General features: G+C 73.5%; 46 protein-coding genes (1 of these 46 only partly in view). 25 read left to right on the plus strand and 21 right to left on the minus strand.

Features of this window, described 5'->3' with window-relative positions; translation table 11 throughout:
- On the minus strand, nucleotides 1–749 hold the 5' portion of the coding sequence (hemB, locus tag ACIQ9P_RS22275; protein ID WP_402358679.1) for a porphobilinogen synthase. It extends 229 nt beyond the left edge of the window; only the first 749 of its 978 coding nucleotides appear in the window; the start codon lies at nucleotides 747–749; its stop codon lies beyond the left edge, outside the window.
- A 414-nt stretch (nucleotides 750–1163) separates the two neighbouring features.
- Here hemB and ACIQ9P_RS22280 point away from each other — a divergent pair, with 414 nt between their 5' ends.
- Both ACIQ9P_RS22280 and ACIQ9P_RS22285 read left to right on the plus strand, forming a co-directional pair.
- On the plus strand, nucleotides 1164–1892 hold the full coding sequence (locus ACIQ9P_RS22280) for an HAD family hydrolase (RefSeq protein WP_402358682.1): 729 nt from the start codon (nucleotides 1164–1166) through the stop codon (nucleotides 1890–1892).
- Between the two features lie 403 nt (nucleotides 1893–2295).
- Nucleotides 2296–3459 (plus strand): DNA gyrase subunit B, encoded by a 1164-nt coding sequence (locus tag ACIQ9P_RS22285; RefSeq protein WP_402358685.1) that lies wholly within the window; start codon nucleotides 2296–2298, stop codon nucleotides 3457–3459.
- Nucleotides 3460–3721: 262 nt separating this feature from the next.
- On the opposite strand, the gene ACIQ9P_RS22290 is transcribed toward ACIQ9P_RS22285, so the two are convergent.
- A complete protein-coding gene (locus ACIQ9P_RS22290) occupies nucleotides 3722–3976 on the minus strand; it encodes a hypothetical protein (protein ID WP_402358688.1) in 255 nt (84 codons plus the stop codon).
- A gap of 274 nt (nucleotides 3977–4250) precedes the next feature.
- On the opposite strand from ACIQ9P_RS22290, the gene ACIQ9P_RS22295 reads away from it, so the two are divergent.
- The gene (locus tag ACIQ9P_RS22295; RefSeq protein WP_402358691.1) at nucleotides 4251–4709 is read left to right on the plus strand and encodes a barstar family protein; all 459 of its coding nucleotides are present in this window, start codon (nucleotides 4251–4253) and stop codon (nucleotides 4707–4709) included.
- A gap of 78 nt (nucleotides 4710–4787) precedes the next feature.
- Here ACIQ9P_RS22295 and ACIQ9P_RS22300 read toward each other — a convergent pair whose 3' ends face one another.
- A complete protein-coding gene (locus tag ACIQ9P_RS22300; RefSeq protein ID WP_402358694.1) occupies nucleotides 4788–6185 on the minus strand; it encodes an alpha/beta fold hydrolase in 1398 nt (465 codons plus the stop codon).
- Between the two features lie 251 nt (nucleotides 6186–6436).
- On the opposite strand from ACIQ9P_RS22300, the gene ACIQ9P_RS22305 reads away from it, so the two are divergent.
- On the plus strand, nucleotides 6437–7153 hold the full coding sequence (locus ACIQ9P_RS22305; RefSeq protein WP_402358697.1) for a hypothetical protein: 717 nt from the start codon (nucleotides 6437–6439) through the stop codon (nucleotides 7151–7153).
- Between the two features lie 318 nt (nucleotides 7154–7471).
- Here the strand turns inward: ACIQ9P_RS22305 and ACIQ9P_RS22310 are convergent, their stop codons facing one another.
- The 5 genes from ACIQ9P_RS22310 to ACIQ9P_RS22330 all read right to left on the minus strand — a co-directional run bounded on the left by ACIQ9P_RS22310 (nucleotide 7472) and on the right by ACIQ9P_RS22330 (nucleotide 13172).
- Nucleotides 7472–8518, minus strand: coding sequence for a TolB family protein (locus ACIQ9P_RS22310; RefSeq protein WP_402358700.1), 1047 nt, complete (start codon nucleotides 8516–8518; stop codon nucleotides 7472–7474).
- Complete coding sequence (locus ACIQ9P_RS22315) at nucleotides 8515–9831, minus strand: MFS transporter (RefSeq protein ID WP_402358703.1); 1317 nt, start codon at nucleotides 9829–9831, stop codon at nucleotides 8515–8517. Before ACIQ9P_RS22315 ends, ACIQ9P_RS22310 begins: the two co-directional genes overlap by 4 nt.
- A gap of 1 nt (nucleotide 9832) precedes the next feature.
- Nucleotides 9833–10714 (minus strand): alkaline phosphatase family protein, encoded by an 882-nt coding sequence (locus ACIQ9P_RS22320; RefSeq protein ID WP_402358706.1) that lies wholly within the window; start codon nucleotides 10712–10714, stop codon nucleotides 9833–9835.
- A 159-nt stretch (nucleotides 10715–10873) separates the two neighbouring features.
- Nucleotides 10874–12082 carry a S8 family peptidase gene (locus ACIQ9P_RS22325; protein WP_402358709.1) on the minus strand — a complete coding sequence of 403 codons (1209 nt, stop codon included), beginning with the start codon at nucleotides 12080–12082 and terminating at the stop codon, nucleotides 10874–10876.
- 118 nt (nucleotides 12083–12200) lie between these two features.
- Nucleotides 12201–13172, minus strand: a complete 972-nt coding sequence (locus tag ACIQ9P_RS22330) for a helix-turn-helix domain-containing protein (protein WP_402358712.1) — start codon at nucleotides 13170–13172, stop codon at nucleotides 12201–12203.
- 277 nt (nucleotides 13173–13449) lie between these two features.
- Here ACIQ9P_RS22330 and ACIQ9P_RS22335 point away from each other — a divergent pair, with 277 nt between their 5' ends.
- The gene (locus ACIQ9P_RS22335) at nucleotides 13450–14802 is read left to right on the plus strand and encodes an L-serine ammonia-lyase (RefSeq protein WP_402358715.1); all 1353 of its coding nucleotides are present in this window, start codon (nucleotides 13450–13452) and stop codon (nucleotides 14800–14802) included.
- 180 nt (nucleotides 14803–14982) lie between these two features.
- On the opposite strand, the gene ACIQ9P_RS22340 is transcribed toward ACIQ9P_RS22335, so the two are convergent.
- Together ACIQ9P_RS22340 and ACIQ9P_RS22345 are read right to left on the minus strand one after the other, a co-directional pair.
- Nucleotides 14983–15399: a GNAT family N-acetyltransferase gene (locus ACIQ9P_RS22340; protein WP_402358718.1), complete on the minus strand. Its 417-nt coding sequence runs from the start codon at nucleotides 15397–15399 to the stop codon at nucleotides 14983–14985.
- Between the two features lie 299 nt (nucleotides 15400–15698).
- The gene (locus ACIQ9P_RS22345) at nucleotides 15699–15983 is read right to left on the minus strand and encodes a pyrimidine/purine nucleoside phosphorylase (RefSeq protein WP_402358721.1); all 285 of its coding nucleotides are present in this window, start codon (nucleotides 15981–15983) and stop codon (nucleotides 15699–15701) included.
- A gap of 264 nt (nucleotides 15984–16247) precedes the next feature.
- Between ACIQ9P_RS22345 and ACIQ9P_RS22350 the strand changes: the two genes are divergently transcribed.
- Nucleotides 16248–16778: a hypothetical protein gene (locus ACIQ9P_RS22350; protein ID WP_402358724.1), complete on the plus strand. Its 531-nt coding sequence runs from the start codon at nucleotides 16248–16250 to the stop codon at nucleotides 16776–16778.
- A gap of 61 nt (nucleotides 16779–16839) precedes the next feature.
- On the opposite strand, the gene ACIQ9P_RS22355 is transcribed toward ACIQ9P_RS22350, so the two are convergent.
- Together ACIQ9P_RS22355 and ACIQ9P_RS22360 are read right to left on the minus strand one after the other, a co-directional pair.
- The gene (locus ACIQ9P_RS22355) at nucleotides 16840–18150 is read right to left on the minus strand and encodes a tetratricopeptide repeat protein (protein ID WP_402358727.1); all 1311 of its coding nucleotides are present in this window, start codon (nucleotides 18148–18150) and stop codon (nucleotides 16840–16842) included.
- A gap of 80 nt (nucleotides 18151–18230) precedes the next feature.
- The gene (locus tag ACIQ9P_RS22360; RefSeq protein WP_402358730.1) at nucleotides 18231–19679 is read right to left on the minus strand and encodes a DUF4331 domain-containing protein; all 1449 of its coding nucleotides are present in this window, start codon (nucleotides 19677–19679) and stop codon (nucleotides 18231–18233) included.
- Nucleotides 19680–20261: 582 nt separating this feature from the next.
- On the opposite strand from ACIQ9P_RS22360, the gene ACIQ9P_RS22365 reads away from it, so the two are divergent.
- The 4 genes from ACIQ9P_RS22365 (at nucleotide 20262) to ACIQ9P_RS22380 (ending at nucleotide 24160) form a co-directional block, all read left to right on the plus strand.
- Nucleotides 20262–21992: a nickel/cobalt transporter gene (locus tag ACIQ9P_RS22365; RefSeq protein WP_402358734.1), complete on the plus strand. Its 1731-nt coding sequence runs from the start codon at nucleotides 20262–20264 to the stop codon at nucleotides 21990–21992.
- Between the two features lie 29 nt (nucleotides 21993–22021).
- Nucleotides 22022–22354, plus strand: coding sequence for a hypothetical protein (locus ACIQ9P_RS22370; RefSeq protein WP_402358737.1), 333 nt, complete (start codon nucleotides 22022–22024; stop codon nucleotides 22352–22354).
- Nucleotides 22355–22469: 115 nt separating this feature from the next.
- The gene (locus ACIQ9P_RS22375) at nucleotides 22470–22880 is read left to right on the plus strand and encodes a MarR family transcriptional regulator (protein WP_402358740.1); all 411 of its coding nucleotides are present in this window, start codon (nucleotides 22470–22472) and stop codon (nucleotides 22878–22880) included.
- A 242-nt stretch (nucleotides 22881–23122) separates the two neighbouring features.
- Complete coding sequence (locus ACIQ9P_RS22380; RefSeq protein ID WP_402358743.1) at nucleotides 23123–24160, plus strand: hypothetical protein; 1038 nt, start codon at nucleotides 23123–23125, stop codon at nucleotides 24158–24160.
- A gap of 225 nt (nucleotides 24161–24385) precedes the next feature.
- Here ACIQ9P_RS22380 and ACIQ9P_RS22385 read toward each other — a convergent pair whose 3' ends face one another.
- On the minus strand, nucleotides 24386–25069 hold the full coding sequence (locus tag ACIQ9P_RS22385) for a TetR/AcrR family transcriptional regulator (RefSeq protein WP_402358746.1): 684 nt from the start codon (nucleotides 25067–25069) through the stop codon (nucleotides 24386–24388).
- Between the two features lie 153 nt (nucleotides 25070–25222).
- Between ACIQ9P_RS22385 and ACIQ9P_RS22390 the strand changes: the two genes are divergently transcribed.
- Nucleotides 25223–26149 (plus strand): NADP-dependent oxidoreductase, encoded by a 927-nt coding sequence (locus ACIQ9P_RS22390; protein ID WP_402358749.1) that lies wholly within the window; start codon nucleotides 25223–25225, stop codon nucleotides 26147–26149.
- A gap of 68 nt (nucleotides 26150–26217) precedes the next feature.
- On the opposite strand, the gene ACIQ9P_RS22395 is transcribed toward ACIQ9P_RS22390, so the two are convergent.
- Nucleotides 26218–26652: a YdeI/OmpD-associated family protein gene (locus ACIQ9P_RS22395; RefSeq protein WP_402358752.1), complete on the minus strand. Its 435-nt coding sequence runs from the start codon at nucleotides 26650–26652 to the stop codon at nucleotides 26218–26220.
- A 183-nt stretch (nucleotides 26653–26835) separates the two neighbouring features.
- Nucleotides 26836–27675, minus strand: a complete 840-nt coding sequence (locus tag ACIQ9P_RS22400) for a DUF4344 domain-containing metallopeptidase (RefSeq protein WP_402358755.1) — start codon at nucleotides 27673–27675, stop codon at nucleotides 26836–26838.
- A 286-nt stretch (nucleotides 27676–27961) separates the two neighbouring features.
- Here ACIQ9P_RS22400 and ACIQ9P_RS22405 point away from each other — a divergent pair, with 286 nt between their 5' ends.
- Both ACIQ9P_RS22405 and ACIQ9P_RS22410 read left to right on the plus strand, forming a co-directional pair.
- Complete coding sequence (locus ACIQ9P_RS22405; RefSeq protein WP_402358758.1) at nucleotides 27962–28321, plus strand: PadR family transcriptional regulator; 360 nt, start codon at nucleotides 27962–27964, stop codon at nucleotides 28319–28321.
- Nucleotides 28318–29322, plus strand: a complete 1005-nt coding sequence (locus ACIQ9P_RS22410; RefSeq protein ID WP_402358760.1) for a hypothetical protein — start codon at nucleotides 28318–28320, stop codon at nucleotides 29320–29322. Before ACIQ9P_RS22405 ends, ACIQ9P_RS22410 begins: the two co-directional genes overlap by 4 nt.
- Nucleotides 29323–29400: 78 nt before the next feature.
- On the opposite strand, the gene ACIQ9P_RS22415 is transcribed toward ACIQ9P_RS22410, so the two are convergent.
- Nucleotides 29401–30300, minus strand: a complete 900-nt coding sequence (locus tag ACIQ9P_RS22415) for a hypothetical protein (protein ID WP_402358762.1) — start codon at nucleotides 30298–30300, stop codon at nucleotides 29401–29403.
- Between the two features lie 393 nt (nucleotides 30301–30693).
- Between ACIQ9P_RS22415 and ACIQ9P_RS22420 the strand changes: the two genes are divergently transcribed.
- The 4 genes from ACIQ9P_RS22420 to ACIQ9P_RS22435 all read left to right on the plus strand — a co-directional run bounded on the left by ACIQ9P_RS22420 (nucleotide 30694) and on the right by ACIQ9P_RS22435 (nucleotide 37686).
- A complete protein-coding gene (locus ACIQ9P_RS22420) occupies nucleotides 30694–32532 on the plus strand; it encodes a glycosyl hydrolase family 18 protein (protein WP_402358765.1) in 1839 nt (612 codons plus the stop codon).
- A 578-nt stretch (nucleotides 32533–33110) separates the two neighbouring features.
- Nucleotides 33111–33437, plus strand: a complete 327-nt coding sequence (locus tag ACIQ9P_RS22425) for a beta/gamma crystallin domain-containing protein (protein WP_402358885.1) — start codon at nucleotides 33111–33113, stop codon at nucleotides 33435–33437.
- A gap of 134 nt (nucleotides 33438–33571) precedes the next feature.
- Nucleotides 33572–35650, plus strand: a complete 2079-nt coding sequence (locus ACIQ9P_RS22430) for an MDR family MFS transporter (RefSeq protein ID WP_402358768.1) — start codon at nucleotides 33572–33574, stop codon at nucleotides 35648–35650.
- Between the two features lie 131 nt (nucleotides 35651–35781).
- Complete coding sequence (locus tag ACIQ9P_RS22435; RefSeq protein WP_402358770.1) at nucleotides 35782–37686, plus strand: hypothetical protein; 1905 nt, start codon at nucleotides 35782–35784, stop codon at nucleotides 37684–37686.
- 159 nt (nucleotides 37687–37845) lie between these two features.
- On the opposite strand, the gene ACIQ9P_RS22440 is transcribed toward ACIQ9P_RS22435, so the two are convergent.
- Both ACIQ9P_RS22440 and ACIQ9P_RS22445 read right to left on the minus strand, forming a co-directional pair.
- Entirely contained in the window at nucleotides 37846–39648 is a 1803-nt protein-coding gene (locus ACIQ9P_RS22440; protein ID WP_402358773.1) for a hypothetical protein, read from the minus strand.
- Entirely contained in the window at nucleotides 39645–40394 is a 750-nt protein-coding gene (locus ACIQ9P_RS22445; RefSeq protein WP_402358776.1) for an ABC transporter ATP-binding protein, read from the minus strand. Before ACIQ9P_RS22445 ends, ACIQ9P_RS22440 begins: the two co-directional genes overlap by 4 nt.
- Before the next feature lie 404 nt (nucleotides 40395–40798).
- Between ACIQ9P_RS22445 and ACIQ9P_RS22450 the strand changes: the two genes are divergently transcribed.
- The 5 genes from ACIQ9P_RS22450 to ACIQ9P_RS22470 all read left to right on the plus strand — a co-directional run bounded on the left by ACIQ9P_RS22450 (nucleotide 40799) and on the right by ACIQ9P_RS22470 (nucleotide 44866).
- Nucleotides 40799–41542, plus strand: a complete 744-nt coding sequence (locus ACIQ9P_RS22450) for a class I SAM-dependent methyltransferase (RefSeq protein WP_402358779.1) — start codon at nucleotides 40799–40801, stop codon at nucleotides 41540–41542.
- On the plus strand, nucleotides 41539–42714 hold the full coding sequence (locus ACIQ9P_RS22455; protein ID WP_402358782.1) for a hypothetical protein: 1176 nt from the start codon (nucleotides 41539–41541) through the stop codon (nucleotides 42712–42714). The genes ACIQ9P_RS22450 and ACIQ9P_RS22455 overlap by 4 nt, the downstream gene beginning before the upstream one ends.
- Before the next feature lie 33 nt (nucleotides 42715–42747).
- On the plus strand, nucleotides 42748–43107 hold the full coding sequence (locus ACIQ9P_RS22460) for a hypothetical protein (RefSeq protein ID WP_402358785.1): 360 nt from the start codon (nucleotides 42748–42750) through the stop codon (nucleotides 43105–43107).
- A 5-nt stretch (nucleotides 43108–43112) separates the two neighbouring features.
- A complete protein-coding gene (locus tag ACIQ9P_RS22465) occupies nucleotides 43113–43640 on the plus strand; it encodes a pyridoxamine 5'-phosphate oxidase family protein (RefSeq protein ID WP_402358788.1) in 528 nt (175 codons plus the stop codon).
- 131 nt (nucleotides 43641–43771) lie between these two features.
- A complete protein-coding gene (locus tag ACIQ9P_RS22470; protein ID WP_402358791.1) occupies nucleotides 43772–44866 on the plus strand; it encodes a helix-turn-helix domain-containing protein in 1095 nt (364 codons plus the stop codon).
- Nucleotides 44867–44909: 43 nt separating this feature from the next.
- On the opposite strand, the gene ACIQ9P_RS22475 is transcribed toward ACIQ9P_RS22470, so the two are convergent.
- From ACIQ9P_RS22475 to ACIQ9P_RS22485, 3 genes are all read right to left on the minus strand, one after another.
- Nucleotides 44910–45416 carry a hypothetical protein gene (locus tag ACIQ9P_RS22475; RefSeq protein ID WP_402358794.1) on the minus strand — a complete coding sequence of 169 codons (507 nt, stop codon included), beginning with the start codon at nucleotides 45414–45416 and terminating at the stop codon, nucleotides 44910–44912.
- 139 nt (nucleotides 45417–45555) lie between these two features.
- On the minus strand, nucleotides 45556–47004 hold the full coding sequence (locus ACIQ9P_RS22480; RefSeq protein ID WP_402358797.1) for a hypothetical protein: 1449 nt from the start codon (nucleotides 47002–47004) through the stop codon (nucleotides 45556–45558).
- 1242 nt (nucleotides 47005–48246) lie between these two features.
- Nucleotides 48247–49158, minus strand: a complete 912-nt coding sequence (locus tag ACIQ9P_RS22485; RefSeq protein ID WP_402358800.1) for a hypothetical protein — start codon at nucleotides 49156–49158, stop codon at nucleotides 48247–48249.
- Between the two features lie 754 nt (nucleotides 49159–49912).
- On the opposite strand from ACIQ9P_RS22485, the gene ACIQ9P_RS22490 reads away from it, so the two are divergent.
- The 3 genes from ACIQ9P_RS22490 (at nucleotide 49913) to ACIQ9P_RS22500 (ending at nucleotide 56982) form a co-directional block, all read left to right on the plus strand.
- Complete coding sequence (locus tag ACIQ9P_RS22490) at nucleotides 49913–51256, plus strand: FG-GAP repeat domain-containing protein (protein ID WP_402358803.1); 1344 nt, start codon at nucleotides 49913–49915, stop codon at nucleotides 51254–51256.
- Between the two features lie 69 nt (nucleotides 51257–51325).
- Nucleotides 51326–52666, plus strand: a complete 1341-nt coding sequence (locus ACIQ9P_RS22495) for an FG-GAP repeat domain-containing protein (RefSeq protein WP_402358805.1) — start codon at nucleotides 51326–51328, stop codon at nucleotides 52664–52666.
- Nucleotides 52667–52959: 293 nt separating this feature from the next.
- Nucleotides 52960–56982 carry a hypothetical protein gene (locus tag ACIQ9P_RS22500; protein ID WP_402358808.1) on the plus strand — a complete coding sequence of 1341 codons (4023 nt, stop codon included), beginning with the start codon at nucleotides 52960–52962 and terminating at the stop codon, nucleotides 56980–56982.
- Nucleotides 56983–57163: the final 181 nt, after the last annotated feature.

The raw sequence follows: 57163 nt of genomic DNA on the forward strand, positions 1-57163 counted from the left end.
GCCGGCTTGACCATGATGATGTCGGCGCCCTCGGCGAGGTCCAGCCGGGCCTCCCGCAGGCCCTCCCGGGCATTGGCCGGGTCCTGCTGATAGGTCCTGCGGTCGCCGACGAGCTGGGAGTCGACCGCCTCCCGGAACGGCCCGTAGAAGGCGGACGCGTACTTGACCGCGTAGGCGAGTACGGCCGCCCCGGCGTACCCCGCCCGGTCCAGCGCGGCCCGGATCACGGCCACCTGGCCGTCCATCATGCCGCTCGGCGCGACGACGTGCGCCCCGGCCTCGACCTGCGCCACGGCCATCTCGGCGTAGATCCGCAGCGTGCGGTCGTTGTCCACCCGGCCCTGCTCGTCGAGCACCCCGCAGTGGCCGTGCTCGGTGAACTCGTCGATGCAGACGTCGCCGATGATCACCGTCTCGTCGCCCACCTCGGCCCGCACGTCGCGCAGCGCCGTGTTGAGCACGCCGTCGGGGTCGAGGCCGCGGGAGCCGTCCGCGTCGTACTCCAGCGGAATCCCGAAGAGGATCACCCCGCCGACCCCGGCGTCCACGGCTTCGACCACCGCTTTGCGCAGGGAATCGCGGGTGTGCTGGACGACGCCGGGCATCGGGCCGATCGGAACCGGTTCGGTGGCGCCCTCCTTGACGAACATGGGCAGCACCAGGTGGCGCGGCTCCAAGGAGGTCTCGGCGACCAGGCGTCGCAGGGCGGGCGTGCGCCGAAGTCGTCGCGGGCGCTGTTCCGGAAACACGATGTCCTCCTCGGGGTCGACTGCACTTCAGCCTACGACCGCCCCGGCGGCCGGCCGGTACCCATCACCCGCGCGCGGTAACGGAGTTCGGCCTTGAGGGTGGACCGCCGCAGGTCAGGGCCGGCTGCCGTTCGCGACCGTGCGCCGTGTGGCCGCTCAGGAGCCGACGGCCTTTCCGCGGCTCGCTGTCGGTGGCGTCGGTGCCGCGCCGTACTACCGTGTGCGGGTGGATGAGATGTCGGAAGCCGTTGTCGTACCGCATTTGATCGGCGGGTTTCCGCGGTTCAGGCATGCGGCCGGCATGGCGAGGTGCTGTCGAGCAGGGTCTTCGACCACAGCACTATCGGCTCATGCACGGCGGGGCAGCGGATCGTCCCGTCCTCGCCTGATCGTCAACGAAAAGAGCACCAACCGATGCAACCGACTGTCCTGTTCGACCTGGATGGCCTTCTGATCGACTCCGAGCCGGTCTGGGACGCGGCAAAGCGTGAAGTGTTCGGCCCACTCGGCCTGCACCTCACAGCGGAGATGCAGGCGGCGACGCGCGGGCTGCGGCAGAGGGACATGGTGGCCTATTGGTTCGATCGGACCATCGTTCAAGCCGACCCCGACGAGGTCGAGCGGCAGATCGTGGCCGCCGTGTGCCGTCGGCTTGAGGGGGTGGCGCTGAAACCTGGCGCCGAACAGGCCGTCGCGGCGTGCGCGCGTGCATCGAGGGCGATGGCCGTCGTGTCGTCCTCGCCCGAGTCGGTGATTCGGGCTGCGCTCGCGAGCACCGGCCTCGACCGATCCTTCGATGCCGTGTTCTCGGCCGAGGACGACGAACACGGCAAGCCCCACCCGGGCGCCTATCTCCGCGCAGCCGCCGCCCTCGGCGCGTCACCCGACGAATGCATTGTGCTCGAGGACTCGTTCAACGGCGTCCTCGCCGGCGTGTCGGCCCAGATGAGGGTCATCGCCGTTCCCGAGGCCGCTGATCGCTGCGATCCCCGCTTTGCGATTGCCACGCTGGTACTGGAGTCCCTCAAGGACCTCGACATCTCTGTACTCGGCGCGTACGGGTCCAGGGAGAGCCGGGACGCCGCGTGGGCATCGGCTGCTGCGGATCCTCAACCGCTCCGCGTACCAGATCGTGCTGTATGACGCCCTCGGTCGCGGGTTCGGGCCTTCAGACGGGTTAAGGCCCGAACCCGCCCCGGGACGGTTCACGCTCGCCGCCGGGCTCTCCCCGTGCCGTCGGTAGAGGCCGACGGAGCCGTGTCCATGGGTCCGCCGCGCCCGGCGTGCGCGGTGGCCGACGGTCGACGAACTGCCGCGCGGAAATTCCTTGAACTCGTGGTCCTGCGGCCACCCGGAACGGCGCCTGCACGGGCCCCCAAGGGGTCGTGGCAGCCCTGCCGCGTCCGCCCGGACCCGTTCCGTCCGATCGCTCGAACCGGCCCTCCAGAAGCCCGTTCGCGACCTCGCCATAACCGTCCTGACCTGGTGTTTTCTCGGAAATCTCCTAGGCTGGGGGAGCTCTGTCGGACACCTCGGAGGGGACATCATGAGCGAGGAATCGAATCCGTACGACGCCAGCGTGATCGTGGTGCTGGAGGGCCTTGAAGCCGTCCGGAAGCGGCCCGGGATGTACGTCGGATCGGTCGGCGAACGGGGGCTCCATCACCTCGTGTTCGAGGCCGCCGAACCGGCGCTGCACGAGATCCTCGGCGGCACCGCCGGCCGGGTCGGGATCACCCTCACCGCCGACGGCGGGGTCCGGATCGCCGACGACGGCGGGGGCTACCCGGTGGGCGACGGGGGCCGCGGGGACGGGCCCACGCTGGAGGAGTGCTTGAGGGTGCTTCTGTGCGGAGTGCCGCGCGCCGGCCGACGGTCGCTGTCCGCCGGGTTCGCCGGGGTGGGCCTGGCCGTCGTCAACGCCCTGTCGAGCCGTCTGACGGCGGAGACCCGGTGCGACGGAGCCCGGTGGGCCCAGGAGTACGAGAGGGGTGTGCGGGTCGCGACTCCCGCCAGCACCGGTCCGGCCGACGGCGGCAGCGGCACCGTGATCACCTTCTGGCCCGATGCCGAGATCTTCGAGACGCTGACGTTCTCGTTCGACACGCTGGCCGACCACTTCAGGGAACTGGCCTTCCTGAACCGTGACTTGGACATCACCCTGACCGACGAGCGCGACTCCGGCGCGCCCAGGGCCGTCCAGTTCCGCTTCCCGGGCGGAGCAAGGGACTGGATCGACCGGACCGTGGGACGGAGCGCCCGGCCCCACCCGGACGTGCTCGCCTTCGAGTGCGAGCGCCCCGGGATGGAGGGCACCGTGGAAGTGGCCCTGAGCTGGTCCGACTCCGGCGACGAGCGGGTCAGCAGCTACGCCAACAGCCGTCCTACCCTCGGCGGCGGCACCCACGAGCTCGGCTTCCGCGACGGCCTGACGGCCGCGCTCACCGCCTGTGCCCGGGAGCGGGGCCTGCTTGCCCCCTCCGACCCCGACCTCACGCCCGACCGGTTCGGCGCGGGCCTGACGGCCATCGTGTCGGTCAAGCTCGACCGGCCCGAGTTCGAGGGTGCCGTCCGCGACCGCCTCGGCAACGCACCCGTCCGCGCCTGCGTCGCCGAGGCCGTCCGGGAGCATGTGACCACCTGGCTCCGCGAGGACCCGGCACGGGCGGCGGCCGTCCTCGCCCGGATTCCGGCGGCCACTCGCGACTGACAGCCGCACGTCGGACCGCCGGAGCCCGGGCCGGAGTCGCTTCCGGCCCGGGCCCGGCCGGTGTGCCCGTCGTCGTGCGCCGTCGGCGCGCGCCGACGGCGGGCGCCCGGAGACCCGCGCTCCCGAGCGGCAGGTGACAGGGCATGATGCGCACCGTGCAGAATGCAGAGCGTCATCAGGAGCGGTTCGCGCTGGTCGAGAGCGGCGGCGGCCGTTCCTGGGGCGTCTGTGCCGAAGCGGAGGGCCTGTTCGGCGAGCCACACTACGCGACGTACGAGCTGTTCGGATGGACTGCCGAGGGCACTGGGCCGCGTGCTTGGGCCGGCCGCAGCGTGTGGCTGGTGCCGGACGGCGAGGGCTCGATCCCTGGCTGCTGGAGGACGCCCGGACGCTCGAACACGACCCGGGCCGGGGCGGTCTGCTGGTCACCGGCCTGGACGAGCACGAGGGCCCGCCCGAGGGTCACCGGGGTCGCGTCCGCCTCCACGACGGGCGCCGATGGCTGGGGTCCTGCCACGAATTCACCCGGGTCCTGCCGGTGCGGCACCCGCCGGTCCCGCTCGTGCTCGGAGGGCTCGCGCCGAGCGGGGGGCTCCGCGCGCGCCTCGCACGGGGCACGCGCTCCGCACGGGACCTGGACCACGCCGTCCTGGAGGTCCGGGACGACCGCGGAGAGTGGCTCACCGACCTGTCGATGAGGGCCAGGATCGTGGCATGGCAGCCGTCCTCCCGCGGGTCGGGCCTGATCGACCTGGAACTCGACGGCGGCCTCGGCGCACCCGTCGCCGCCCATGCCCGGCCCGTCTGGGAACAGTGGTTCGCCGGACCGCCGGACCGCCGGACCGCCGGAGGCCCCGGGGGCCTGGGCCCGCCTCGACACCCGTGGTCGTGAGGTCTGGCTGGGCCTCGGCCGCGACCGGGCCTGTCGGCGCACGCACCCCGACCGGCCGGCCGGTCGCACCTACGAACTCGACGGCCGGCACATCACCGACCGGCCCGGCCTCTACCTGGCCCTCGGCGAAGCGGTGAACGGACCGGGCGGCTACTTCGGCGGGGGCCTGGACGCCCTGGTCGACTGCCTGCGCGGGGGCTACGGATGCACTGCTCCCGCGACCGTCCGCTGGCGGGACGCCGACGTCGCCCGCACGCACCTGTCCCACACCCTCGGGCCCGGAGGCGCTCCCCGCGACCTGTTCGCCGACGTCCTCGACGTCCTCGCCGGGGCAGGCATTCGGACCGTACTCCTGTAGCGGCTCCGCGCGTGCCGCGCCCGCGCGTCCGGGCAGCGGGCCGCAGGGGACGCGACCGGTGCCCACGGGTGACTCCCACTACCGCAGCAGGAAGTCGTGGACCGCCTGTCGGCCGGCCGGGTTCTCGGCCCGGTTCTGCACCGAGTGGGCCGCGCCGGGGACGATCACGATCTGCGGGCTGTGCGCCGCCTCGGCCTGTTCGTAGATCAATTCGTACGGCGTGGAGAGGTCCCGGTCGCCGCCGAGCAGCAGTACCGGCACGTCCGGCAGCCGTTGGTGCTCCGGTGGGGCCGGCGGTACCTGTTGGCGCGGCCAGTGGAGGCAGACCAGCATGCTGCCGAGCCCGGTCGCGGTCGCGGCGTCGTACGGCCAGGTCTGTTCGGCCGTGAGCCGCTCGCGGGCGTGCTCCAACGCCGCCGCGCGGCCGGTGACGGGGGTGTCGGTGGTGCCCCAGGGGAAGCGCGAGTCGGCGCACAGGGCGGCGGAGTGCAGCCCCTGGCTGAGTTCCTCGGCCGTGGCGGCGTCGACCTCCCGGTGGACGGACTCGAAGAACTCCAGGAGCCTTTCGGGCCGCCCGGCGGCGGCCTCGTGCAGGATATCCGGGACCCCGCCGTAGTCCGGGTCGACGAACTCGTAGCCGGTGAGCGCGGCGAGGATCCGCGCCCCGTTGCCGTAGCGCCGGACGGTGGCGGCGAGGTCGGCGGCCGGGTCGGTGGTGCAGCCGGTGGCCCGGCAGGCGGCGCGCAGCACCCGGGCGGTCGCGGGCAGCGGGGCCAGGTCGAGGGGGTCGAAGCCCTGCTGCGGCACCACCGAGTCGAGGACCAGCCGCGCCACCCGCGCCGGGTGCGCGAGCGCGTACCGCTCGGCGACGAAGCTTCCGTACGAGACCCCGTCCAGGGTCAGGCGCCGGGCGCCGAGGGCCCGGCGCAGCAGGTCGATGTCGGCGACGGTGTCCGCCGTGCTGTAGTGACGGGCGTCCGGGCCGAGCGCGGCGGCGCAGTCGGCGATCGACTGCCTGCGCGGCACGGCGAGGTCGGAGGACCCCATGTCCTCCTGGAGACCGGGGCACTGGAGCGCGCCCTCGCCGGTGCCGCGCTGGTCGAACATCACCAGGCGGTAGTCCTTGAGGACGGGCTCCAGTCTGCCCGCCGTCCGTTCGATCGCCGGGACGCCTGGCTGGCCGGGCCCGCCGGTGAGGAACAGCAGGTCGCCCCTGGGCGCCGTGGTGTTGCCGGTGACGGCCACCCGGAGACCGAGGGTGCCGGGCGCGGCGCCGCTGTGGTCGAACGGGACGGTGAGGGTCCCGCAGATGAACCGGGGAGCCTGCGGGCAGGGCGCCTGCCCGGTGATCCCGCCCCCGACGCCGGCCGCTCCGGCCGCGGCGGCGAACCCGGTCGAAGGACCGGTCAGCGCGCTCCCGGCGACCACCGTCACAGCGCTCAACAGCGCGGCGGCGCGCCCCCGCATGCTCGTCATACTGGTCGTCCTTCCGACGTCCGATCGTCCGGATGCCGGGCCCGTGCTGCGACCCGGCGACGGTTGCAGCCTGCCCCTGGACCCACGCCGGCGGCCCCCGATCGGTGCGCGACGCGACGGGGACCCGCCGACCGGAACCCGAACGGCCCCGGAACGCGGGCACGACCGTCCCGCCTTCGGTGGACGAGAGCCCGAACCGGCCCCGGTCGGGAGGGGCAGCGCTGTGTTACGTTCCCGTTCAGGGGGTCGGTATGGACGGAACGTCGAGGGCGGCGCGGGAGGAACTGGACCGGCTGGCCCGGTCGCTGCGCGGGCAGATGGTCGTGCTGATCACCGATCTGACCGTTCGTGTCCACCTTCGCCGACTGGCCTTCGGCGAGCCGAAGGTCGCCGAAGGCGGAGATCCTTCCCGCTACCACCGCTCGGCGACGTACCAGGGCAACCGTCCGGCGCGCGCCACCGCTGCCGGCACGGCCTCCCGCGCGGTCTCCCTGCTCAGCGCGGCGGGTTGGGAGGTCACGGTGTCGCAGGAGGACGACGACGGGAGGCTGTGGACGGTGGTTCTCGCGCAGCGGGACGGCAGCACCGTCCGGATCCTGACGAGCGACGACACGCCCGCCGTGGCGTTCCGGGGGCGGACCCCGGCCATATTGCTGCGCGCGCCACAACCGGCCGGGCGACCGGTGACAGGGCCGGAGCCGGCGACAGCGCCGGAGCCGGAGCGAGCGCCGGAGACCCCCACGCCCGGTTACGTCCTGTGCTACGAGTGCGACGGCGCGGGGCGCTGCCCGGGGTGCGGCGGTCGCGGGTGGGTCCTGCGCACGCCCGGCGGGTCCGACCGCAGGAGCCGGTGCGGGGAATGTGCCACGAGGAAGGTCTGCCCCGTCTGCCGGGGCGCGGGCCAGTTGGCGATCTTCGACCTGTCGACCTACCAACGCGGTTACTACCCGGGGCTGGAGCAGGACTGACAGCGGCACACATCCCTTCCCGGACAGCCGCGCGGCGAGGCGACGGCCTTCACGGTGCGCCGCCGACGGGTCTGCGGCTTCTTCGCGCGCTCGACGGCGCGCGGCTCGGTGTCGACCTCGACCTCGACCTCCTCGCCGACGAGGTCGGGCCGAAGCCGACCACCTGCTGACACGGTGAGGGCGGGGCGTCGGCGAGGACCTTCCCGCCGACGCCCGCCGACGCCCGCCGAAGCCCGTCGACGCCCGGCGGCGCGCGGTGCGCGTCGGAGGACGCTCCGGCGGGCGGGCGCTGTCGGACTCCCGCTCCGGGCGGGGGGGTCAGGAGACCACGGCCGGGGCCAGTGCGGCGCGGGCGAGCAGGGTGGGGTCGCCGGTGCCGTCGGCGGGGACGGTCCACAGGTCGGTGCCGTCGTCGCCGGGGAGGGCGTAGGCGAGGGTGCGGTCGTCCAGCCACAGCGCCTGGTCGTCGAGGGCGCGCCGTTCGGCGGTCGGGGTCTCGGCCATGGTGGCGAGGTCGAGGACGAAGAGCTGCCAGGGGGCGTCCTCGGGGAGACCCGGGACGCGCTTCTTGTAGGCGATGCGGGTGCCGTCGGGTGAGAGGGAGGGGCACTCGACGTTGCCGTGCAGGGTGGTGAGGGTGTGCGCGACGGTGTCCCCGGCGGCCAGCCAGGTGCGGCCCCCGGTGGCGAGGGTGACGTGGAAGGTGCGGTCGTCGGTGAAGGTGACGCCCCAGATGTTGGTGTCGGCGGCGTGGTGGGGGTGGCCGTCCAGGGTGACGGCGTAGGTCTCCAGGTTCTCCTGGAGGGTCCAGGTGCGGGTGTCCAGGACGGAGGTGCGGGTGGAGAAGTCCGTGCCCGCGTAGGAGTCGCCGCCGACGAAGACCGTCCAGGCGATCAGGTGGCCGGAGGGGGAGACCCGGGCCCGGGTGGGGATTCCGGCCAGGTCGTAGCGGCGCACCTCCTTCAGGCCGGCGTCGAGGACGACGGCCCGGTAGCTGTCGCCGAGCAGGTTGTGGTCCGCCTGGAGGCAGATGCCGGTGCCGGCGGCGGCGTGGAAGCGCAGGCAGGCGGGGGCGGCGACGGTCCGTGCGGCGGCGGGGTCGGCGGTGCGGACGAGGTCGGCGAGGGGGACGGTGGCGAGGTGGTCGCGCTGGTCGCCCCAGAGCATGGAGCGGAAGACCAGCTGCGGTCCGCCGCGCTGCGGCCCGAGGGTGACGGCGCCGGCCCTGACCGGTGGGCCGTCCCGGCCCGCGCGGCGGGCGGCGTCGTGGGCCCGGTCACCGGCGTGCAGCACGGTCAGGGCCGCGGCCGCGAGCAGGACGGAGGCGGCGCTGAACAGCACGAGCAGTCTTCGACGGAAGGTCATGAATCCTCGGACTCCTGTCGGTCGGGGGACGGGCGGCCGAATGCCGGGCGCAGTAGGGCGGCGGCTGCCGCGACGGCGGTGGTGAGGGCGGCGGTCATGACGGCGAGTGCGGCGGTGTCGCCCCAGCGGCTCCAGAGCGCGCCGACGGCGAGGGAGCAGGCGAAGCGGCCGGCGGCCTGGCCGGTGCCGACGAGGGCGAGTCCGGCGCCCTGTCGGTGCTCGGGGACGGAGCCCGCCGCGACGGCGGCCAGCACACCGTCGGTCGCGGCGTAGAAGAGCCCGTGCAGCAGCAGGACCGTACCGGCCGTCGCCGTCGCAGTCGTCGACGGGCCGCCGCCGGGCCGGGCGAGCAGGAGTCCGTAGGCGGCCAGCAGCGCGCCGTGCCCGAGCACGAACATCCGTCGGCGCCCGATCCGGTCGGCGAGCACGCCGAGCGGGACGGCCAGCGTCAGGTAGACGGCGGCGGTGCCCAGCGGCAGCAGTGGGAACCAGGCGAGCGGCAGTTCGAGCCGCCGCTGGAGCAGGAGGTAGAGGAACGAGTCGCTGACGGTGGCGAGTCCGAGCAGGGCCGCGCATGCGGTGGTCCGCCGCAGGGCCGGCAGTCGCAGCAGCCCGTGCGCCCGGGGCCGGGCCGTCGGTGCCGCGGCCGGGCGCAGCCCGCGGCCGGGGACGAGCAGGACCAGGACCAGTACGCCGAGCGCCGCGACGTAGGAGCTGACGGTGAAGACGGCGTGGAAGCCGCCGGGGGCGCCGCGCAGGACGAGGAAGGCGAGCAGGGGGCCGGTGAGCGCTCCGGCGGTGTCCATCGCGCGGTGCACGCCGAAGGCTCGGCCACGCCGTTCGGGTGGGGTGGCGAGGGAGATCATCGCGTCCCGGGGCGCGGTGCGCAGGCCCTTGCCGACCCGGTCGACCGCCAGTACCAGGCCGATCAGCGGGGCGGTGCGCACCAGCAGGAGGGCCGGGCGGCAGAGCGCGGAGAGGCCGTAGCCGAGGGTGGCGACGGTCTTGTGGTGTCCGCCGGCCCGGTCGCCGAGGAGGCCGCCGAGCAGGCGAAGGGTGGCGGAGGCGCCGTTGAACACGCCGTCGAGGACGCCGAAGCCGAGCGGGGAGACGCCCAGCGCGGTGACCAGGTAGAGCGGGAGGACGGCGGTGACCATCTCGGAGGAGACGTCGGTGATCAGGCTGACCGTGCCGAGGGCCAGCACGGTGGGGGCGATCCGGGTGGCGGTGGTCCGCGCGGGCCGCCCCGGCGCGAGGGCCGGGGCGGCGTCGGCGGACGGGCGTGCCTGGCGGCGGCTGTCCGCGAGGTACACGTCAGTTCCAGATGCCCGTGATGTCGCCGACCTCGGCGGCCTTGCCGGCGTGGGTGGTGAGCCCGGCGAGGTCCTCCAGGGTGCGCAGGAGGTGGTAGTGGTTGTACTTGGTGGTGGGCGCGCTCCCGGCCTTGACGGGTTGTCCGTAGAGCACGGTGGGGATCTGGTTGCCGCTGTTGCGGTCGTCCTCGTCGTAGGTGACGACGAGCAGGCTGTTGTGGGTTTTGGCCCAGTCGGCGTACGCGGCGAGGTTGCTCCTGATCCAGCCGTCACCGGTGCCGACGCCGCAGTCGTGCATGTCGTTGCAGAGGTTGGGGACCACGAAGGAGACGGTGGGCAGTGCGGTGAAGTCGGTGGGGAACTGGGCGAAGGTGTGGCCCGACTTCGCGGGCACGTTCTTGAAGGCGAACCAGGGGTTGTGCTTCTGGGCGTACTTGCCGTTCTTGCAGGTGGTGGAGCCCTCGCTGGGGAGGGACTCGTTGTAGCTGCCCCAGGTCCGGCCGGCCGCGACGAGCTCGGAGCCCAGGTTGGCGGCGGACATCGACCCGACCGAGTAGCAGCCGTCGCCGGTGATGCCCTGGGTGCCGCCGGAGAAGAGGGCGAAGTAGTTGGGCTGGCTGGGGTGGGTGATGCCGTAGGAAGCCTTCAGGACGGCGCCTCCGGTGGCCAGGGAGTTGATGTAGGGAGCGTTGCTGCTGCCGATGATCTGCTTGTAGGCGTGGTTCTCCATCACGACGACCACGACGTGGTCCGGGCGCGGGAAGGCGGCCGCGGCCGAGGCGGGGCCGGAGCCGGTGGTGGCGAGGGCGGTGGCGAGGGTGGCCGTCAGGGCCGCGGAGAGCGCGAGGGTCTTCCTCGTGCCGAGGGGGGTTCCGCTGGACATGCTGATCTCCTGAGTGAGGGTGGGGGTCGGACTGCCGTACGGCCGCGGGGCGGACGGGCTGCCGCACGGTCGTGCGGTCGTGCGGGTGGGGGTCGGGCTGCCGCACGGTCGCGTGGGCGGCGGACGTGGGCGGCGGACGCTGGCGGCGGAGCTCGGCCGTCACGGGGTCGGGTTGTCGCCCAGCGGGCGCACGTACAACAGGCGGTTGGGCGTATTGCTGCCGGCCTTGCCGATCCTGTCGGTGGTGGCGGCCCGGACCAGTGCCTCCTGCACCTGCGCGGGGGTGGCCCTCGGGTGCGCGGAGAGGTAGAGCGCGGCGGCGCCCGCGACGTGCGGTGCGGCCATCGAGGTGCCGGTCAGCGAGTGGGTGGCCGTGTCGTCGGTGTGCCAGGCCGAGACGATGCCGGTCCCCGGGGCGAACAGGTCGGTGCAGGAGCCCCAGTTCGAGTCCGACCGGCGTTGGTCGTCGGAGGTGGAGTTGTTCACCACCACCGCCTCGGCGATGTCGCCGGGCGAGTTCTTGCAGGCGTCCGCATTGCCGTTGCCCGAGGAGACCACCCAGGTGACGCCGGAGGCTGTCGAGGCGCGGATCGCCTTGTCCTCGGCGGAGCTGACGCCGCCGTTGATGCTCATGTTGACCACGGCCGGCTTGACGGCGTTCTTGGTGATCCAGTCGGCGGCGGAGATGATCGAGGAGGTGGGGATGGAGTTGTCGCACGGGGTGACCCGGACGGAGACCAGCCGCACGCCCTTGGCCACGCCGGTGTCCTTGCCGCCGACCGTTCCCGCGACATGGGTGCCGTGCCCGAGACAGTCCGCACCGTTGCGGCCGTCGCCGACCAGGTCCACGCCGATCCGGGCCCGGCCGCCGAACTGGGTGTGCGTGGTGCGCAGTCCGCTGTCGACCAGGTAGACGGTGACGTCGGCGCCGTTGTTGGGCGCGGTGTAGGCGCCGTCCAGCGGGAGACTGCGCTGGTCGACCCGGTCGAGACCCCAACTCGCTGTGGAGGAGAGGCCGTTCGCCGCCTCCGCAGAAGTGTGGTGGATGCCGTCCTGTTCGACCGAGGCGACGGCGGGGTCGGCGGCGACCCGCTGTGCCTGAGTGACCGTCAGTTCGGCGGCGTAGCCGCGCAGCGCGGTGTCGAAGACGGCGCGCACGGTGCCGCCGTGGACGCGGGCCAGGTGGTCCGCGACGGCGGCCGGGGCGGCCGGGCCGTCGCGCAGCACGACCACGTAGCGTCCGGCCGAGGGCTCCTGTGCGGGAATGACGTGGGGTACGGGCGCCGGTGCGGCGGCGACCGTCGCGGCGAGGCCGGCGGCGGCCGCGGTGAGGACGAGGGCACGGCGGACTTCACGGTACTCGGGCACGTCGGGCTCCTGGTGGGTGCGTCGGGGGCCACCAGGAGTACCGTCCGGCACCGGGCCGTGGGCGCCACCCGCCGCCACTGGCAAGACCTCGCCACCGCAGGCGTCCGCGATCGGCCGGTCAGATCCACCCGTTGCGCGCCGCGTGCAGCGCCATCTGGAAGCGGGTGACCGAACCCGCGCGGAAGTTGAGCTGCTCCAGATGGCGCGAGAGGGTGCGGCGGCTGATGCCGAGCAGCTCGGCGATGGTCTCGTCGGTGACCCCGGTGGCCAGCAGTTCGACGATTCGCCGCTGGATCGTGCTGAGAGCCGGGGGCACCCGACCTCCCAGGTGCATCGGCAGTGCGGTCCGCCAGGAGGTCTCGAACAGGCCGGTGAGTGCGGAGAGCAGGCTGGAGGGGTGCACCAGCAGCAGCGAGTCGTTCACCTCGGCCTCGACGAAGGACATCGAGACGATCGCCAACCGCCGGTCGAAAACGGTCAGTTTGACCGGCACGGTGGGCAGGATCCGCGCCTGCTCTCCCGCCGCGATGGAGGGCTGGATGTTCACGGCGTAGTAGGCGGTGTGCTGCACGGCGGACTTGGAGTACACGACCCGGTACTCCACGCCCTTGCGCAGGTTCTCGATCTCGATCGGGTTGGCCGCGCCGTGGGTGTGGTAGGGCGGTGAGTCGAAGCGCAGCACCTCCTGCTCGGCCGTCGCCTCGATGGTCTCGATCGCCTCGACGATGGAGTCCCCGGTGACCACCTCCACCAGGTCCTCCGTGCGCTGCGTGCCGGCCGAACGCCGCCACCCGCGGTAGGCGTTGACCGCCGCCTGCTGCGCCGCACGGAGCTCGGCGGCCCGGCTGTGCGCCAGGTGCTCCAGGGCCACGGTGGGCTCCACCGGCACGTGCCGCCGCCCGTCGGTGGTGGAGACGGTGACCAGGCCCAGCCGCCGCAGCCGCGCCAGCTCCGGCCCGGTTCCCGCAGGCCCCTCCGTCACCCCGCTGCGGCCCCCGGGGCCGGCGGCCAGCAGCGCCCCGTACAGCTCCGCTTCACCGCGCGTCAGGCCGAGCCGGCACAGGTGGGCCGGCAGGTCCTCGTCGTCCATGCGTGTTCCTCCCGCGACGGGCGGCCCGGGCGCCTACCGCCACCGGCCGCGTCCCGGGATGGTGGCACGACCCGGGGGCGGCTTCCAGCCGGGCGGTACGGCGGATGCCCGCCGACGCCGTTGGCGAGTGATCGCCACCGCGTGCGGCCGGTCGGCGGTAGACCGGTGGCGCGGCCGCCCGTCCCCGCCGCCCTGCCCCACTCTGCCCGTCCACCCGGCCCGTCCACTCTGCTCGTCCACTCTGCCCGTCCACCCGGCCCGCCTTGATGGAGTCCCCTTGATCAGCGTGTTCGACCTCTTCCGCGTCGGCATCGGACCGTCCAGCTCGCACACCGTCGGCCCGATGCGCGCCGCCCGGCACTTCGTCCAGGAACTCGACCGGAAGGACCTGCTGGCGTGGGTGACGGCCGTGCGGATCGAACTCTTCGGCTCGCTCGCCGCCACCTGCAGCGGGCACGGCACCGACCGGGCCGTCCTGCTCGGCCTGGCCGGGGAGGAACCCGCGACGGTGGACATCGCCACCGCCGAGGAGCGCTTCCGCCGGATGGAGGCCGAGGGCCGGGTCCGGCTGCCGGGCGGTCCGACCGTCCGGCACGGTCTGGTCCTGTCCCCGGAGCGTTCACTGCCGGCCCATCCCAACGCCCTGACCTTCATCGCCCTCGGCCGCCGCGGCGCCGTCCTGGCCGAGCGCACGGCCTACTCGGTCGGCGGCGGCTTCCTGCTCGGCGAGGCCGGGGATGCACCCGCCGGGGGTGCCCGCCCGGCCGACGTTCCGGCACCATTCTCCGATGCCGAGGAACTGCTCCGCCTCGCCGGGGACGGCCGCGTCAGCGACCTCGTGCTGGCCAACGAGACCGCCCGTCGCCCCGAGGCCGAGGTCCGCGCCCACCTGCTCCACGTCTGGGCGGTCATGCGCGACTGTGTCGAACGCGGCCACCGCACCGGGGGCACCCTGCCCGGGGGTCTCGGCGTCCCCCGTCGTGCCCCGGCCCTGCACCGGCGCCTGGTCCGCGCCGACGGCCGACCCGCCGACCCGCTGCGCGCCCTGGACCTGGTCGCGCTCGACGCCCTGGCCGTCAACGAGGAGAACGCCGCCGGTGGCCGCGTGGTCACCGCCCCCACCAACGGCGCCGCCGGCATCGTCCCCGCCGTCCTGCACCACTACCACCGGTCCACCCCCGGCGCCGACGAGGAGGGCACCGTCCGGTTCCTGCTCGCCGCCGCCGCCATCGGCATCCTGGTCAAGCGCAACGCCTCCATCTCCGGCGCGGAGGTCGGCTGTCAGGGCGAGGTCGGCACCGCCGCCGCCATGGCCGCCGCCGGCCTCACCGAGGTCCTGGGCGGTACTCCGGGTCAGGTCGAGAACGCCGCCGAGATCGCCCTGGAACACCACCTCGGCCTCACCTGCGACCCGGTGGCCGGCCTGGTCCAGATCCCCTGCATCGAGCGCAACGCCATCGGCGGCGTCAAGGCCGTCACCGCCTCCCGGCTGGCCCTCAACGGCGACGGCCGCCACCTCGTCCCCCTCGACGCGGCCATCCGCACCCTGCGCGACACCGGCGCCGACATGAAGAGCAAGTACAAGGAGACCTCGCGCGGCGGCCTCGCCCTCCACGTCCCGCGCTGCTGACGAAGTCTCGGTTCTGCTCCGTGCCAAGGGTTCACGGAGCCCTGCCGGTAGTCGGTGTCCGACCGCCGGGCCCGAGGTATCGCTGGACCGAGGTCGTCACGGCCCGTTGCCGACGAGGTTCCAGGTGGTCGCCGGACGCCGCCGATCATCCGGTGCGGGAAGGGGATCGGTGGCGTCGGTCTACAGCTGGTCGAAGGTCCAGGTGATTACCACCTGGCCCGCTTCCGGGACGCCGCCGGCGCCGCGGTAGGTCGCCTGTGCCGCCGCGTTCTCCTCGTCCGTGATCGTCCACACGCCGTAGCAGCCCCGTTCACGTGACAGGTCAGCGAGCGCCGAGACCAGGGCCCGGCCGACGCCACGGCCGCGGAACGACTCGTCCACACCCAGCTCGTAGAGGAACATCTCGGTGCCCTTGTCCGGATGGGTCATCTCGACACCGGTGACCATCCCCGCCGGGACGTCGTCCACGTAGGCGATCAGGAGGTGATGGCGCTCGTCCGTCAGGAACCGTTCGGTGGCCACCCGCTCCGGGGCGGTGTCGAAGAGATGTCCAGCGGCGTCGACCGTCTCGACCTGAGTGACACGACGGATCTCCATCCGAGGATCCTGACACGTTCCCGGCATCGCCGACGGCCATTTCGCCGCCGAACGGGACCGGCGCCGGATCCGGTCCCACGGCCTTCGGAACGCCGCCGCTCACGCCGCGCCGCCGCTCTCCGTCCGGGCCCCTCGCACCACGGTCATCGTCAGTCCCGCCGTCACCAGTGCCTCCGCCCAGTGGAACGCCGCGCAGTCGGACCGGCCGGGACGGCTGGCTCGCCCTTCGCCGCCCGGCGGCGGCACCCCGGCCTCCGGCTACCGGTTCCTGGATCCAGGTGGCGGGGCGGTCCGCGACGTCAGTCCCGGTACTCGCAGAGGTAGGCGGTCTCGACCGCGCTGCTGACCTGGAACCTGCTGTCCGCCGGGACGTCGAACCGGTCGCCGGCCCTGAAGGTCTCCCACTGCTCGGAGCCGGGCAGCCTGACGGTCAGCGCGCCGCTGACCACGTGCATGATCTCCCGCTTCGCGGTGCCGAACTCGTAGTCGCCGGGCGCCATGACGCCGACGGTCGCCGGACCTTCCTCCGGGCTGAAGGCGATCGACTTGACCGCACCGTCGAAGTACTCGTTGACCTTGAACATCGGCATCCTCTCGGGAGACGAACGGAAGAGGACACCCCGCCCGTCGCGGGGCCGATCCTCGGTGGGGGAAGGCTACCGCCAGCCTCCGCCGTCCCTTCCCGCAGGTCGAGGCGGTGACCGGCGGTCCTTCCCGGCGCCGACGGTCGGGCGGACTCCCCGCACGAGCCCCGAGGCGGGAGCTCGTGGCCGGATTCCTGAGTGGGGGGCAGACGAACGGGGTGCGGATCGCTACGCTGACCGACCATGTTGATACCCGCCTCCGCGATGAGGCGTGTACGCCTCATCGCCGCACTGACGTTGTTCCTCACTCTGATGGGCTTCAGCCGGGCGTCCTTCGCCGTGGCCGATCCCCCGGCGCCTCGGTTCACCATGAGCGTCGACCGTACGACGGTCACACCTGGACAGGTCGCCACCGTGACCGTGACGTTCACCAACCGCGAGTCCGGCCCGGTGAACTTCCTCTACGCGACCGTGAGCCCGGACTTCTCCTTCCCGGCGGGCTCCGGGGTGGCCCCCTACGCGTTCACCGGGTGCACCGCCGCCAGCTGGTGCGGCCCGAACCAGTTCGGCCTCAGCTACAACCTGACCGCACCGCAGGCACCCGTTGCGCCCGGCGAGAGCCGCACGGTGACGGTCTTCTTCCGGTTCGCGCCCGACGCGGACTGCGCCTGGGCCACGAAGGTGGGCTTCTACCTGTCCTACGTCTACTACGAGTACGACCAGGGCACCTACGGCTCCCTGCCGCCCATCGCCGCCACCTCCTTCGCCACCCTGGTCTGCCCGACCGTGCCGTAGCACCCCGACCGGTCGCGCGCACGTCGGGGAGCTCGACGAACAGAACCCCGTTCTGTCCCGCTCATCCGAGGCCGGCGAGCGCGGCGCGGGCGAGCGGGGCCTGGAGGGGGTTGAAGGCGGGGTCGGCGGTGAGGGCCTCGGTGAGGTGGGTGCGGGCGTCGTCGGTGTGGCCGAGGGCGTGCTCGACGGTGCCGAGGTGGTACAGGAAGAGGGCGTTGCGCCAGCCGTGCGCCTGGGCCCGCCGGGCGAGGTCGAGGGCTTCGGCGTCGGCGCCGGTCCGGTGCAGGGCCCAGGCGAGGGCGTCGGCGACGAGGACGTTCTGCCGGCGGGCCCATTCGGCGCGCAGCAGGCGGACGGCTTCGGCCGGGTCGCCGTGGTCGGCCTGGAACTGGCCGAGGGTGAGGTCGTCGACGACGCCGTTGGCGGCGGCGAGCCGCTGCTCGGCGGCCAGCAGCCGGTACTGCTCCCGGGCCTGTTCGGGGCGGCCGAGGGATTCCTGGAGCTCGCCGAGTTCGAGGAGGTACTGGGGGAGCGGGACGCGGGCGACGGCGGCGGTGTAGTCGCGCAGGGCCTCGTCGTTCCGGCCGAGGGCGGCTTCGGCGCGGGCCTGGCCGGCCAGGGCGGGGGTGTGGTCGGGGTCGGTGAGCAGGGCCTGCCGGTAGCCGGTGAGGGCCTCGTCGGCGCGGCCGGAGTTCCGGTCGAGTTCGGCGATCTGGTACTGGCAGAAGGCTTTGTCGGCGGGGTCGTAGGCACCGTCGAGGGCCTGCCGGAGCGCGGCCCGGGCGTCGTCGGTGCGGCCGTGCTGTTCGAGGTCGTAGGCGGCGCGGGTGAAGGAGGCGGTGCCGGGGCGGCGGTCCAGGAGTTGCTGGACGGCCTCGGTGGCGCCCGGGTCGTCGCCGAGCTGGGTACGGGCGTCGGCGAGGACGGCGTGGGCGGGCCAGTGCGCCGGTGAGGCGGTGATTGCCTGCTCGGCGAACTCGCGGGCCTGGTCGAAGAGGTGGCGGGCGTTGGCGAGCGCGCCGAGGCCGGTGAGGGCGTCGGCGTTCGCCTGCGGGGCCAGGGTGAGGGAGCGGTGCAGGGCCTCGTCGGCCTTGGGGTAGTAGGACGGGTCGGCGGTGAGGCGGGCCTGCTCGACGTACTCGGCGCCCAGGCGGGCCCACCCGGCCGCGTCGGAGGGAAGTTGTCGCAGGCGCTGCTGGTCCGCGGTGATCGCCCGGGTCAGCGAACTGTCGGGGGCGGAGCGGCCGCCCGCCGGCCGGGCGCTGTCCGTGGCCGGGCGGGCGGTGCCGGAGCCGGTGCGGTCCAGTGCCCCGAACACGGCCAGGCCGCCGCAGAGCGCGATGGTGGTGAGCAGCAGGGGCAGGCGGCGCATGGGGGTCCTTCGGCGGTGCGACGGGTGGGGGCCGCGCGGGCGGCCGACGGCGGAGTCGGCCACCCGCGCGGCGGGGTGGGTCAGTGGGCCTGGTTGACGGCCTTGTCGTACGGCAGCGCGAGGTAGGGGAAGGCGGTGCCGAAGGGCTTGTCGGCGGTGTTGACCTTGTCGCCGGCGGCGAGGGCGCCGATCAGGTGGCCGGGGGTGGCGCCCTCCATGACCTGGAGGGCGATGTCGACGACGTCGTCGGTGAGGCGGCGGCCGTTGGGGAAGCCCTGGAAGTCGCCGTTGAGGACGCCGAGCCGGTCGGGCTTGGCGGTGACCGGGGTGGACATGTTCAGCCGCAGCTCTTCGGCGGGCACGAAGTTCTTCGGGTCGATGTCCCGGTTCATCAGCTGGGAGTTGAGGTCGACGGGGAGGGGACCGTTGGCGGCCTTGGCGATGCCGGTGAGGAAGATCTCCTGGAGGTCGGTGCGCGGGGTGGCCGGGGCGGGGAGGCCGTAGATCGCCTGGATCAGCTGCGGCACCTCGGGCTTCAGCACCTTGGCGACCACGGCGGGCTGGTTGTGGTCCTCCGACGGCGGCAGGGAGTTGAAGGCGTCCTTCAGTCCGGCGGGCAGTACGACCTCGTTGACGAGCGGGTTGCCGAGGCGGGAGACCTGGACGAACTTGCCGGTCGGCTCGGCCTTGCCGGGGCTGAGCCCGAGGGTCTGCTTCTCGGTGCTGGACCACACCCCGATGACGGGGTTGCGGCCGGAGTCGCCCTTGAAGGCGAGGCGGCTCTTGGGCACCTGGATGGACAGGGAGTTGACGTTGTACCCGGCCAGGGTGTTCTGGCCGACCTCGGAGAGGTTGCCGCCGTAGAGGAGGTCGAAGACCCGCAGGTCGAGGAAGAACGGATCGGCCGCCTGGGTGGCCACCGTCTCTCCGCCGCCGGGGAGTTGGACGGTCGCCTGCTGCCGCAGCTGCCCGTACTTCGGCATCGACGCGCGGCCGGTGTCGGACGGCGCCGCGGTGCCGTGCTCGACCAGGGTGACCGGGTCGCAGCCGGGGCGCAGCTCCTGGAGCGTGTAGTACTGGCGGAACAGCAGGGTGGGGTCGGTGAGGTTGTTCACCACGCCGTTGTTGTAGAGGAAGGTGTTGGTGCCGCGCCGGTCCTCGGTGTGGAAGGTCCAGCGGTAGGTCAGGTCCGGCTTGCCGGTGCCCTGGGAGTCGATGTTGATGTCGTAGTGCGCGCCGTCGGCCCAGGGGTAGAAATTGGGTCCGCCGTTGGGCTCCTGGAACGGAAGCCAGTTGGCGACCAGGGTGACGGTGTCCGGCTTGTCGGGGCTGGTGAAGGCGTAGACGTCGGTGTTGTCGACCTGCGGGTCGGCGGCGATCAGTGGCGCCTCGCGGTGGCTGGAAGCGGTGCTGACACCGGCGCCGGAGCCGAGGACCGCGGTACTGGCGACCGCGAGGCCCATGGCGGTGAGGATCGCCGCGGTGCGGGCGACGGAGTTTCTGCGGGCAGGTCGGAGCGTGACGTTCATGCGGGCGGGGTGCTCGCTTCCGTGAGGGGTTCGGTGGCCGCTCCGGGCCGAACGTGGCGGCGGAGCGGGGGGATTCGGCCGAGCAGTCGCACTCGGCACTGTGGACCGGATCCCGTCAGGGCTTCGTCAGTGGTGCGGGCGTGGTTCGGTCGGCTCACCCCGATGGGTCAGCACTGTCACCCGGCCAGGCGTAAATGCCACTGGCGCAAGGCAGTTGATGCATTCGCCATGCAGTTGCGACCAATGTGCAACAAGGAGTCGTGGGGCGGAACCTCCCGAGTGGGCGAAGAGGTGAGCGGCCGGGCCCGGGCCGGTGGGGCCCGCGTCGCCGAAGTACGTGGCGTGGATCGGATGTTCGACCAGTGGGAACCGGTGTCCGGGAGCGATGCTCCGTGCGGGTGGTCCCCACGGACGGCTCGGAACGGTGACCGAGCCGGGCGGCCGGGCGGCGCCGAAGGTGATGTGGGCCCTCTCGGCCCCTTTCCCTCTTCCTGCCGGGCCGGGCTTCGCCACGGCGGCCGGCCCCTTCCTCGGAGGCCCAGCGTGGCGGTCCCACGATTTCTCGCCCGGACAGGTGCGGCGGTGTCAGGCGCGCTGTGCCTGCTCGTCCTTGCGGCGCCCACCGCCGGTGCCCACCCACTGGGGAACTTCTCCCTCAACCACTACCTCGGCCTCACCGTCCGTCCCGACGCCGTCGAGGTCCTCGCCGTCACCGACGCCGCCGAGATTCCCACCCTCCAGGAGCAGCCGAAGGTCGACCGCGACGGTGACGGCACCGTCGACGACGCCGAGCGGGCCGCCTGGGCGTCCGAGCAGTGCGACCGGAACGCACGTGACCTCCGGGTGACGGCCGACCGGGCGACCGCGGCGCTGACCTGGCGGACGGACTCCGCGCGGTTCCAGTACGAGGACGGCTCCGCGGGCCTGCGCACCAGCCGTCTGGAGTGTGTGCTGCGGGCCGAACTGCGCCTCCCGGCCGACGGCGCCACCGTGCGCGTCGCCAGCGGGAGCGACCCGGGCAGGGTCGGATGGAACGAGATCACCGTCCGGGGCGACGGGGCGACGGTCCAGGACGCCGACGTCCCGAGCGGATCGGTCTCCAAGGAACTGCGGGACTACCCTCGTGACCTGCTCGACAGCCCCAGCGGCGTCACCCACGCCCAGTTCCGCGCGCGCCCAGGCGGCAGCGCGGCACCCGACCAGGGGGCGGCCGTGAGGGTGGAGGGGTCCGGGCCGACGGCCTGGCTGAGCGGTCTCGACGCCCGCCTCACCGAACTCGGCGCCGCCCAGCGCCTCACCGTCCCCCTCGGCCTGCTCGCCGTCCTGCTGTCGATCGTCCTGGGCGCGGGGCACGCGCTGCTGCCCGGACACGGCAAGACCGTGATGGCCGCCTACCTCGCGGGCCGCCGGGGCAGCACCCGCGACGCCGTCACCGTCGGCGCGACCGTCACGGCGACCCACACCGCCGGCGTCCTCGTCATCGGCCTGTGCCTGACCGCGTTCTCCTCCCTGGCCGGCGACGTGCTGCTCGGATGGCTGGGCGTAGTCAGCGGCACCCTGGTCGCGGTCGTCGGCGCGGGCCTGCTGCGCGACGCACTCCGGCGTTCGCGCGGTGCCGCCCGAGTGCGCGACCAGCACCGGCACTCCCACGAGCACGCGGACATCGAACCCCGCAGGGAACTCGCGCACGTGTCCGCGTCACCCGCACCGATCGAGAACCATGGGCACGGAGGGCACCCGCATGCCCACGCTCACGGCCACGCCGCCCGTGCGCACGACCACCGGGCGCACGATCACGGCCACAGCCACTCGCGCGAGCATGAGCACAGCCACTCGCACGGCCACAGCCACTCGCGCGAGCATGAGCACAGCCACTCGCACCACCCGCACGGCCACGGCCACAGTCACGGCGACGATCACGGCCACAGCCACGGCTTGTTCGCCGGCGGCCACCATCACCATCACCACCACGACCCCGCGGCACCCGGCCGCCGAAGCCTCATCGGCCTCGGCATCGCCGGCGGCCTGGTGCCCAGCCCCTCCGCCCTGGTGGTCCTGCTGGGTGCCGTCGCCCTCGGCCGGACCCTCTTCGGCGCGGCCCTGGTACTCGCCTACGGCCTCGGCATGGCCGCCACCCTGACCGCCGTCGGCCTGTTGCTGGTCCGCCTCGGGGACCGGCTCACGGCCGCGGCGGACGGCCCGGTCGTCGGCCGACTCCGCCGGATCGCCCCGTACAGCGCCCTGCTGACCGCGTTGCTCATCCTGACCGTGGGGGTGGGGCTGGTCGTGCGCAGCTTCCCCTCGACCCTGTGAACACCCGTCCCCACCGGAGGCCGATCACCGTGACCACTCGCCGCGCACGTCTGCTGTGCCTGGTCCTCCTCGCCGCCGCGCCGCTGACGGCGTGCGGAACCGAACCGAACGGGAGCTTCGACGCACAGCCCGGCACGCCCACCCCGTCCTGCCTCCAGCACCAGAGCCAGGACCCCGGCACCGAGTTCACGGGAGGGGAGAACTCCGATCCCCGGGCGGTGCTGGAGATGATGCGCTTCTACACGGCCAACGGGACCAGGACGTACTGCGACGGCAAGCCACCGACCGACACCGACCGCCGCTGGACCGAGCTGTACGCCGAACTCGGCGGCGACCCGAGCCATGTGGCGCCGCCCGAGTAGGGCCTGACCGCCCTCCCACAGTTCGGGCCCGCCGCCCGGCCGGACGACCGCGACGTGCCCCGCTCGGGGGCCGACCGGTGCCGCCGGCGTCCTCGTGGCCACCGGTCTGCCCACGATGACGGCCCGCGTCCTGGCCTGCCTCACCCTCGCCGAGTCCGGCAGCCTCACCGCGGCCGAACTCGCCGGGCGGCTCCGGGGCAGCCCGGCATCCGTCTCCAAGGCGGTCGCGTTCCTCGACAGTCAGGGCCTCGTGCGCCGGGAGCACGGCGAACGCCGCCGCGAGCACTGCACCGTCGACGACGACGTCCGGTGCCGGACGATGACGGCCGCCGCCCGCTCCACCGCCCACCTCGTCGAGACCGCGCGGCAGGGCATCGGGGTCCTCGGCTCCCACAGTCCCGCCGCCGCGCGCCTGGAGACCATCGTCCGCGTCCTCGACTTCGTCTCCGAGAGTCTCGGCCGCACCGCGACCCAGGCGCGCGAGATCCTCGCCGCGAGCACCGGAGCCACCTCGGGCGGCATCTGACGCGCCCGGGTGACCCCGGTGGCGAAGAGTAGGGCGTCGGCGGGGACAACGGTCGAACAGGCGGCGGTCGTTGACCCCGCGGTGGGCGAGCCCGCCCCCCGGGGCCGGCCGGGCGTCCGGGCGGGAGGAGCGTCGCACGGCTCCGACCTGCCCGTAAACCCGTTCACGGCCTCCGCGCGCGAGCGCTACGATCTCCACCGCACGCACACTTGTGCGATGAGATTCCGTAGAGAAGCAGGTCCATGTCCCACCCGTTGCTCATCGTCGCCGTTCTCGTCCTCCTGATCCGGCTCGGCCTGTGGCTGAACAAGCGTCGTAAGTCCACCGAGGCCCTGACCGGCCTGGTGCCGCAGGCCGAACTGGTCGAAGCGGGCAGCGAACCCGCCGATCCCGCGGCGCGGGCCGCGCTGGACGCGGCCAGGGCGGGGGACTGGCGACCCGCCGCCGCCCTGCTCTCCGACGGCGCCACCGACTGGAGCGCCCGCTACGTCCGGATGAGCCCGTTCAGCGATCTCGCCGCCACCGACGACACCTGGCTCCGGCAGTGGCGCCAGGAGCAGCCCGACAGCTCCGAGGCCGCCCAGGTGCACGCCGACGCGCTGGTCAAGCTGGCCTGGGAGATCCGCACCGGGAAGTACGCCTCCGAGGTGACCCGCGAGCAGGCCACGGGCTTCCACCGGGTGCTGCAGGAGGCGGCGGAGGCGTCGCAGGAGGCGATCCGACTCGCCCCGGCCGGGGACCCGAATCCCTGGGTGATCCAGCAGGCGATCGCGATGGGCCAGGGCTGGTCGCACGAGCGCTACCACGAGCTGTGGGCGGAGATCGTGGCCCGCGAGCCCCACCACTACACCGGGCACACCGGCGCGCTGCAGTACTGGTGCGCGAAGTGGCGCGGCAGCAACGAGTTGATGCACGAGTTCGCGGACAAGGCGATCGCCGGCGCGCCGGCCGGCAGCCTGCTGACGGTCCTCAAGCTGCGGGCCGCCTGGGAGGAGGTCATGCGCGACAAGACCGCCGTCTCGCTCTACCGTTCCACCGAGTTCACCGCCACTCTGGACGCGGCCCTGGCCGACCTGGAGGCCGCCGACCCCGACCACCCCGGTATCGTCGGCGCGCGCGGCTGGATCGCCTACGGCCTGATCCAGAACGGCCGCCCGGCTCAGGCCATGAACCAGTTCCGCCGGATGGGCCGGGAGATCGCCGGGCCGTGGATCTACTACGGGAACCCGGCCGCCGTCTTCGCCGCCGCCCGCACCAAGGCCGCCCGCGCCGCGGGCTGACCCGGCCGCAGCGCCCGCGCGCGGGCCGGGCTCCAGGACGATCCGCCCGCCTCGCACCACGCCCACTCGACGGCCCTCCCCGCACCACGGGGAGGGCCGTCGTCGCACGCTTCCGGCCGGCCCGCTGGCGAACCCCGCCGACCGACCGTCGCGAGTGCCCGTCAACTGCTCACCCGTGGAACGGTGTTGCCGTGGTGAGCGCCGAAGATGCCCACGGCGGTCCGGTCATCCCGTCCGACCCGGTGCCCTGTACAGGTCGTCGAGCCGGAGCGGCGCGGGTGCGGGCAGGGGTGTGCCGTTCTCCGTCGGTCGGCAGGACTGCAGGAAGTAGGCGAGCAGGCGGCGGGACGCGGCCATGGAGGCCGCCGGCGAGTCCCGCAGGACGCCGTTGTTGGCCAGGAGCAGCAGGGTGATGTCGCTGCTGTCGAAGTCCTCGCGCAACTGCCCGGCGTCCTTCGCGCGCCGTACCAGCCGGGCGAGGCCCGCCTCCGCGCGGGCACGTTCACGCCGGAGTCCGGGTGCGTCCGGGAACTCGGCGATGAACGCGGCACTGAAGCCCCGGTCCTCGGCCTGCATCCGGCAGACCTCGACGAGGACGGTGCGAAGTCCGCGCCAGGGATCGTCGTCCTCCAGGGCCTCGTCCACGGTCGCGACGCAGCGGCCGAGTTGTTCGGAGAACGCGGCCGAGATCAGCGCGTCGCGGGTCGGGAAATGCCGGTAGAGGGTGGCGGCGCCCAGACCGGCCCGGCGGGCGATCGCGCTGGAGGGCACGGTGGTGCCGTCGAGGGCGTACGCCTCCCGGGCGGCCCGGAGCAGCCGGGCGCGGTTGTTCCGGGCGTCGGCCCGCTGCGCCGGGGCGGGGGTGCCGGCGGAGGAGATGGACGGTTTCCGAGACAGTCGGTCAGGCATGTCTCCCACTTAAGCATTAACGGAAGTGGCCGACCGTTCGGCGGGGTTAGCGTGACGTGGTGCTGCGGGTTCCCGCAGCCGGCTCCCGGTCGCGGAGGTGAGCGGCCGCGGGTCCTCCCGTCGAACGACGTTCCCTGTGCATGGAGGCTGTCCGTGTTCGCTGTGCAGTACCACCGCTACGGCGGTTCCGAGGTTCTTGCCGTCGAAGAGGTCGAGGAGCCGCACGCCGGGCCCGGTCAGGTGCGCATCGCCGTGCGTGCCACCGGCGTCACCCCTGCCGACTGGTATCTGCGGTCGGGGATGTTGCGGGATCTCGTCCCGCTGGACCTGCCCCACGTACCGGGCATGGACGCCGCGGGCATCGTCGACGAGGTGGGGGAGGGGGTGCTCGGCACCGCCGTGGGAGACGAGGTCTTCGGTCTCGTTCCCTTCGCGGACAAGGGCGGCGCCGCGGCGGAGTTCGCCGTGCTGGAGGCGTGGGCGGCCAAGCCCCGGTCGTGGTCGTTCGGGGAAGCGGGTGGCGCCGCGGGCAACATCGACACGGCCACGCGTGTACTGGAAGCCCTGGACGCCGCCGAGGGCATGACCTTGTTGATCGAGGGTGCCGCCGGCGGCGTCGGTACCGTCACCGCGCAACTCGCCCGGGCCCGCGGCCTCACCGTGATCGGTACCGCCGGCGAGCGCAATCACGCCTTTCTCGCGGGGCTCGGCGTCGTACCGGTCACCTACGGGCCGGGCCTTGCCGATCGCCTCGCCGCACTGGCTCCGCGCGGTGTCGACGTGGTGCTGGACGCGGCCGGCAAGGGCTCCCTCGCCGACTTGGTGGCCGTCGTCGGCGACCCGCACCGCGTGGTGACCATCGCGGACTTCGACGCCGCCCGGCACGGGGTACGGTTCTCCCGCTCCGAGCCGGGGGAGTCACCGGGCTGGGCGGGACTTCCGAGGGCCGCGGCCCTGGCCGACCAGGGCCGCCTCACCGTCCCGCTGCACGCCGTGTTCCCGCTGAAGGAGACGGGCGCGGCCCATGACGCGAGCGCGGGCGGCCACGCGCGCGGAAAGATCGTCATCACCGTGCCCTGAGCGATCGACACTCGGCCGCCCCGTCCGGCCCGGCGGTCGGGGCGGGCCGGCCGCCGACTCCGCCCGGATCAGCCGCGCAGCGAGGCGACGGCCTTCTCGATGCGTGTCCGGCGCGTCTCCGGCTTCTTCGCGCTCTCGACGGCGCGCACGTGCTCGCGCTTCCGGCCGGGCGGGAGGCGGTCGTACGCGGCGCGCGCGCCCGGGTCCTGGTCCAGGGCCCGGGCGAAGTCCTCGGGCTCGACGACGACGCGCGGCTCGGTGTCGAGTTCGACCTCCACCTCGACCTCCTCGCCGATCTCGACCTCGGCGGCCTCCCGGTTGGCGTTGCTGAGACCGAGCAGGTGGCGGCCGCGCAGGATGGCGACCCGGCTCCGCCAGGAGTGCCCGTTGATCGTGATCGTCACCGGCGGGCGGGCGCCACCACCGAGCGCCGCCACCACCTCGGGCGGGACCTCCAGTCCGCGCATGGGCTCGGGCGGTTCGACGACGGTGCGGAACTTCACGGGGCGCTCCTCGGTGATCGGTGCGGCCGGTCCCGGCCACGACCACAGCCTCTCGTACCCGTGGTGGGTCGCACATCCGTAGTGACCACGGAGTCCACCACGGAGTCGGCGCCCCGCGCGCCCCGCGCGATGGCCGTCTCCGGCCGCATGCCGGAGGCGGCCACCGGCGCCGGGCCGTCCGCCTCAGCTCTTCAGATAGGGCTTGAGCGCTGGGCTCCAGGACTTCTCCATCTGCCGGAACTCGCCCGGGCACCCTGCCGCCCGCTCGGGCGGCAGCACGCCGTCGGGATTCCGCTCGCTCTGGACGACCGGGGCGTACTGCGCCGGGTCGGAACCGTAGAGCCAGCAGACCCAGTTGTAGAAGCGCTGGGCGTCCAACGAGTGCTCGTCCGCGTACGCCTTCAGGGGCTGCTCACCTCTCGCCGCCGCGTTGGCGAGGGCGGCGTAGGACTTGATGGTGCTCAGCGCGTACCCGACATGGCGCTCGTCGCCGGAGGCCAGCAGCAGGGCGGACAACTGGTCCGCCGCGTCCTCCTCCTTCCCGAAGACGGGCAGGTCGTAGAGGGCCACCAGCGCGTGGCCGAGTTCGTGCAGCACGGCCTCATTGGTCACCCCGACGAGGTCCTGGTCGAGCTGTGCCGAGCGCTCCTCAGCTGTTCCCTCGTCCTGCTGCCCGGCGAGCAGGGGAGCCAGGTCCTCGATGTACTCGTAGCAGAAGGTGATGTCCTGGGCCCGCGGGTCCCAGAACGCGTTGGCCTCCCCGCAGCTCGCGGCATGCAGCGGAATGTCCTGGGGCAGGACGATCCGGTCCGCGGCGTAGGCGGCGATGTCCTCCAGGACCTCGTTCCGCGCGAGGAAGGCCCGGGCCTTCTCGTCCTCGGGTGTCAGACCCGCCTGGTAGGAAGGAACGAGTGCACCCTCCTCGGCGGGCTCCGTCACCTGCTGGACGGGTGCGCGCCCCCCGGTCGCCGCCCCGGCCCCGACCGGAGCCCCGAGCAGCCCCACCAGCGCGAACAGCACCACGGCCGCCCACCGTAACCGGCCCCCAGGAATCCAGCCCACGACGACCACCTCGCCGCCTCGACTACCGACTCCCTCCAGCATGCGCCCACCGCGCCGAGGCCCGCACCCGCTGCGCCGGGGGAGCGAGGATCCCGGGGACGGCGGAACGCTGCTCTTCATCCGCGCGATCGCCGCCCGCGTGATCGGCGGGTGACCGGTCCCGGTGCGCGGTCCGCCGCCCACCGGAACGCCCTCGCCCCATAACTAAATCATCGACATATGTAAATCGATGATCTATGGTTCCCGCATGGCAGACCGTCAATTGCAGGAACCGGCGAGACTCGTGCTCACCGCACTGGCCGACGAGCCCCGGCACGGCTACGCGATCCTCCAGGAAGTCCTGGCGATCACCGAGGGCCGCACCAGGATGCTCACCGGCACCCTCTACACAGCGCTGGACCGCCTCCTCCAGCAGGGCCTCGTCCGGATCGACCACGAGGAGGTCGTGGCCGGACGGCTGCGCCGCAGCTTCGCGCTGACCGAACAGGGCCGGCAGACACTGACCGAGGAGACGCAACGGCTGCGCGCCGGTCTGGCGGAGGCCGAGCGCCGGCTCGCCCTCGGCACCCCCCGGCCGGCGCCGCGCGCCAACTGGGGGACGGCATGACCGACGCGCGCGCCTCCCGGCCCACCCTGCTGCGACGGCTTCCCCTGGTCGGCCTCTACCCGGCCGAGTACCGCGCCGCGCACGGCGAGGAGATCAACGCGGTCTTCGCCGAGGCCGTCCGGCACGCCGGTCCCCGCACGGCCCTGCGCGAGTGGGTGGCCCTCGCCGCGCACGCCGTGCGACTGCGCACCCGGCTCGGTTCGAGCGATCCCGCGGGCAGGATCCTCGCCGGTGCCGCCCCGGCCCTCCTGGCCGGCGGTGCCGCGCTGAACCTGATCCACCTGTGGTTCGGCGCCCTTCCCCCCGTTTCCGACGCGCACTGGATGCTCGGCGCCGCGCAGACCACGCCCTGGGCCCTCGCCCTGCTGTGTCTCACCCTCGGCCGCTGGGCCCCGGCGCGGGCCCTGGTCCTGGCGGCGGTGGCCGTCCGGGTCGGCGTCGCCGTGGCGGCCCTCTTCCATCCGGCGGCGGCGTTCACCAGGAGTCCCGAACTGCCCGGCCTGTGGGCCGTCACGGCCGTCCTGGTGCTGATCGCACCGCCCGACGCCGTCGACCTCTCCCGACCGGGCCGCGCCTGGGCGATCGGCTCCGCCGCCGCCGTCGCACTGCCACTGAGCGGTCTCACCGCCCTGTGGCTCGGCACCCGGCCCGAGGACTACCCCGCCCTCGCCTTCCCGCCGCTCCAGCAGGCCCTGCTCGACCTCTCCCCGGCCTGGCCGGCCCTCGTCCTGGGCCTCGCCCACCTCCTGCGCCTCGGCAGGCCGAACACCGACCCCCTGCACGCGGGCGCGATCGCCCTCGCCGTCCTGCCCTGGACCCTCACGATCGCCCCGCCCCTCCACCGCAGCGGCCCGACCGGGGCCCTCGACCTGCTCCGCAACGTCGTCGTGGTCCTCGCCGTGCTGGCCACCACCACCGCCATCGGCCTCATGTACCGCTACGCCCGGCACCCCCGCCCCACCGATCCGGACCGACCACGAACGTCCGGTCCGACGGCCTGACCGGGAGGCGCCGCCACCGTGATCGCCCCGCGCGCGGGGCGATCACGGTGGTGGCGGGCCTCAGGACGGCCGGGCCCCTCAGGTGGCTTCCGTGCCCGGCCCGGTGACGGCGCGGGACGGGGGGAAGAACCGGTCGAGGTCGGGTGACTTCCGCAGGCTGTCCGGGGCGGGCGCGGTCATGGTGGGGGCGGTCCCCAGGGCGGAGTAGGCCACGGTGACGGCGCCGTCCTCACCGTCGTTCGCGCCGAACTCGCGGAACCGGACGAGCTCCTGCTCGGCGTTGAGCCAGAAGTCGAGGGTGAATGTTTCGCCGCTCTTCCTCAGGGCCGCTTCGACGTGGGGTCGGTGTTCCTCGGTGAGGCCGGGTATCGCGCCCACGACTGCGGCGACGTCCGCGACGGCGCGGTAGTGCGTGAGTTCGGCACCGTCGAGCGTTTCGGTCCCGACGGTGCTGGGCCGGCTCGTGCCGGCCAGCGTCAGCTGGTTCACCGGGTCCATCGCCATGGCCAACTGCGAGTAGAAGGGCCGGCGCCACATGAGGAAGGGCGACTTCACCCAGAAGACCTGTTCGCCGACGCCCGCCGCGGCCTGCTCGGTGGGGCCCATGTACGCCTCGTTGCCCACCACCCGGACTCTGATCGGGGCGTTCGGAACGTCGGTCAGGTACTCGATCGCGGCGGGCCCGGTCGCCCAGTTGGCGAAGCCGGTACCGGGGTCGGCGTCCGGGCCGCCCGATGATGACAGGGTGTAGCGGGCGCTGCTCGCCTTGCGCATGACCTCGGCCGAAGCCGCCAGCGCGGCCTCGGGATCGGCCGCGGCCGCCTTGCGGGTGGTGCCCGCGCCGCCCGGCACCGCGCCGCCCGGGGCGGCGGCCGCCGGTGACGGCCCGCCGCTGCCGTCACCACCGGCGCCGCCGCAGGCGGTGAGGCCGCCGACCAGTGCGGCCATCGCGACGGTCACGACGGCGGAACGCGCCACGCGCACGGAGACTCCTTGTGGGCCCGAACTTCCCTGATGCTGCCGGGCGCAGACTCTAATGGATCATCAGGCGGAGTTCTCACCGGTTTTCCCGCCATCCGGACACTCGGTCCGGTCACGATCCACCGGCGGGTCCGCCGACGGGTCGGGGTGGCTGTTCGAGCCCGCCATTGAGCGAAGTTGACGATATGTCAGATCAGGGCGCGTCGTCGCGGGGCGGGCTCGGTCGGCCCCATTCGGGCAAAGAGAAGGTAAAGGAAAAGTAGTCCGAACCCCTTGACCCAGTGGTCTGGACCTTTCTAGTCTCGCTGCAGCACCCTGCGGTGGACGTCGCGCAGCGTGCGGCCACGGACTCCCCCACCCCTGTCCGCCCCCACGTCGAGGAGCCCTCCCATGCTGACTCGCTTCGCCCTGCCCAAAAAGAGGCTGAGAGCCGCCGCGGCCGGTCTGACCGCGCTCGCCCTGCCGCTGGTCGCCGTCGTCGGCCTGTCCACCCCGGCCCAGGCCGCCACCTCGGCCACCGCGACCTTCGCCAAGGGGTCCGACTGGGGCTCCGGGTTCGACGGCAAGTGGACGGTGAAGAACACCGGTACCACCACGCTCACGTCCTGGACGATCGAGTGGGACTTCCCCGCCGGCACCAGCGTCGCCTCCGCCTGGGACGCCACCGTCACCAGCGCGGGCAACCACTGGACCGCCAAGGACAAGGGCTGGAACGGCACGCTCGCCCCCGGTGCCTCCGTGACCTTCGGCTTCAACGGCGCCGGTCCCGGCGCGCCCGGGGGCTGCAAGCTCAACGGGGCCTCCTGTGACGGCACCGAACAGCCCGGGGGCAACAAGGCGCCCTCCGCTCCCGGCGTCCCGGTCGGCTCGGACATCAGCGACACCGCGCTCAAGGTGTCCTGGACCGCCGCCACCGACGACACCGGCGTCAAGAACTACGACGTCCTGCGCAACGGCACCAAGGTCGCCACGGTGACCGGCCTCACCTACAGCGACAGCAACCTCACCGCGGGCACCAGTTACACCTACACCGTCGTCGCCCGCGACACCGCCGACCTGACCGGCCCCGCCAGCGCGCCCGGCACCGTGCGCACCACCGGCGGCGATGTCGTCACCGGGGACAAGGTCAAGCTCGGCTACTTCACCAACTGGGGTGTCTACGGACGCAATTACCACGTGAAGAACCTGGTGACCTCCGGCTCCGCCGCGAAGATCACCCACATCAACTACGCCTTCGGCAACGTCCAGAACGGCAAGTGCACCATCGGCGACGCCTACGCCGACTACGAGCGCGCCTACACCGCGGACCTGTCCGTCGACGGCGTCGCGGACACCTGGGACCAGCCGCTGCGCGGCAACTTCAACCAGCTGCGCGAACTCAAGCGCCTCTACCCGCACATCAAGGTGATCTGGTCCTTCGGCGGCTGGACCTGGTCCGGCGGCTTCGGCCAGGCCGTGCAGAACCCGGCCGCGTTCGCCAAGTCCTGCCACGACCTGGTCGAGGACCCGCGCTGGGCCGACGTCTTCGACGGCATCGACCTCGACTGGGAGTACCCGAACGCCTGCGGTCTGACCTGCGACACCAGCGGCGCCGACTCGTTCCGCAAGATGACCCAGGCGATGCGCACCGAGTTCGGCAATGACCTGGTCACGGTCGCGGTCTCCGCCGACGCCTCCCAGGGCGGCAACATCGACAAGGCCGACTACGCGGCCGGTGCCCCGTACCTCGACTGGTTCAACGTCATGACGTACGACTTCTTCGGCGCCTGGGCGGCGAAGGGCCCGACCGCCCCGCACTCCCCGCTGACCGCCTACGACGGCATCCCGAAGGCCGGCTTCACCTCGGCCGACGCGATCGCCAAGTACCGGTCGATCGGCGTGCCCGCCTCGAAGCTGCTGCTGGGCATCGGCTTCTACGGCCGCGGCTGGACCGGCGTGACCCAGTCCGCCCCGGGCGGCACCGCCACCGGCGCGGCGGCCGGCACCTACGAGACCGGCATCGAGGACTACAAGGTCCTCAAGAACACCTGCCCCGCCACCGGCACGGTCGCCGGCACCGCCTACGCCCACTGCGGTACCAACTGGTGGAGCTACGACACCCCGGCCACCATCGCCGCCAAGATGGCGTGGACCAAGGGGCAGAACCTGCGCGGCGCCTTCTTCTGGGAGTTCAGCGGCGACACCGGCAACGGCGAACTGGTGAACGCGATCCACACCGGCCTCCAGTAGCAGCACCGCGTCACGACGACACCGCACCACCGTTCGCAGCGGCCCGCCCTCCCCGGCGGGCCGCTGTCGGCGTTCTGCGGGGAGGGCGGTCCGGTCCGGCCGGGCGTGCGCTCCGTCGCACAACCCCTCGCGGGGTGGTGAAGGGTAGAGCGCGCGCCCGTCGGGCGCCTGTTGAGCGGGTGCGACGTGGCGGGTTCCACGCATCCGCCCACCCGCGGGCGCGCCGGTGCCTGCCGCCCACCGGTCGGCCGGGCGGCGTCACGCGCGTCCCCGCAGGTCGGGGCGGTGGCGACGACGAGGGTCGGTCGGCGATCTGACGGCAGCGCCGTGCCTGTGGCGGTCGTGCCCACAGATCCCTTCCGTCACTCCTGTCCCTTTCGACACGAGAAGCTCCGGGCGGACATGGCCGAGACGGGGTCGGTTCGCCGGAGAACCGATTGACCGTGCCGGATTCCGAAGGAATGCTGATCGGACACGATGCAGTCGTCCTCGGCAGTCTCGTGTATTTCCGATTCGTAATTCGATTCGGTATTCGATTCGCGTGGGGAGAATCAGTGATCTCTAGGACGAAGAAGTTCATGAGCGTCGCGGCCGCCACGTTCGCCGCCGCGGCCGCGTTCACCGTGGCCGTGCCGAACAACGCGTTCGCCATCGACCACGTCGAGTGCAGGGGCGGTGAGAACTTCCTGAAGATCTGGTCCCACAGCGGGGGCAGCCAGAGCGTGGACTGCTACGCGAACGCCGGCCGGACCGACTTCGGCAACTGGTGGGTGGACCGGATCTCCACCGGGAACAACGACCTCATCTACTTCGACGCCAACGGCGACTCGGTGCGGATCAACCGGTGGACCGACATCTCCTTCCCGAACCGTCCGCCGCAGGTGAAGTCCATCGAGATCCTCTGACGGACGACGGACCACGAACGAACCACGAACGACGCACCACGAACGGTCGGGCTCCGCCCCCGCAGGGGCGCCCCGCTCACCCGGACGGCGGAGCCCGATCGCGAGGTCCCGGGACCTGCGGCGAGGCTGTCGGCATGACCGTCGACACCGAGTACCCGCCGTCCGCCCCGCCGGTGCTGGACGCCCGGCAGCGGAACGTCGTCTTCGCCACCATCGTGCTCGGCATGCTGCTGGCCGCGCTGGACCAGACCATCGTCGGCACCGCGCTGCCCACCATCGTGGCGGACCTCGGCGGAGCGGCGCACATGTCCTGGGTGGTCACGTCCTACCTGCTCGCCGAGACGGTGGCCACCGTGCTGGCCGGCAAGTTCGGCGACCTCTACGGGCGCAAGCTGCTGTTCCAGATCTCCGCGATCGTGTTCATCACCGGCTCGTTCTTCTGCGGCCTCGCGACCAACATGACCCTGCTGATCGCCTGGCGCGCGCTCCAGGGGATCGGCGCGGGCGGCCTGATGGTGACGGCCATGGCCCTGATCGCCGACGTCATCCCCCTGCGTGAACGGGGCAAGTACCAGGGCGCGATCGGCGCGGTGTTCGGCGTGGCGACGGTGATCGGGCCGCTGCTCGGCGGGCTGTTCACCGACCATTTGTCCTGGCGCTGGGCCTTCTACGTCAACGTGCCGATCGCCGTCGTCGTGGTGGTGGCCGCCGCCCGGACCATCCCCGCGGTGCGGGCGGCCGTGCGGCCGGTCATCGACTACCTGGGCATCGCCCTGGTCGCGGTCGGCGCCAGCGCGCTGATCCTGGCGACCAGCTGGGGCGGCAACGAGTACCCCTGGAGCTCCGGGGTGATCGTCGGCCTGTTCGTCGGCGGGGCCGTGGCCCTCGGCCTGTTCTGCTGGGTGGAGACCCGCGCCGTCCAGCCGATGCTGCCGATGCGGCTGTTCCGCAACCCGGTGTTCGCGGTCTGCTCCGTGCTCAGCTTCATCGTCGGCTTCGCGATGCTCGGCGCGCTGACGTTCCTGCCGACCTTCCTGCAGTACGTCGACGGGGACTCGGCGACCGCTTCCGGCGTGCGGATGCTGCCCATGGTCATCGGCCTGCTGCTCGCCTCCGTCGCGAGCGGCAACATCGTCAGCAAGACCGGGCAGTACCGGCTCTTCCCGATCGCCGGGACCCTGGTGATGGCGCTGGGCCTCTACCTGCTGTCCCGCCTGGAGCCGGGCACCGGCACCGTGCTCGCCTCCTGCTACATGTTCGTCCTGGGCGTCGGCATCGGACTGAGCATGCAGGTGCTGACCATCGCGGTGCAGAACACCGTCGACTACGCGGACCTCGGCACCGCGACCTCCGGGGTGACCTTCTTCCGCACCATCGGCAGCTGCTTCGGCACCGCCGTGTTCGGGACCATCTACGCCAACAGCCTCAAGACCGAGCTGGCCGGGGGAGTGGCCACCTCCGCCGCCGCCACCGGCGCCGACCCGGCGGCGCTCGCCAGGGCGGCCGAGAGCCCGCAGGGCCTCCACGGCCTGCCCGCCGACCAGGCGGCGCCGATCGTGCAGGGCTACGCGGACGCCCTGCACACCGTGTTCCTCTGGACGGTGCCGGTGGCGCTGCTCGGCTTCGTGGTCTCGCTGTTCCTCAAGCAGGTGCAACTGCGGGACACCTCCCGGGCGGGCTCGACGGACCTCGGCGAGGGGTTCGCCCAGCCGACCGGCGGCGACTCCGACCAGCTGCTGGAGTCCGCGGTGGGCCGGATCGTGCGCGGGGCCGACCTCGACACGGTCCGCTCGATCGTCCTCGGCGCCGACACCGGGGTCGACCTCGCCGGCGCCTGGGCGCTGATGGAGGTCGCCGGCCACACCAAGGCCGTCGGCAGGGCGTCACTGGAGCTGATCGCCGCCCGCAAACGCGTCCCGCCGGAGGTCCTGGAGCCGGTGTTCGACCGCATGACCGCCGAGGGCCACCTCACCCGCGACGGCGACCGGCTGGCCCTCACCGACTCCGGCACGCACGAGGTGCGCGCACTCGCCCGCGCCTGGTCCGACTGGCTCAACGCCCGCCTGGAGTCCGACGCCGGCCGGCCCCGCAGCCCGCAGTTGCGGACCGCGGCGGAGGCGATCGCCTGGCGGCTGCTGGTCGAGGACCTCGCCAACGGCCTGCCCGCCCACGCCAGGGAGAAGGTCGCGGCGGGCGCGCGGGAGGCGCGCTGAGCGCGCGCCCGCCGCGCCGCTCCCGCAGCAGCGGGCAGCCGGCCGCCGATCCCCCGGACGGCGCAACCATCACATGATCGACTCGTTGGACCGTCCACCACGACAGCACCGACGACTCCGGGGAGGTCCCGTTGCCAGAACGGACGGTGGACTTGGCGGCTCCCGCCCGGGGAGCCGCCGCGCGCCCGGTGCTCCAGGCCGAGGCCGCCCTGGTGCGCCACTACCGCAGGCTGGTCCGGCTGGCCTACCTCGCGCTGCCCGCCGACCGCGACCGGCACAGCCGCGTCATCGCCGCCCACACGGCAGCCCAGCGCGCCCTGCCCTCCCGCTGGACCCGCCGGTCCGCCGACCCGGCGCCGGCCGACCAGGACCCCGTCTACGCGGCGCTGCGCCTGCGGGTGCTGCGCGACGTGCTGCGCCCCCGCCCCGCCCGCCGGCCGCTGGCGCCCCGGGTCTGGGGCCTGCGGCTGTTCACCCCTCACGGCGGCGAGCGGGACACCGCACTGGAGCACGCGCTCGCTGCGCTCGACGCACCCGCCCGGGCCGCGTTCGCGCTGCGCGCCGGGGAGGGCCTGACCGCCGCAGAGGCCGCCGAGGTCCTGCGGCACGCCGGGGTCGGGCAGGTCCAGCAGGCCCTCGACGCGGCGGCCGGTGTCGGTGTCGGTGTCGGTGTCGGCGGGAGCACGGCGCCGGACCTGGCCGCCTTCGACCCGTGTGCCGTCCGGGTCCAGCCGGCCGATCTGCTGCGTCGCCGCCGGGCGCTGACCGCCGTGACCGCCGCGGTGCTGGTCGGCGCGCTGGGCCTCACCGCCACCGCCGTCGCGCTCGCCGGCCCCGATCCGGCCGCCTCCACCACCACCTCCAGGGCGGCGCCCCCTCCGCCCGTTGTCGCCGAGGCCGATCCGGCGGGTCTGGTCCGTGCGGCCGCCGACCTCTGGCAGCACACCGCGCGGATCGACTTCACCGCCTGGCCGGCCCGCGGCGACCGCCGCGAGGACGCCGCGCTGCTCGGCCGCGCGCTCACCGCCTGGCAGCGCCCCGGCCCGCGGACCCGCGCCGAACCGGGCACGGACACCGCGCCGCCGGTCGCCCCGCCGCGGCTGCTCTACGCCGGCACGGTGGACGGCGCCGCCGTGGTCCTGCTGTACGACGGGCAGCGGCTGGCCCGCTACACCGACGGAAGCGGCGGCGGCCTGGACCTCGCCCGGGCCGACGACTCGGACGTGACGACGGCCGGAGCGGTGGTGCTGCACCGTGAGGGCACCTCCGTGCGCTACCTGCTGGCCCCCTGGGTGGAGGCCGCCGAGACCCGCCGGATCGACCGGCCCGACACCCCCGCCCGGCCCCTGGACCATCCCGACGGCCTCACCCCGGCGGCACCGGGCGGCGGGTTGACGGACTGCCGGGGAGCCACCGTGCTCCAGCTCCGCTCCTCGCCCGTCATCGCGGAGAAGCACGCCTTTCTGCTGGCCGACCTCGGCGGGCTCGTCCCCGCCCACCTCACCTACACGCCGCCCCCGGACCGCAACCAGCCGGCGCGCTCGCCGCGCGAGGCGACCGGCCCGGACGCGCTGCTGGCCTGGGCCCGGGCGGGCTGCGCGGCGCCGGACGGAACCCCCGGCGTCAAGCAGCTCAACCTGTGGACGTTCGCGGTGCAGCCGCTGCCGCAGAACGCGGGCTCGGCGTCCTGGGTCTGCCTGCGCGCCGACCGCTGGACCGGCGGGGGCAGCGCCGCCACCGCCGTCCTACTGCCCGCCGCGCCGGGGCCGCAGCGCACCGGAGGCGGTCCGGGCCGGTCCTGCAGCCGGTTCGAGCAGGACACCGTGGGCTGGACCTGGTGGCGTTCTCCGCAGGGCACCGAGTTCCTGCTGGCGGCGGGCAGTCGAAGGGTCGCCCGGCTCGCCGTCAAGGGCCCGGACTGGTCCGTGGACCGGCCGGTTCCGGACCACACCCTGGCGGTGGAACGCCCGACGCGGACGAACGCCCAGGTGGAGGGTGTGCTGGACGGCGGCACCCGGATCGGCCCGCAGCCCTGACCCGGCCGGTCGGAGGGCCCGGTCCGCGGCGCCGGCTCTCCTGCCGGCCGGTCCTTCGGCGGTCCGGACGCCCGGCCCCGGCTCCCGCCACACTCGGCCCGGACGGCCCGGACGCCGCCGCGCCCGGGCGTCCGGACCGTCGAAGCGTGCCGTCCCGGCCTAGGAGGTGCTTTCCCCGGGGCGGACCCGGCTCATCTTCGCCGCCCTGGCCCGCGCCCAGCGCAGCAGCAGGACCGCCGCCACCACCGCCATCAGGAAGGCTTTGCCGACCTGCGCGGGCGCCCCGCCGCGCAGTGCCGAGGAGAACATCGGCGTCAGCGCCGCCACGCCCACGGCGGGCCCGGCCGCGTACCAGACGGCGAACAGCAGCGGCCCCGGGCCGCCGCCGGTGCCCTGGGTCGGAGAGAACAACAGGTCCTTGCGCAGCACCCCGCGGCAGGCGTTCACCAGTCCCGCCGCGACCAGCGCCGGCGCGGCGGCCGGTGCGAGCCAGGCCGCCGGGCCCGTGCCCGCCGCCAGCAGCGCCCCCGCGCAGGCCAGCCCCAGCAGGACCCCGGCCAGCGTCGGAACGATCGCATGGCGCAGCATCAGGGAGGCGAACGGATACGGTGACCAGGACGCCCGCCGGACGTCGTCCGTCTCGATCCGGGCCGGCTCCAGGAACTGCGCGACGGCCAGGTAGCCGAAGGTCAGCGCGACGGCGGTGGCCAGCCAGGACAGTCCGCCCGTCGCGCCGTGCGCGAGCACGGCGCAGAGCAGCGCGGGCACCGTCAGTACCGTCGCGCGACCCAGCCGGGCGGGGGAGCGGAGCAGGGCGAGGGTGTCCCGCCACGGCACGACCAGCCAGGGCCGCCGGGGGGCGGGCAGCCGGATCCGGCGCTGCCGGGCGCCACCGCTGGCGCTGTTGACCGCGAGCCGCGCGCTGCGCAGCTCGACCGTCCGGAGCGCGGCCAGCACCCCCGCGGCGGTCCTGGCCCGCTCGCGCAGCCGGGCCAGCGGGACCGTCGCGGCGGCCCGGTCGGCGAGCACCAGGGCGGCGCCGGTGGACACCAGCAGCAGCGCGGCGGCGACCCAGCCGCCCGCCACGGCGGCCGGGGTCGGCGCCAGTGCGGCGATCGCGGCCCAGCCCCACGGCCCGGACCACATCTCGACCAGCTCCAGCCAGCGCACCGGGTGGCCGGTGACGGCCAGCGCGCTCTGCGCCGCCAGCGCGATGATCAGCAGGGTCAGGTACGGCGTGAGGCGGCGCACCCAGCGGGCCGCGCGGTCGCTGCGCTCCACCACCAGCGCGGCGCAGGTGGCCAGCAGTGGCACACCGAGGCCCCCGAGCAGGCACCAGCCGAGCGCGGCCGGCAGGCCGGTCCGGACGGTGAGCCCGAGCGCGACCATGCCGCCGACCGCGGCCACCAGGCCGGGGAACGCGGCCACGGCGCAGGAGAGCCAGAACCACGGTCGGAGCACCGGGCGCGGCCGGACGGGGTGGATCAGCAGCCAGTCGGTCGCCGCCCGGGGCGGTACCACCGGGCCGCGCCACAGTCCGTCCCGGACCAGCAGGAGGAAGGTGACGAGCCCGATCGCGGTGATTCCGGCGGGCATCGCGGCGAGCAGGTCGTCGCCGTGGCCGGTGTAGTCGGCGCCCATGGATGCCTGGAGGAACAGGCCGAGGCTGGGTACACCGCCCCAGATGATCAGGATCAGCACCGTGCAGTAGACGGCGAAGCCGACCGCCTTGGCGCGGTTGCGCCGGTGGGGCGTGCGCAGGGTGCGGAGGAGGGCGAGCGTCTCGTCGGTCCAGTCGTCGTCGTCCGTCCAGCTGTCGGCGGGCGGACCGTCGTCGGTCAGGGCGTCCTCGGTCCGGTCCTCGGTCCGGTCGTCCGCCGGGGTCCCGGTCGCTGCGTCCGTCCCGGCATCGGCGGCGGGGTCGGCGACGGGACCGGCCTTCGGGGGAGGCGTGGCGCTCACCGGGCACCCGCCGCGCCCGCGGCGGCGCGAGCCGCGAACTCCGGCGCCAGGACCTTGCGGGTGGCGCCCTGCTTGAGGATCCTGCCGTCCTCCAGGACCACGACCCGGTCGGCCACGTCCATGGCCAGGTCGGTGTGGTGGGTGACCAGGAGCACCGCGACGCCGTCGGCGAGTTCGGCCTTCAGCAGGTCGGCGAGGTGGCGGCGCGCGTCCGGGTCGAGCCGCTGCTCGGGCTCGTCCAGCAGCAGCAGATCGCGCGGGCGCACCAGCGCGCAGGCCAGCAGCAGGGCCTGCATCTGTCCGGAGGAGAGCGCCGAGGGCAGCGCGTCGGCCCGCTCCGTGAGCATCCGGCCCTCCAGTACCTGGGCCACCCAGCCGGGGGCGTCGGCGACCCCGTGCGCGACCGCGACCAGCAGCAGGTGCTCGCGGACGGTCAGGTCGGGGTAGCAGGCGACGGTGTCGCCGACCACCGCGACCCGGGCCCTGACCCGGGGGTCGTTCTCGTCCATCGGGATGCCGTCGAAGACCACGGTGCCCTTGCTGGGGGCGTCGCGTCCGGCCGCGACCCTGAGCAGGGTCGATTTGCCCGACCCGTTGTGTCCGAGCAGCGCCACGCACTCCCCGGGGGCCAGCGACAGGCTCACGGGGTGCAGCACCTCCCGCTCGCCGTACGAGCGGCTGACGCCGGTCAGCTGCAGCAGGGGCCGGCGGGCTGCGGCGCGTGGTTCGGCGGCGTTCTTGGCCATGGGGGACGGAGCCTCTCGACGGGGTGTCCGGCCACAGTACCGATCCGCCGTCGGCCGTCCGGGTGCGGGTGACGTCCGGGACGGGAGCGGGCCGGTGCGGCGGGAGTTCCGGAATCGAACGCGTGGGAATTCCAAGCGGATTGTATGAATTACAAATATGCTGGTCGCGGGTCTGGCCATGTTCGCCCGCCCGGGAATAGCCTCTGGCGCGAGAGTCGCAGTCGTCCGGCGGTGACGGATCCAGCCCCGCCCCACGAACTCTCCCCGGTGAATCATTCCCATGCCCGCCACCTCGTGGCGGCCCCGCGTGCGCGGAATCGGGACCGGCCAGGGCGCAGCCGCCCATCGGTCGCGGCCGCGGCATGCCCGACCAGCAGCACGGACCGAGAAACAAATGAGGCGACATGAGCAGTCAATTCGACGGCCTGGCGCAGATGTACGAGGACATGTTCGCCCTGCCGTGGCGGAAGGACCTGGAATCCCACAGCGTACTGGCGGCCCTGGGCGGCGTCCGGGGCGAACGCGTTCTGGACATCGGGTGCGGTACGGGTCTCTATTCGCGCCTGCTGAAGGCGCAGGGGGCCGACCTGGTGGTGGGTCAGGACGTCTCGGAGGGCATGCTCTCCTACGCGAGGGCACAGGAGCCCGCGGACTCCCGGGGCATCGAGTACGTCCGCTCCCTGCCGTCCGGCCTGGCGGGGACCTTCGACGCCGTGCTCGGCGTCTACGTCCTGCCCTACGCCGAGCAGTACGCGGAGCTCGTGGAGCTGTGCGGGACGGCGGCGCGGGCCCTGAGGCCGGGCGGCAGGTTCGTCACCCTGCCGGTCAATCCCGACTACGACGGCGGGCGCGAGTACTACCGGCGTTACGGGCTGCGGCTGTTCGACGCCGAGCCGCGGTTCGACGCCTCGAAGGTGACCCTGGAGCTGGAGTTCGGCCCCTACCAGGAGACGATCACGGCGCGGTACTGGAGCCGCCGGGCGTTGGAGGCCGCGCTGACCGAGGCGGGTTTCACCGATATCGACTGGCCCCCGTTCCAGGTCTCGGAAGCGGGGATGCGCGAGCACGGCGCGGGCTTCTGGGAGCCGTACCTGCGCTCGCCGCACGCCGCGCTGATCACGTGCGTGAAGGGTGCGTCCGCCCCGTGAACGTGCTCCGCGCGCCGACCGCGGGGGCGATCGGCACCCTGGTCCTCCCCGATGCCCACGGCGTCGACCCCGCCTCCTGGGACCGCCTGGTCGGGGCCGACAACTTCTACGGCAGCCACCGGTGGGTGCGCTCCACCCACCTGGCCTCCGGCGGGGACCCGGTCATCACCGCCTCCGAGTCCGGCGAACTGCTCGGCGCGGTGCCGACCTGGCCCGGCGAGGGCGGCGACGACGGGATGTTCTCCCTGCCCGGCATCCTGCCCGGCCTGGCCGCCGGCCGTGGCGAGCACCTGTGGCTCGGCACCCGGCGCGCGGTCCGCAACGAGCTGGTGTGCGTCCGCGGACCGCGGCGGCGTCCGGTCCTGAGGGCGCTGCTCGGCCGGGCGCTGGACCTCGCCGCCGACCGGGCCACCGAGGGAGTCGTGATGCCCTACCTCGCCGGCGCCGACGCCCTGGAGCTGGCGGCCGCCCACCCCCGGGCCCGCGCGCTGCTGCACTCGGCCGACACCTACCTGCCCGTCCCGCCGGGCGGTGCCCGAGAGCTGACGGCCCGTGCCGACCAGCACAGCCGGACCCGGCGCAGGAGCGAGATGCGGGCCTTCCAGCGCACCGGCACGATCATCAAGACCGTCCGGCTCACCGAGGACATCGTCGCCCGCATCGCCTACCTGATCGCCCAGAACCGCTCCCGCCACGGCGGTTCCGGCGGACAGCGGGTGGTGCTCGACGCCCTGAACGCCCAGCGCGCCACCGGGCTGCTCGACGACGCGGTGGCGTTCCTGGGCCTGCGCGGGACCGACCTGGTGGCCGCGACGGTCTGCTACGAGCACCGGGACCGGCTGTACGCCCGCTACTTCGGCTACGACTACGCGAGTACCGCTCCCACGAACGAGTACTTCCTGCTGACGTACCACGCGCCGCTCGACTACGCCGCGGAGTGCGGGTTCCGGCGCTACCGGACGGCGATCTCCGCGTGGGACGTCAAGGTGCGCCGCGGTGCCCGGCTGACCCCCCTCGCCGCCGTGGTGCTTCCGTTGCGCGGCGCCGTCTGCACCCCCGCCCGTCAGCGCGAGCACAACATCACCGCTGCCGGGCACTGGCGCGAACTGGCCCGGACCCGTCCGCTGGCGATGGGGCCGGAGTGGGCCTGCTGGGAATCACCGCTGTCCTGATCCGAGGACCGTGATCCAGGGAAGGAAACGATCATGCTCTACCTCCACTACCGGCTCGAACTGACGGAGGCCGCCGAGGCGGACCCGGCCGGGTTCTGGGCCTGGGCCGCCGAACGCGAGACGTGGTTCTACGAAGGACTCGACACCGTGCTGGCCACCAGCTGGCACGTGCGGACCGTCGGCACCCACGTCCATGCCCTCGAACACCTCGTCACCTTCGCCGACGAGGCCGCCTGGGGCACCTACCGCCGCCAGGTCTCCGCCCGCGGCCGCGACTGCGCCTGGGAGAAGCGCCGCACCGAGCAGACCCACTGGTGGCGGCTCGCCGAAGCCGCCCTGCTCAACGACCCGCCGGTGGCGATGGGCATCCGTCGCACCCCGCCGGCACGGTGACCGCCGTGACCACGGGCTCCGACTACGCCGACCACGTCGCCCGCAGCGCGCACCTGCTGGACCACGGACGCTTCACCACCCTCGCCACCCTCGGCGAGGACGGCCCCTGGGCCTCCACCGTCAACTTCGTCGCCCTCCGGGCCCCGCTCCGGCTGCTCTACTACTCCCTCCACCGCTCCCGCCACTCCCGCAACATCGACGCGCGGCCCGACGTCGCCGGTTCGGTCCACCTCCTCGGCACACCCGGATTCGGCCTGGACGGCGCTCAGTTCACCGGGCACTGCGAGGCCGTGCCGGCGCCCGACGTCCCGTGGCACCGACAGGTGTACTACGAGCTGAACCATCCCGACCCGGAGGTCCGGGCGGCCTGGCTCCTCCCGGAGTCGGACTTCACCGGTGACGGTCCGCGCCGCTTCTACGTGGTGCGCGTGCACCGGTGGTGGCTGCTGGACATCGACCGCTGGCTCGTCGACAAGCACGACACGCGCGTGGAGGTCGACCTCGCCGAACTCGTCGCCGCGGCCCGCCCGTGACCACGCCGACCAACGCCTGAGCCGCCGTCGGACCCGGGGCCGCGGCGGGTGCGGTCCTCACCCGAGGAGGGCCCGGAGGAGGCTAAACTCCCCCTCACTCGACACGTATGCGAACGAGCGAGGGGTTGACCATGACCTCCTTCGGGCGGACCCTGCGGCTGCTGCGCCGCCGCGCGGGCATCTCCCAGCCGGTCCTGGCGGCGACGGTGTTCGTGTCCCAGCCGACGATCAGCCGCTTCGAATCGGGGGACCGGATGCCCGATCCGGCCCTGGCGCGCCTGCTCGACGACGCGGTCGGCGCGGGCGGCGCCCTGGTGGGTCTGCTCCCGGCCGACCACGACCGGGCGGAGTTCCAGGCCCGCAGGCCGGGGCTGGTGGACCGGGAGACGATCCTCGCCATGGAGTCGGGGCTGCTCCGACTGCGGTTGCTGGAGGACGCGACCTCCTCGGCCGACGTCACGCCCATGGTGGCCGCGCGGGCCGAGATGTCCGTCCAGACGGCCCGGGACGCGCCGTACGCCCTGCGCGCCGCGGCGATCGGGGTGGCCGCCATGGGTGTCACCTATCTGGGCTGGTGCCATGTCGTGGCCGGGCGCTACGAAGCGGCGGCGCAGCTGCTGGACCGCGCGGTGGCCTACGCCTACGAGTCGCAGGAGCCCGAGTGCCTGGAGCGCACCATGAGCTACCGGGGCGTGCTGGAGCTGGTGTGGGGGAGTCCGGCCGCCGCGGCCTGCATGTTCGCCGCGTCCCGCCACGACACCCGCACCCATCCGGTGCTGCGGGCCTACGACACCGGCCAGCAGGCGCGGGCCCTCGCGCACGCGGGGGAGGCGAGGGCGGCCGACCGGCTGCTGCTGGAGGCCGACCGCCTGGCCGGGGCCGTCGACCTCGCCGACGTGCCGGCGGGCGCCTACTGGTACACCCCGGGATGGCTGGCCCTCCAGCGGGGTGTGGCGATGCTCGCCCAGGGCCGCCCGGGCCCGGCCCGGCGCGAGATCGAGCAGGGTTACGCCGCCATGCCGGTGGAGCACCAGCAGGCGCACTGGGCGCGGCAGTGGATCGAGGCGGTCACCGCCGACCGGGCACCGTCCGATCTGGTCCTGCCCGCGCACCGGCGCGGCAAGGACGGCGCCGGCGCCGCGGCCGGCGCGCCCGGGCGCGGGACGGCGACCCGGGCCGGCGGGCTCTCGGGCGGGCGGACCGGTCCTTCCCGACCTCGGAAGTGACCGGTCCGTCCGCCCGTCCGCTGCCGGGTCGGGCCTATCGGGGCTAACGGTGCCAGTACGGGGGCTTGTTGCCGTAGACGGGATCCACCGTCGCGCCCTTCCGGACGAGGACGACGAACTGCGAGCCCCAGCGCTCCGCCGCGCAGCGGGCCCGCAGCGCCGCGAAGGTCCTGTCGTTCAGGCGGGCCGAGTTGACGCACACGCCGCTCGCCTGATCAGCCTTGTCCCGGATTCTGTCCACGACGGCCTGGGCGTCCTCGACCAGCGGCGTGTAGACGTCGAGGGTGCCCAGCTGCTCGGCGTCGGGGTTCCGGTCCCAGCCCCGCTTCAGGGTCGGGATGGCGCCCGGGGCCGCGCGGTCGATGTCCTCGGCGGGGATGTTCTTGTACACGGCGATGTCCGAGGTGCCGCCTCCGCGCCCGCCGCTCGGCGGCCGCAGGACGACGAAGCGCGGCTCGGCCGTGTCGGGGATGCCGGGTGCGACGGCCCGGGCCGCGGTGACCTCGTCGGCGTCCGGCCTGGCGTCGGGGGCCTTGACTGTCTCGGCCATGGTGGTTTCTCCGTTTCGTCGGGGTGGGACCGGTCGGAGTGGGACCGGTCGGAGTGGGACCGGTCGGGGTGGGGGGTGCCGGGCGGGTCCGCCCGGCACCGGGGCCGCGTCGTGTCCGCGGGGGCGACGGGCGGCCCGGCTACGCGCCGCGGACCGTCGAGGCGTCCACGTAGGCGACGCGGACACTCCAGTTCGTGCCGCGGTCGTACTTTCCTTCGACGTACACGGTGGCCACCGTGCCGAGCAGGGCGGTGTCCACCTCCTTGGCCCAGAAGCCGTCGGAGCCGTCGGTCCAGTGGGCGACGACCTCCCAGCCGACGACCACGAACGCGCCGTGGGAGTCGAAGGTGAACGTGTGGCTCCGGTGGCCGACCCCCGAGCCCCGGTGGTAGCTGTCGCTCCAGGTGTTCACGGTCAGCCCCAGGTCGGCCGGGGCGCTCTGGTAGCCGTAGCTCCAGGTGCCGAGGCCGTTGCCGGCGTCCTGGTGGCGGTCCTTGCCGGGCTCGGTGGCGGCCGCGTCCCGGACGTCCAGGAAGAAGTCCAGCACCTTGGCGTCCGTGAGGTACTGGCGGCGCTTCACCTCGTCGGTGGCCAGCTCTCCCTGGTGCGAGGTGATGCCGGACTCCAGGCGGATGTACCGGTCCTTGAGGACCGGCGCCGGGGCGGACAGGTAGCGGGAGCCGACGTCCCAGTACAGCGTGTAGAGCTGCCGGAGTTCGTCGAACACGTCCGGGGGCACGTCGACCGTCAGCGGGTAGTCGTGGTCGATGTAGCTGTAGTGCCGCAGCAGCGCCTCGATGTAGTGGTCGTCGCTGGTGTTGTTCTTGAACCCGTCGAGCGCCTCCACGACCTGGCTCGGGTCCAGCGCGCTGCTCGGGGGCGTCCAGCCCGGCGTGTACCCCTCGGCGAAGATCTCGCAGGTGGTGCTGACGTGGTTCTCGCTGGCGGCCCTGGAGAACGTGATCGCCCCGCTGGTCTCGAAGACCTTGTCCATGGACGCGCCGATCGCCTGCTTGAAGGACGTCATGTCCTCCTCGGACGTGGCCTCGCAGACGTAGGTCGCGATGAAGCGGGCCCCGCGGCGTCCGCCGGCGACGAAGTAGTCGCCGTACTGCTCGCGGAAGCCGGCCGGGTCGTGGATCCGCTGTTGGGCGTCCGGGGTGAGCCGGTAGTCCCCGGCGGGGGCGACGTCGTAGTCGTCGAGCTGCATCTCGTACTCCGCGACCAGGGTGGTGGACTTCGCGGAGTACTTGATGGTCCCCAGGTATTCGGTGGAGCTGGTGACCGTGACGCCCTGGATGTTGTACTTGCCGCGGGCGGAGGTGTCGATCTGCTTTTCCAGCGTGCTGTCGTCCGTGACGAGCCCGAACGACGAATAGCTGCGCCGGCTCGTGGGCTTCTCCACGGTGTAGGGCTCGACGGCGGTGTTCTTGGTCTTGCCGGTGACGGCGTCGATACCGTCACCGTGGCCCGTCCGGTAGCCCGCTTCCCAGGGGATTCCGTAGACCGCGGCGTCGAGCGTCGTGCTGCCGCCCTCCCGCAGGTCGGGGAGTCGGCCGTCGTCCTCCGTCTTGATCTCGATGCTCACGATGGACCGCCTTTCGATTTCGCGATGATTCGGCGAGGAGGCAGGGCGGAGTTCGGCTTCCGAAGATTCTGACCGGGAATTCCTGATTCCGTCGCCGAATTGCCCGGACGCTGTTTCAGCGTCCCCCTGGCCCTTGATTTCACTATAGGTACGGCCTCCGGATTCGGCGGCCCCGGGAGGGCGGAATACTATTCCGTTTTCCTTTTCCCGGGAGGCGGGGAATCGGAGGCGTGGCCACGCCGCCGCCCTCGGTGGCGGCGCCCTGTTCCCGCTGGGGCTCGGCATCCTGCCGGCCCTCCGGGGCACGACCCGGAGGGCCGGCGGAAGGCAGCCGTCCGCGTGACCGAGCGGGATACGCCGGGGTGGTCCAGGGCCGGTCCTGGACCACCCCGCCGCCTGTGCGCTCCCTCGGACCGACCGCCGGGCGAGCCGATTGGGGCGCCGTGCCGGTGGGCCGTTGGCGCGAAGGGGGTGGGAGGGGGCAGGGTGTCACCATGTCCGAACGCCGCGACCGTCGTCGCCTTCACGCCCGCGCCCGAGCTCTCGGGGTCTCCGTAGAGCGGGCCCGCCGTCGGTCGGCCCCTCCTCGCCCCGGGCGACCGGTGGTCGAGCCGGCGTGGCCGCGTACCGCGCTGCCGGACCGGGACGAGGCTCCCGCCGTCGTCCGGGCGATGCCTCCGGAGCCGGCGGTGTGCTGCACGGTCACGCACGAGCGGCAGCTCACGGAGGGCGGGACCGTGGTGATGATGACCCGCCACGCGGCCGACTGTCCGGTGTGGTCCGCCCGCTGACCAAGGGCACCTCGCCGACGCGCGCACGAGCCGTTCGTGAACGCTCGCAGGGCGAGCGTCGGCAGCCGGTCGCCGGTCAGGAGGGCGACGAACTCCCGGCGGCCACGCGCCCCCGGCCTGTCGAGGCCGGCCGCGACGTGCTGCCTCACCGTGGGCACCGTCGGGTGGACCGGCACGGCGGTGGCCTCGCGCCGGTACTGGTGCCGCGCACCGTGTCCGGGGCCACCCGGTGTCCGCGCGACGACCGGCCGTGGGCGAGGCGCCACCGGCGGGCTACGTAGGGGCGAGGCCGGGGAGACGGTGCCGCGACCGGCACCGTCCGCCGGGTCCGGACGGGCGGAAGTCCGTGCGGACACCCCGGTGGACCGGGGGAGGGTCGTGGACAGAGCAGAACGTGCCGTTCCGCCACGCGTGGTGGCCGCTGCTCCGGACCGACGGAACCGGTGGTCGGTCAGTCGTCCTGCGGGGCCGGCTCAGGGGCCCGTCCCTCCGATGCTCTCCAGCGCGCCGGCAGCAGCCGTTGCCCCAGCGAGCGCGGAGCCTCCCGCCTTGCCCGCAGTTGGGTGTACCGCACGAGGGAGTCCGGGCTCGCGGTCCTCGCCCACATGGGGGCGCCGATGAGAATTCGCTGAGGGCCGCCCAGCCCCTCGCGCCGGAGCAGCCCCTCCCACCGGTCCGGAGCCAGGACCACGTCGCAATAGATCTCTGCGAACCACTCGCAGTTCTCTGCCCGGCCGAGGGTGAATCCGCGAGTCCAGGGCCGTCCGGCGTGCTCCTCATCAGCCGCCACGCCGCCCTGGTGAAGTGCGATCTTCAAGGCTTCGAAGGCGACGGACTCCGTATCGCCCCAGTAGGAGTCGGGCTGGGGCCGGAGCCCCTCCAGCAGCTGCGAAACCGCGAGCCACGCCGACGAAGTCCAACCGATCTCCGCCGCGTCTGTCGTCCGGAAGTCGGGAGTGTTGTCGAGACTGCCGAACAGAACGACGTCGACACGCTGACCGTCGGCGCTGAGAGTGTGCGTATGCAACAGCACTCCCTTGTCCTGCGCGGGGCCGCCGATGAACCTCGCGAACTCCACGCGACCGACGCCCTCCGCGAAGTCGGTGGGCGGTGGCGAATCGAATGTCACCGTGGTCCGTGATCGGAGGGCCCTGCGGACTCGGATCGCCATGTCTCGTCGGTCCGGAGCCCGGCCGGGTGAGGCGAAGTTCGCCTGGGGGAGGGGCACCGGGCCGACCGCCGACGGCGAACTCGCCGAAGTGAGCCGCCAACCGCCGAGGGCGATCCCGTTGTCGTTGGCGATCCTGACGACCCGGCGCTCGGACCAGTAGAGGAACCTGCCAACGTCATTGCCGCGGGTCACACGATCTCCCCCTGCGTCGGGACCCGGCGCCACACACGCCGCGTCAGGCTTCCTGCCGCGGAACGGTATCAACATCGGCCACTCGGAGCGGGGAAGTGCCGGGCGCTGCCACCTGCCGGCCCGCTGATCCTCGACCCCGGCACGGGCCGGTACGTGTCCGGCCCCGATGCCGTCGCCGACGAGCGGCGCCGGCCGGGCGGCGTTCGTGGTCAACCGTCCACGACGGTCGGCCGACCCGCCGTGGACGGACCCGGCCAAGGCCGGTTCGGGCCCGGTCCGGCCTCTGGCCCGGCCGTCGGACGGCGGGCAGGCTCTTGTCCGACGGCAGGAACGAGCAGCCGAGCGGAACCCGGACGGCGTCACCGCGGGACGCACCGGATCCGGACCACACCTGTGTTGTGCGCGTGCCCCGAAAGGAGTTCCGCCATGATCGGCCCTCGTAGCGCCAAGGCCGCCGCGGTCGTCGCCCCGCTTGCGCCCCGAGTGAGAACCGGCGCCACCGGTCTTCCGTAGCAGCGCACTTCGGCCCCTCCGGGCGTCACCCGGACGGGAGCGCGCCCGCTCCGTTCCCACCTCGCACCCCACCCGTGCCCCGACGTGGCCCGCCCTGCCCTGCTCCGCCCTGCCCACCCTTGTCCGGCTCACGGCCGACGGCGATTCCTCAGCACCTTCGAAACCTGTCGTGGCCCAACTCTCCGACGACGGCACCTCCGACCCAGTGAACGAAGCCTGCGAACGAAGGAAGCGTTTTCCCATGAAGAAGACTCTGCCCAAGGCCCTGCAACTCCTCGTGGCGGGCGCGGTCCTGGCCGGCGGGACGGTGGCCGCGACAAGCCCCGCGTACGCGGCCCTGCCCGATGTGTCCTGCGGCACGATCACCTCCGCCGACACCGCCGCCGCCGCGCAGTTGAACCAGCAGCTCACCGGCACCCTGCGCAACGCGGTCACCGCGTACCGGGTGTCCTGTGCCCGGGCCGTCCTCAACACCGTGCGGGCCATGGGAGTACCGCAGCAGGCCGAGGTCATCGCGATCACGACGGCGATCGTGGAATCCACCCTGCGGAACAACCCGAACATGGAGGACCACGACAGCGTCGGCCTGTTCCAGCAGCGGGCGTCGTGGGGCAGCACCGCGCAGAGGCTCGATCCGGCCACGACGACCCGCAAGTTCGTCAACGCGCTGCTCTCGACGTATCCCAACAACTCCTGGACGAGCAAGCCCATCGGCGAGGTCTGCCAGGGCGTCCAGCGCTCGGCCTATCCCGACCGCTACCAGTACCAGGTGGCCGACGCGCAGCGGATCGTCGCCGCCATCGGGCAGGTGCCCCCGACCCCGGTGGGGATGACGGGCTTCGCGTCGGCCGACTTCAACGGTGACGGGAGGACCGACCTGGCGGCGGTGGACGCGGTGACGGGCAAGATGTTCCTGTACCCGGGCACCGGCGTCGGCACCTTCGGCGAACGGAGCCTCATCGGCACGGGGTGGGACGCCGTCGGCAATGTGACGCCGGGCGACTTCAACGGCGACGGGAAGACCGACCTGGCCGCGGTCGGCGCGGGCGACGGCAACCTGTACATCTACCCCGGCACCGGTACGGGCGCGTTCGGTGCGCCGTGGTCGGCGGGGACCGGCTGGAACAGCCTGGACAACTTCTCCGCCGGTGACTTCAACGGTGACGGCAAGGCGGACATCGCGGCGGTCGGCACGGCCGACGGGAACCTGTACGTCTACCCGGGCACCGGGACCGGGTACTTCGGGGCTCCGGTCAACGCCGGCAACGGCTGGAACAGCCTGGACCGTTTCACCGGCGGTGACTTCAACGGTGACGGCAAGGCGGACATCGCGGCCGTCGGCACGGCCAACGGGAACCTCTACATCTACCCGGGCACCGGGACCGGCTACTTCGGTGCCCCGGTCAACGCCGGCAACGGCTGGAACATCATGCGCGACCTGATCGGCGGCGACTTCAACGCCGACGGCAAGACCGACCTCGCCGCCGTCCAGGCCCCCCGTGGCGCCACCGGAAACATGTACCTCTACCCCGGCACCGGCCAGAGCGCCTTCGGCAACCGCAGCACCATCGGCACCGACTGGTAACCGGCTCTCCGCACCTCTCCTCGCACCCCTTCCCGAAACCCACCACCCAGCAGATCGAGGTAGTCAGTCATGTCCAGGACCAGCCGCTTCCGCCGCGCCACCGTGCTCGCCCCGCTGCTCGCCGTCATGGCCGCGGCCGGTCTGAGCGCCCCGCCCGCCCAGGCCGGCTCCTCCCTCGGAGGCTCCATCAACCGGTCCGAGATCCTGCCGCGCGGCCAGTACTGGGACGCCCAGAACGTCCAGTACAACCAGGGCGCGACGTACGGGGACGGCGACGGCCACTCCTACCGCACCGACTGCTCGGGGTTCATCGCGATGGCCTGGCACCTGTCGGGCACGGGCCTCGGCTCGGCCACCACCCAGACCCTCGACAGCCGGTCGCTGACCACGCGCATCAGCAAGGGCGACCTGCGCCCCGGCGACGCGCTGGACAACATCAGCGACCACGTCGTGCTCTTCGTGCGGTGGAACAACCAGGCGACCGGGGACTTCACCTACCTCCACCAGTCGAACTCGCGGACCGACATGACCTACGGGAGCGCGAACGTCTACAGCGGGAGCATATCGAGCTACCCGGCCAGCAGCTATGTGGCTCTGCGGTACAACAAGGTCGTCGAGGACAACAGCACCCCGCCGCCGGCCACTCCGGTCGGAATGACGGGCTTCGCGTCGGCCGACTACAACGGTGACGGGAAGACCGACCTGGCGGCGGTGGACGCGGCGACGGGGAAGATGTTCCTGTACCCCGGCACCGGCGTCGGTTTCTTCGGTGAACGGAGCCTGATCGGCACCGGCTGGGACACGCTGGCCAAGATGACGCCGGGTGACTTCAACGGTGACGGCAAGGCGGACATCGCCGCCGTCGGCAAGGCCGACGGCAACCTGTACATCTACCCCGGCACGGGTACGGGCGCGTTCGGTGCGCCGTGGTCGGCGGGCAACGGCTGGAACAGTCTGGACCGTTTCTCCGGTGGTGACTTCAACGGTGACGGCAAGGCGGACATCGCCGCGGTCGGCACGACCGACGGGAACCTGTACGTCTACCCGGGCACCGGGACCGGGTACTTCGGGGCTCCGGTCAACGCCGGCAACGGCTGGAACAGTCTGGACCGGTTCTCGGGCGGTGACTTCAACGGTGACGGCAAGGCGGACATCGCGGCCGTCGGCACGGCCAACGGGAACCTGTACGTCTACCCGGGCACCGGGACCGGGTACTTCGGGGCTCCGGTCGACGCGGGAAACGGCTGGAACGTCATGCGCGACCTGATCGGCGGCGACTTCAACGCCGACGGCAAGACCGACCTCGCCGCCGTCCAGGCCCCCCGGGGTTCCACGGGTGACATGTACCTCTACCCCGGCACCGGCCAGAGTGCCTTCGGCAACCGCAGCAGCATCGGCACCGACTGGTAGATCCCGGTCCCGGTCCTGGTCCTGGTTCTGGTTCTGGTCCCGACGAGACACCCGCCGCTCCACCGCGAAACCCGCCGGGCCCATCGCCCGGCGGGTTCCCGCGTCCTGCCCTCGGCGTTCTGTCCTCGGCCCTCGTGTTCGACCCCGTCCTCGACGAGGCAGAGCTCACCCCGCCGCGAGCGCCGTGGCCGGAGGCGCACGGCACCCGGCGGCTCTGTCAGAGGTGATCGTTAGGCTGCGGGAGTCGCCGGGGGATCGTTGCCCGGCCGCTGAACAGCACGGGGGAGCGGGTCATGGTCGGGGAGATCGGTGCGCAGGGCTGCGTCGCGCGGCTGGAGGACGCGAAGGTCGTCTTCCGCAACGAGCGCGGGCGGGTCCTGAAGAAGGTGCCGGCGGCGCTGGCGGGGCACCCCGCCCTGCCGCGCCTGTTCGCGCTCGCGGCCGGTGCCGAGGCGCACCAGCAGGCGTGCGGGCAGGAGGCCGAGCGGCTGGTGCGCGAGGGCACCGCCGTGCCGGCCCGGGTGGTGGAACTGCTCTCGGTGGACGCCGCCTGGGCGGAGGCCCTGGCGCGGGCCGGACTCGTTCCCGGTCCCGGGGACGCGGACGGCGAGGACGGACTGCTCGCCCGCCACTACCGGCACCCCGCCCTGCCCGACGCGCAGCGCGTGCTGCTCACCACCGCCGAGGCGGCACGCCACCGGGACCGGCTGATGCGGCACCAGGGCTGGGAGCCGGTCGGTCCCCTGGCCACGACCGGGCTGCCGACCGACGCGGCGATGCCGTTCCCCGAGGCCGCGCTCGCCGCGCATCCCCTCCGCGAGCAGGAGGTACTGGGCCACGTCGAACGCCTGGAACAGGTCACCTCGGCCTGGCGGGTGTGGGTGAAACGCGACGTCGACGCCGTACTGAAGGCGATCGACTCCGCCGACCCGGCGCTCTCGCGCTGCTTCCTGGACGGCGTCGCGGACCTGTGCCTGCGCCACGGCGGCGAGCGGGCCGACGCGGCGGCGTGGTTCGCGCGTGCCAGGTCGGCGGAGACCGCCGCGGAGCAGGCCGACCAGGAGTGGCTGGACGCCCGGTACGCCGCCGCGGACACGGCCGGCGCGCTCACGGACACCGCGCTGCGCCGACGCGTGCGGCAGGTCACCGCGCGCGGGGCCGACCGTGCCGCCGCGCGTCGCACGCTCGTCCTGCTCGGTGACCGCGCGGTCCGGGAGGGCCCGCGCCCCGGGCTCGCGGACGACCTCGCGCGCACCGCCCGTGCCGCCGGCCTGGACCAGGCCCGCGAGCTCGCCCGGGTGGCCGGCCGACTGCTGCCGGCCCGGTTCCCGGGGGACGCGGCGGCGCGCGAGTTCTGGGCGGCCCTGCTGGCCGGCCCCGCCTGGGAGCTGGTCCTGGAGGAACGCCCGCAGCTCGGCCGGGAGGTGGTCGAGGCAGGGCCGCAGGCCGGGATGCCGGAGGCGGACCTGACCCCCGACTACCTGGAGCGGACCGGCTCGCTGGCGCACCTCACCGCCGCCGCCGACGCGGGCGGCGCCGCACCCGGCACCGCCGCCGACTGGCTGCGCGCCCTGGTCGTCCTGGCCGACCGGTCGTTCCGTCGAGGGGCGCGGCCGGTGGTGCACCGGATCGCCGCGCTGCTGGCGCCGCGGATCGCGGCCGACGGTGTGCCGGTCGACCTGCCCTACCCGAGCCGGTGGGACCGGGGAGGGACGACGAGCCCGGTCCTGCGGCTCGGTGTGCTGGATCTGCTCCTGGCCGCGGGCGCGCCGGTGGCCGATCCGCCGCCGCGGCTCGCCGACCCCTATCTGCACCACATCGACCCGGCGCCGCGCCCGGGGCTGCCCTCGCTGAGCGCCGATCCGAGGTTCGCCCGTGAGCTGAGGGCCCTGCTGCGGGCCGAGTTCGAGCTGACCAACGGCGGTGCCGCGGACAACCTCTGGTACCAGCCGCACGACCCGAAGGGGTGGGCGAAGGTCCCCGTGCTGGTGGACACCGAACCCGGGCGCGCCCTGCTGGCGCGGTGGTGCGACGAGGAACTCGCCGAACTGCCCGTGCTCGACCTGGACGGCGTGGCGCTGGCGCTCGCCCGCTTCCAGCACATCGGCGCCGCCGCCGCACTGCTCGCCGACCCGGTCCGGGCCCGGCGGCTGGCCGCCGTCGACGTGCCCGGTCTGCTGGTCGACGCGGTGCGGGCGGAGGCTTCGGAGCCCGCGCTGGAGCGGGCCGACGCCGAACTGCTGCTCGGCGCGGTCGAGGCGCGGTCCGTGTTCCGTGACGGTGCCGTTGGTCCGGTGCGTCAGCGGATCGGCCGACTGCTGGGGATGGACGAGGCGCGGGTGGGCCCCGAGTTCACCCGCCTGGTGCAGATCGCCGCGAACTGCCGGGACGGGCTGGCACACCTGGTACCGCTGCTGACCCCCGCCGTCCCCGCGCCCGCTGTCCCTGTTCCTACCCTCCCCTCGCCTGCTGTGCTCGCGCCCGCCGACGCGGCCCCCGCCTCCGCCGTCCCGGCACGGGTGCGAGTCGGCCGGCTGCTGCGCGAGGCGGCCACGAGCACTCCCCTCTGGGACGGGGACCCGGACCGCCCCAACACCATCGTCCCCGGCGTGTCCGCGGCCTTCCCCTACCTGGTCGTCGACTGGCGGACCGAACTGCTCCACGGTGACGCCACGAGTCCCGGGCGGCTGCGCGAGTACGCCGACCTTCCGTTCGTGGCGGAGCGGGGGCCGGGCCGCTGGCGCACCGTCACCGTCTCGCGCCCGGACCGCCGACCCACCCCGCCGGCCGGCCACCTCTTCCGGACCGAGCTGTCGACCGCGCTCGTCCTCCACAGCAGCTCCAACGCCGCCGTGCTGCTGGAGTACGCTCCCGGCGGCACCTTCCCCGAGGACGGCCCGCCGGCCGCCGCCGACTGCGAGGTCCGCACCGGCCTCGACCTCACCCCGCAGATCGACCCCGACCTGCTGCGCGCCTACCTGGAGCTGTTCGCCGAGCGCGGCCCGCTGCCCGACCGTCCCGGGACGGTCGAGCACCTGGCCGCGCGGCTCGCCCTGACACCGGCCGAGGCGGGCGCCCTGCTCGCCGTCCGCACCCACCTCCGGGACCACCCCAGTGCCGCCGAGAAGGAGATCACCCGGCGGATCGGGGCCGACGCCGTCCGGGAGTTCCGCACCCGCCTGGTGCCCGCCCAGCCGGAGCGGCTGTGGACCCACGGGCCCGACGTGGAGCGCGCGGTGGCCTGGTGGCACGAACGGTACGGCGCGCCGCCCGTGGATACCGACCTGCTCACCCTGGCCCGCCGCGAGATCCGTTTCCCCACCGGCGAATGGGCACCGACCGGCCCCGGACCGGCCGTCGACCCGGTCCCACCGGGCCTGCGCAGGCGCTGCCGCCAGGCGGAGGCCCTGCTCGCCGCAGCCCTCGCCACGAGCGGCGGCCCCGACCACGCACCCGCGCCCTACGCCTCGCCGTACGCGATGGCCTGGCTCGCCTACCGCACGCCCGCCGGCCACCCGCTGCGCCCCGCCCTCGCCGCGGCCGCACTGCGCGTCGCCTCCGACCTCACCTCCGAACCCCGGGCGGCATGGCGCGTCTTCTCCGTCGACCGCCGCACCGCCACCGGCAGACCGTCACCCCCACCGGCCGACCTGCCCGGCGTGGAGGTGGTGGACGAACCCGCCACCCACCAGTGGCACGTCCTGGTGCGCCCCGGCCTGCTCACGGGAGCGGACGACCCGGTCCTGGACGCGCTCGACGACTACTACGACCGGCTGAAGCCCTCCCAGGCCCGGCCGTCCGGCTCCGGCCTGCCCGCCCTCGCGGACCTGCGCGTCCTGCTGTCCGGTGACCTCGCGGCGCTCGGCCACCACCTCGCCGCCGACACCCACCGCACCCCCGGCTGGGAACAGGACCCGCGCCGCAGCGCCCCGGACGTCGTCGCCGCCTGCTCGGGCACCCTGGACCTGTCCACGGACGCCGCCGCGCTGTACCTGATGCTGCTCGCCCTGCCCGACCCCACCGACCGCCAGGTCCGGCAGTGGACGGGCTGGACGCCGGCCACGCTGAAGGCGGCCCAGCAGCGTCTGAGCGCCACCGGCCTGGTGGTCACCGCCCGCCGCCCCCGCGCCGGCCGCACCCTCTTCCTCCCCGGCCCCTGGCTGGACCTGAAAGCCCCCCGCCTCCCCGTCGAGGCCGCCGAACTCGCCCATCTCACCCTCGCCCCCGGACGCGCGAGCACCACCCACACCGTCCTCCTCCCCACCCGCCCCCTCCCCGCCCTCTTCACCACCGCCTGGCACACCGCCCACCCCTGACTCCGCCCACCCCTGACGCCGCCCAGCGCTCACCCGGCCGGTGGCCGACCGGGGTGAGCGCTGGGCGGCGTCGAAACGGCCGACGCGGGAATCACCGAGGCGGCTCCTGGTCATCGACATCGCCGCCGCCGCCGACATGCACGAAAAGCTGGGCCGCATGATCTGCCGATGCACAGCCGCT

It is taken from the genome of Kitasatospora sp. NPDC094019 (assembly GCF_044764505.1).
Lineage (GTDB): Bacteria > Actinomycetota > Actinomycetes > Streptomycetales > Streptomycetaceae > Kitasatospora.

Coding starts and splice junctions, on each gene's coding strand:
- ACIQ9P_RS22280 (WP_402358682.1), top strand. CDS start 1,164: ATGCAACCGACTGTCCTGTTCGACCTGGATGGCCTTCTGATCGACTCC.
- ACIQ9P_RS22285 (WP_402358685.1), top strand. CDS start 2,296: ATGAGCGAGGAATCGAATCCGTACGACGCCAGCGTGATCGTGGTGCTG.
- ACIQ9P_RS22295 (WP_402358691.1), top strand. CDS start 4,251: ATGCCCGGCCCGTCTGGGAACAGTGGTTCGCCGGACCGCCGGACCGCC.
- ACIQ9P_RS22300 (WP_402358694.1), bottom strand. CDS start 6,185: ATGACGAGCATGCGGGGGCGCGCCGCCGCGCTGTTGAGCGCTGTGACG.
- ACIQ9P_RS22305 (WP_402358697.1), top strand. CDS start 6,437: ATGGACGGAACGTCGAGGGCGGCGCGGGAGGAACTGGACCGGCTGGCC.
- ACIQ9P_RS22310 (WP_402358700.1), bottom strand. CDS start 8,518: ATGACCTTCCGTCGAAGACTGCTCGTGCTGTTCAGCGCCGCCTCCGTC.
- ACIQ9P_RS22320 (WP_402358706.1), bottom strand. CDS start 10,714: ATGTCCAGCGGAACCCCCCTCGGCACGAGGAAGACCCTCGCGCTCTCC.
- ACIQ9P_RS22330 (WP_402358712.1), bottom strand. CDS start 13,172: ATGGACGACGAGGACCTGCCGGCCCACCTGTGCCGGCTCGGCCTGACG.
- ACIQ9P_RS22340 (WP_402358718.1), bottom strand. CDS start 15,399: ATGGAGATCCGTCGTGTCACTCAGGTCGAGACGGTCGACGCCGCTGGA.
- ACIQ9P_RS22345 (WP_402358721.1), bottom strand. CDS start 15,983: ATGTTCAAGGTCAACGAGTACTTCGACGGTGCGGTCAAGTCGATCGCC.
- ACIQ9P_RS22350 (WP_402358724.1), top strand. CDS start 16,248: ATGAGGCGTGTACGCCTCATCGCCGCACTGACGTTGTTCCTCACTCTG.
- ACIQ9P_RS22355 (WP_402358727.1), bottom strand. CDS start 18,150: ATGCGCCGCCTGCCCCTGCTGCTCACCACCATCGCGCTCTGCGGCGGC.
- ACIQ9P_RS22360 (WP_402358730.1), bottom strand. CDS start 19,679: ATGAACGTCACGCTCCGACCTGCCCGCAGAAACTCCGTCGCCCGCACC.
- ACIQ9P_RS22375 (WP_402358740.1), top strand. CDS start 22,470: ATGACGGCCCGCGTCCTGGCCTGCCTCACCCTCGCCGAGTCCGGCAGC.
- ACIQ9P_RS22380 (WP_402358743.1), top strand. CDS start 23,123: ATGTCCCACCCGTTGCTCATCGTCGCCGTTCTCGTCCTCCTGATCCGG.
- ACIQ9P_RS22385 (WP_402358746.1), bottom strand. CDS start 25,069: ATGCCTGACCGACTGTCTCGGAAACCGTCCATCTCCTCCGCCGGCACC.
- ACIQ9P_RS22405 (WP_402358758.1), top strand. CDS start 27,962: ATGGCAGACCGTCAATTGCAGGAACCGGCGAGACTCGTGCTCACCGCA.
- ACIQ9P_RS22410 (WP_402358760.1), top strand. CDS start 28,318: ATGACCGACGCGCGCGCCTCCCGGCCCACCCTGCTGCGACGGCTTCCC.
- ACIQ9P_RS22420 (WP_402358765.1), top strand. CDS start 30,694: ATGCTGACTCGCTTCGCCCTGCCCAAAAAGAGGCTGAGAGCCGCCGCG.
- ACIQ9P_RS22425 (WP_402358885.1), top strand. CDS start 33,111: ATGAGCGTCGCGGCCGCCACGTTCGCCGCCGCGGCCGCGTTCACCGTG.
- ACIQ9P_RS22430 (WP_402358768.1), top strand. CDS start 33,572: ATGACCGTCGACACCGAGTACCCGCCGTCCGCCCCGCCGGTGCTGGAC.
- ACIQ9P_RS22445 (WP_402358776.1), bottom strand. CDS start 40,394: ATGGCCAAGAACGCCGCCGAACCACGCGCCGCAGCCCGCCGGCCCCTG.
- ACIQ9P_RS22450 (WP_402358779.1), top strand. CDS start 40,799: ATGAGCAGTCAATTCGACGGCCTGGCGCAGATGTACGAGGACATGTTC.
- ACIQ9P_RS22460 (WP_402358785.1), top strand. CDS start 42,748: ATGCTCTACCTCCACTACCGGCTCGAACTGACGGAGGCCGCCGAGGCG.
- ACIQ9P_RS22470 (WP_402358791.1), top strand. CDS start 43,772: ATGACCTCCTTCGGGCGGACCCTGCGGCTGCTGCGCCGCCGCGCGGGC.
- ACIQ9P_RS22475 (WP_402358794.1), bottom strand. CDS start 45,416: ATGGCCGAGACAGTCAAGGCCCCCGACGCCAGGCCGGACGCCGACGAG.
- ACIQ9P_RS22490 (WP_402358803.1), top strand. CDS start 49,913: ATGAAGAAGACTCTGCCCAAGGCCCTGCAACTCCTCGTGGCGGGCGCG.
- ACIQ9P_RS22495 (WP_402358805.1), top strand. CDS start 51,326: ATGTCCAGGACCAGCCGCTTCCGCCGCGCCACCGTGCTCGCCCCGCTG.
- ACIQ9P_RS22500 (WP_402358808.1), top strand. CDS start 52,960: ATGGTCGGGGAGATCGGTGCGCAGGGCTGCGTCGCGCGGCTGGAGGAC.